Genomic DNA, 56,825 nt, shown 5'->3' on the forward strand with positions numbered 1-56,825 from the left:
GGACAGCCCCGCCTCGGCAAGCTGGTTGCGCACATTGAGCTTGTTGCGCAGTGCCAGCGCCTGCCGGGCATCAATGTCATAGGCGCCGAGTGATGCGTTGGCTGCCGCCATCAAGTGCCGGTAACCTTCCCAGACGCTGATGCAGCAGGTGACCTGCTCACCGGACTTGCGCAGGGTCTGGAGCGCATTGCTCACATCCTCCTGCTTCAACTGGTGCGAGTCGGAAATGTACAACCGGTCCGCCCAGGTCTGGATCTGCTCCAGGCGGGCCGGCACATGTTCTGGAAGCGGCAATGAAGACAGCACGAAACAGCGAAGCTGGCGTCGCTGCAGCTCCTCCTTCAGGTCTTCCAGGAAAGAAAAGCCGCAGTGGCTCAGGATCAGAACACCGGGTCGGTTTGACTTCATTGCCTGCTCCATGGCTTAAGCAGCCTTGTCTTGCGGCTTGGCCAGGGTGTCGATGTACAGCTCGCTGAAATACATGGCGAGAATTTTCTGATGCTCGGCCAGGTAGCGTTTCAGCGCGCTGATGTCCTGCTCACCCTTGATCAGGAAACGCAGGGCCGCCCAGACTTCACCCGGATGGTCATCGTTGATGTCAGTGTGAGAGTGGGAGATCTGCCCGACAATTTTGGTCTCGCCAACCGAAGTCTTCAGCGCTTCGAGTTTGCGCGGCTCAAGCTTCACGTTCACGTACTCGACCAGATAGGAGTAGGCGATGACACCCAGCGGGCCTTCGTGGTCCAGCAGGTAGGAGAAGAAGCCGGTCAGCAGTTTGGTGGACAGGTACGGTTCGGTGGCAAGGAACTCTTCGCGGCTGACGCCGACACGCTCCAGATCCTGAATGAACAGATCGTCGTGGAGCATTTCTTCCTGTTCGTAATGCGCCCAGATCTGTGCCGCTTCCGGACTGACCTTGGCCACTTCGACCAGTGCTTTGGCTTCCGCTACGCGCAGCAGGCGGATGCGCCATGCGGTTTCGATCAGGTGACGCTTGTAATAAGCACTGTTGACGTCTTTGCCTTCCAGGTGAGCGGCCTGAGGTACGGTTTCGTACCACTGCTCTACTTGAGCGTCGATTATCCGATCGATTTCTCCACGCAGATTCAGCGAAGCGGCAGCGTTGAGAAAAGGAGTGCGGTCACCATAGCCAACATTCTTTACACGGTTCAGCATATCAAGCCTCTTTTGTGGGTTTGTTTTAACGCATTGTTTATCAGTGGATTCAGTTGCAACTATCAGCCAATAACTTCAATGGCCAATTCACCTCTTATCAAACACTGGCAGGCCAGGCGATATTCTTCGCCGGTGTAACCCAGTACTTCGATAAACGCTTGTTCATCGTCATCCCGAGGATTCAAGGCCTCCAGACCTGATTCAACCTTGATCAGGCAAGCGCCGCAGGCACCTACACGGCAGCCCAGCGGGATCAGATTCTTGCCGCCGGCTTCCCATTCGATATCGGTAATCGCAGAGTTGCTCGGTAGTTGGAACTCATGCGCAGAGTCAGACTTTTGCGAAGTAATGGTGAGTGTGTGCAACGCCATACTTACCTCGATTCCCTATTAAAGTTTGTGTGGCAGGCACACAGTTGCACGCTGCGTATCACTACGCACTCGAGCAGTTAGTTTGTCTGGCGGTAAGTTATCTGCTGGTCAGTTGAAGATATAACCAGTAGAGCAGGGCGACGACGCTGATGCCTGCGCCCAATAGGCACACGGCAACCCAGCCGAAGTGCGCGTAGGTATAAGTAGCCGCGATCGCACCCAGGCCGCTGCCCACCGAGTAGAAACACATGTAGGCACCGACGAGGCGGCTTTGGGCATCGGGTCGTGCGGCAAAGATCAGACTCTGGTTGGTCACATGCACCGCCTGCACGGCGAAATCCAGCAGGACGACCCCGACGACCATCGCCAGCAGCGAGCTTTCGACGAACGCGGTGGGTAACCAGGACAGCGTCAACAGCGCCAGCGCCACGCCCGTGGTGCGATTACCCAGTCCTTGATCCGCCAGGCGTCCCGCCCGGGCCGCCGCCAGTGCTCCCGCTACGCCGGCCAGGCCGAACAGCCCGATCTGCGTGTGCGAAAGCGACAGGGGCGGAGCGCTCAGCGGCAAGACCATCGACGTCCACAACACGCTGAAAGCGGCGAAGATCAGCAGCGCGAAAGTGCCTCTGACACGCAGTGTGCGCTCAGTCAGATACAGCTCGAACACCGAGCCCAGCAGTTTCCAGTAGCTGCCTTGCGCAGGCGGCTTGGCCGAGGCGGGCATGGTTCGAAACAGCACCAGGGCCATCGCCACCATCAATGCTGCCGAGACGAAGTAAACGCCGCGCCAGCCCGCCAGATCGGCAACGGCTCCTGAAACGAAGCGAGCCAGCAGGATACCCAGCACGACACCACTGGTGACGGTGCCGACGGCTTCGCCGCGTTGTTCGGGGCTGGCCAAAGTAGCAGCGTAGGCGACCACCACTTGCACGACGACGGCCATCAATCCGACCAGGACCATCGCGCCGAGCAGCATGCCCCAATCCTGAGCAAGGCCAACGGCGCACAGCGCCACGGCTGAAAGCAACATTTGTGTAAGGATAAGTTTCTTGCGATTCAGCAGGTCGCCGAGGGGCACGATGAACAGCAAACCGACCGCATAACCGGCCTGAGTGGCGGTGACGACAATGCCGATCGTGCCGGGTGATACAGAAAGGCTGGCCGCCATGGACTCCAGCAAAGGCTGGGCGAAGTAGACGTTTGCTACCGCCATGGCGCAGGTAATTGCGAAGAGAAAAGTCTGGTAGCGGCTTAAAGTCGAAGGCGCTGTACCTGGAGACGTCCGGGTGTAGCCACCGGCCGCTTTGTCGCCCTCGACGTCCATTTTTACCGGGGCATGAGGCTTGTACGGCATCATTCCATCCTTGGATTGTGGTTTCGAATAGAAACCGATGCGTTGATTTTTAGCAAATCAGGTTGTTAAATACAACCACATTTAAAAAACATTTTCGTCTGACGTTAGATCATTCTATTCATCAGACCTGCAGCCCTGGAGAGACATGGCCAGACAGCAACTACTGGCACAGAGCGAATGCCCCGTGGCCCGTACACTCGAGGCAATCGGCGATCGCTGGGTTCTGATGATCATTCGTGACGCGTTTGATGATGTTCGTCGCTTCAGTGAGTTTCAGAAGCGTCTTGGCCTGGCCAAGAACATCCTGACGGTCAAACTCAAGATGCTGGTCGAACTGGGTGTATTCGAAATACAGCCCGCGTCCGACGGCAGCGCTTACAAGGAATACGTCCTGACCGAGATGGGACGCGCGGTGTTTCCTATCGTTATCAGCATGCGCCAATGGGGCGAGCGCTACCTGTTCCGCAAGGGCGAGAGTTATTCGGTGTTGCTGGATAACGAAGAGTCGGCACCTGTCGAGACCATCGTCGTGCGCTCCCGAGCGGGCAAGGTACTGACCCCCGCCGATTGCCATCGCCGGGTGGTCACGCGGGAAAGCTGACGACCGATCCCGCAGAGCCTGCTTGAACATACCCGAGCTAGCGTGGGGCGCTGATCAACCGGCGTGGCGGTTGAAGTCATTCGCCCGCACTTGCTGATCGGAAGACAGCTGCTCGCCAGATCATCACAGCGTGGTGATCTGCCCATTGCGATCACGCTCATACACTTTGTTGGCCTGCAGCTTTTCTTTCAGCCAGCGCTCGGCCGTGCCCAGCGGTCGTTGGCGTGCCCACACCAGATCGACGCCGATCTGCCAGTCGGTGTGGGGATATGCCGACAGCTGCAGTTCGACCAGTTCGCCGTTGCCCAATTCGCGCTGGATCAGTTGGCGCGGCAGGGTCGCCCAGCCGAGCCCGGCGCGGACCATTTCCAGCAGGGCCAGATAACTTTCCGCTTGCCACAGTTGCGTCGCCCGCAGGTACTCGCTGCTTGGCAGTTTGCTGGCGTGCGCACTGGACGCCAGGCGCCGGTGCACGTGCAAATCGTCGAATGTGACATTGTCCAGCTGTGCCAGCGGATGCTCGGGGTGGCAGACGTGCAGCATGATCAGCTTGCCCAGTTGCTGGAACGCCAGTTCCTTGGGATAGCCCGGCTGCGAAAACGCCACGCCCAGCACCGCTTCGCCACTGCTGACCAGTTCGCTGACATCGCCGTGCACCGGGTGACGAATGATCAGATCTACGAACGGAAAGGCCTGCTCGAACGCTTGCAGCACCGGCATGATCGGGCCGTACGGCGTTTCAATCGCCAGGGTCAGGCTCGGTTCGACGTTGTCCGAGAGGCAATCGGCGTGGGCCTCGAAGGTCATGCAGCGCTCCAGTACCGCCTCTGCCTGCACCAGCAATTTATGGCCGCTGGCGGTGAGGGCGGGGCTGCGATTGCTGCGGTCGAACAGCTCGACGCCGAGATCGGTTTCCAGGTTGGCAATCGCCGCGCTGATGGTGGACTGGGTCTTGCCCAGCTTGCGCCCGGCGGCGGAGAACGAGCCGCTTTTCACTACCTGGACGAACATCAGCAATTGATCGAGTGAGAAGCGCACGCGGTGTACTCCGGGTTGAAGGTAAGGGCGATTGTGCCCCGTGTTAGCCATCGAAAAAAGCGATGGTTGCCAATTTGTTTCATCGTTAAAAACATTCAAGGATGACCTCGCGTCTTCAAACGCCGGGGCTGATCCTTTCTGTCCATCTGCCCCTGAGCGCCAACGGTTACCACTCACGCTGCCCCCCTCAGGAGCTTGTGCCATGACTACACAACGCGTTCACCCGGTGGACGAAGTGCTGCCGCTGCGGCAGCTGTTCACCTTCGGCCTGCAGCATGTTCTGGTGATGTACGCGGGAGCGGTGGCGGTGCCGCTGATTCTCGGCAGTGCGATGGGGCTGACATCGGCCCAGGTGGTTTTACTGATCAATGCCAACCTGTTGACATCGGGTGTGGCGACGCTGATTCAGACCCTTGGCTTCTGGAAATTTGGCGCACGTTTGCCATTGATTCAGGGCTGCTCGTTCATTGCCTTGGCGCCGATGATCATGATCGGCAAGGAGTTCGGTCTCAGCCAGATCTTTGGTGCGGTGATTGCCGCCGGTTTTCTCACCATTGCGCTGGCGCCGGTATTCAGCCGCTTGCTGCGATTCTTTCCGCCCGTGGTGATTGGCAGCCTGATCACCATCATCGGCATTTCACTGATGCCGGCGGCGGCGATCTGGCTCGGTGGTGGCAATCCCGATTCGCCCGACTTCGGTCGTCCGGCCAACCTGCTGCTGGGCCTGGCTACGGTCAGTGTGACGCTGGTGATCTACGCCAGATTCAGCGGTTTCATCGGCAATCTCAGTGTGCTCATCGGCTTGTTGGTCGGCAGCCTGATCGCTGCCGCCTGCGGCATGACGCACTTCAGTCGGGTCAGCGAAGCGGCGTGGTTCGAGTTCAGCGCGCCGATGGCGTTCGGTGCGCCGGAATTCTCTCTGATGCCAATTCTGATCATGACCCTGGCGATGCTGGTGATCATGGCCGAGACCACCGGCAACTGCCTGGCCATTGGCAAACTGGTCGGCAAACCGATAACCCGGCAGACCCTGGGTAATGCCTTTCGCGCCGACGGGTTGTCGACCATGCTCGGCGGCTTGTTCAACAGTTTTCCGTACAACGCCTTCACGCAAAACACCGGCCTGATTGCGCTTTCCAGCATCAAGAGCCGCTTCGTCGTCGCCGCTGCTGGCGCGATCATGGTGTTGATGGGCTTGTTTCCCAAGCTCGGCGCGCTGATTGCAGCAGTGCCGACGCCGGTGCTGGGGGGCTGCGCGGTCGTCATGTTCGGCATGACCACGGTAGCGGGTATTCAGGTGCTGTCACGGGTGCAGTTCGAAGGCACACGCAACGCCATTATTGTTGCGGTGTCAGTCAGCGTCGGCGTCCTGCCGATGTCCTTTCCGGCGCTGTTCGAACACGTCGGCCCAACGCTGAAACTGGTGCTCGACAGCGGGATTTTCCTCGGCGCGATTACCGCCATCCTGCTCAATGTACTGCTCAACAAACAAAAAACATCGACCGACGCCGTCGGCGCATCGGCGGCCGAACTGGCCGACTGACCTTTGTCTTTTCACACTGCCCAGGAGTTACCCATGAATCAATTCACTCAGCCTGTTCCGGCCGGCGTCAGCGATCTGGACCTTGCATTGCTGCGCCAGACCATCGCTCTGTCGCAAGCGTCGAAGCAGCGTGGCCGGCATCCGTTTGCAGCGCTGGTGGCGGACCGCGACGGCAAGGTCATCGCCGAGGCAGGCAACAATTCGATGCCGCCGGAAGGTGATCCCACCCAGCACGCCGAACTGGTCGCGGTGGCTGCGGCGGCGAAGCTGTTGTCACCCACGGAGCTGGAGGCCTGCACGCTGTACACCAGCGCCGAGCCTTGCTGCATGTGTGCCGGCGCGGTGTATTGGACCGGCGTAGGGCGGGTGGTGTATGCGCTGTCGGAGCATGCTTTGCTCGGATTGACCGGCGATCATCCGGAGAACCCGACGTTCTCGCTGCCGTGTCGTGAAGTCTTTGCCAGAGGGCAACGCACGGTCAGTGTTTTCGGGCCGATGCTGGAGGCGGAGGCGGCTGAGCCGCATAAAGGATTCTGGTCGTAAACCTGGGTTGACTTGATCGTTCCCACGCTCCCGTGAGGCTCTGCGTCACAGCGAAAGCAGGCCGTGGGAACGAGCAGTTTCACGCGGTCAGAACCTTTTTGCTTTCCGGCCAATTCGACAAAATCAGTTGAACAATTCGGTTTGTCTAAGCCTCCGTCCAGTCCAGCGCTGCCGTCTCGCGCCACTTCACCTCAGTAATCCCATAGCGCTCAGCCTGGGGTTTGGAAACCACTTTCAACGGTGGTTTACCCGGTTTCGGAATCGGCGCAATACCGGCGTCACAGCTCGCCCAATGCCAAGCGTCGGCGTTGCGCATACTCTTGGCGCGGATGACGAATGATTTTGGCTGGTCGTGCAGTTTGTATTCGATGACGAAAATATCGGTGTTACGCATGAGTTCCTCCTTACGCTCATACGTAAATGATTTTGTCCGACAAAAAAAATTCAAAGGATTTTCTGGCCAGATGATCAGCGACACGCAGCGCTCTGGAACGCGGTTCTTCGAGGTTCAGCGGGAACAGGCGAACCTGCGGCATGATCAGCGTATAAGCGCCGACGCGAACGAGCCAGATCACCCCCAACAGCTTCGCCCGACAATTGCCGGGCGAAGGTTTTTCAAGCGCGCAATCAGTAGTCCCAGATCGCCGGAATCCAGCGGAAAGCCTCGCCGTTGACGGCGACCCGACCCACCGAAGGGAAGGCCAGATGGGTGGCGACGAACAGTTCGCCGCTGGCGGCGGCTTCCTTGAGCAGACGTACGCGCACTTCCACCGATTTGGCCGGGTCGTGTTCGAAACCGTTGTGCCAATCAGGATGATCGAACGCGACCGGGAACAGCGCATCGCCGGCAAAGGTCAGGCGCTCGCCGCCAGAGTCGACGTAGACCACGCAGTGTCCTGGCGTATGCCCGCCGGTGAGTCTGGCGACCACGCCGGATGCCACCTGACATTCGTCGTCGAAGATCCGCAGCTTGCTTTCATAGTGATCGATGAACGCGTTGGCGGTGCTGCGCAGGACGTCCGGCACCGGCGCTGGCATGTCGGTGTAAGTGAAATCCGGCGTGGTCCAGAAATTCACTTCGGCGGCGGTGACGTGGATGCGCACGTCGTCGCGCAGACGGCTTTTCACCGAGTCGACCAGCAGGCCGCCGATATGGTCCATGTGCATGTGGGTGATGACGATGTCGGTGATGTCGGCGAGGTCGACACCGGCAGCGGCCAGGCGCTTGGGGAACTGCCCGGCCCGCGGGAAACCGGGGAATTGGCCACCGAGTCCGGCGTCGACGAGGATGACTTGCTCGCCGCTGCGCACCACCAGCACGTTGAGCGCCCAGTCGAAAGCATCGGGGCCCAGGTACATGTCCTTGAACCAGGCGGCACGGTCGGCGGGATCGGCGTTGGTCGACATGGTCTGGGTCGGCAGCGGCAAAACACCGTCGCTGATCACCATCACATCGATGTCGCCCAGGCGCAGGGCGTAGCGCGACGGCACCAGTTCTTCGCTGGGGGTTGGCAGGGTCACGGCGCGATTGGCGGTGAAGGAATCCAGATGCAGGGTCATGGTGTTCTCCTTGTTCTCAGGGCAAAAGCGGAGGGCGAAATCAGGCTACCGGGATCAACGGGTCGGCGGCCGCGAGGGCGGTGCGACGATCGGCGGCCGGCGGGTAGATCCACACGGTGTTGATTTGCGTCTTGAGCTCTTTGGCTTCGGCCTTGACCAGCTTCAGCTGACGATCCCAACCCTCGGTGTACACCGCGCCCCAGGCGCCCAGATCCAGGCAAGTCACGTACTTGGGCTGGCGATACATTGTCGGAGCGACGCCGAGCAGATCGGCGGCGGCGTTGTTGCCGGCGTAGCGACCGAGGCTGATCGCGTGCTGGCAGGACATTGCCGCGTAGTTGCCGAGGTCATCAGTGGCGGCGCGAGCGACATCACCGGCGGCGAATACATGATCGATGCCTTGTACTTTTAGGTTGCCGTCAACGTGCAGGCGGCCCTGGCCATCGCGTTCGGCGTCGAGCTGCTCGGTGAGCGGGCTGGCGCGGAAACCCACGGTCCAGATGACGGTGTGGCTTTCGATGTGGCGGCCATCGGCGAGCGTGACGCCGTTGGCATCCACAGCGGCAACGCTGGCATCGACGATCCATTCGATGCCCAGTTCGTTGGATGCTTCGATGATCGATGGGCGGATGCCATCGCCCATGGTTGCGGCAATATCCTTGCTGCGATCGACGATGATCACGCGCAGGTCTTGATCCTCACCGAGAATCGCGCGCAGGCGCGCCGGCATTTCCGTCGCAGTTTCAATCCCGGTGAAACCGCCACCGGCGACCACCACGGTGTTGCGGGCAACGCTGGCCAGTTGGTTGGCCAAAGCCATGAGATGGCGTTCCAGGCGCGCCGAGGATTCGATCTGATCGACGTCGAACGCATGCTCCTTGAGGCCGGGGACCGGAGGCCGGGCAAGCTGGCTGCCGCTGGCGAGAATCAGCCGATCGTAAGCCAGTTCACCCGGACGCCCGGCCTCGTCGCGATAACCGACGCGGCGCGCCGCAGCATCGATGCTTTTAGCAGTGCCTTTGACGAAACGCACGCCCACCGCATCGAACAACGCGTCCAGCGGCGCGTACATGCTGTGCACGTCCGGCTCATAAAAGCGCGGACGAATGCGCAGTTCAGCTTGCGGGGCGAGCAGTGTGATCTCCACGTCCTGACGGTCATGCATGTCCAGCAAACGCGCGGCGCTCAACGCACTCCACAGCCCGCCGAACCCCGCACCGATGACCAATAATTGCTGTTTCATAATGTGCTCCCTGACGCTGATGGATGGATGAAACCCGAGCCCGATCCGGACTCTCGCGTGACGATCACTGGCCGCCGCAACTGCTTGCCGTACTGCCTGGCGCTCAATCGTTCGCTGTCGAGAGTCATGCTAGGGCGCGCAGGCTGCGGGCGCAGTTGTCCATCGGTGTGCGGGGGGTATGCATGGGGGGAAGGGGGGTATACGAAGGTATGGGTGGTGAGGAATATCGGCCTAGGTGTTGTTCGAAACGAACATCGCCGCGCAGGGTGCCAGCACGCCTGCACGGCCAATGCCGTTGTTCAGTCGGTGGGCACTACGTTATCCAACGCTTTATTCACGGCCAATTCCCCCAGCATGACCACCTGTGCAATGCCTAACAGCGTATTGCGCCGTGAGCCTTCCAGCATCCCCGCGAAATCACCGAGCATCACCGTGGCTGAGGCCAGGGATTCGCAAGCGTTGACCAACAATGATTCGGTGTCGGATTCCGGGTTGACCATAAACAGGGTGTTGGGACTGTAGGGCGTCGCATTAACCTTGGCCGGCGCGAGGTAACTATCGAGCGCGCGCTCGGCGGCGTCGTGAAGTTTTTTTGAATGGAAGGATTCGTAAGGCGAAACCGGGTCGGTGACCGGCGGATGGGACGGTGTCTGTGACATCAGCTGAAACTCCGATGAGCGCCGCTTGAGCGTCTGGATAAGAGGATGCCGCGCCACGGCTGTGGCGCGTCCGCTGGCAGTGAGGGAGCACGCCCCCTCATGCCTGGGTTGCCGGCTAGTTCGACACGCGTCGGCTGTCGAGCACGCGATTGACGATCAGCTCACTCAACATGATCACCTGCTGCAACATCAGCAGCGATCGACGCTGTGGGTGGTCGATCACCCCACTGATTTCGCGGGCCATGTCGTTGGCGGCGGCCAGCGATTCACAGGCTTCGACGAGCAACGTTTCCTCGTCCACCGTGGGGTCGATGAGAAAGATCCTGCCCGGCTGGCGCTTGGGAATGGTGGTTTTGAGCGTCTGAGGGTCGAGGTAAAAGTTGATGGCGCGAGCGGCCGCATCTTTTATTCGCTGGGGTTCCAGAGCACGGTCGTACGGGATTGAATCGGCTTCCGGCGGGTTTGGGGTTACTTTGAACATAAATGACTCTCTACCTTGAAGGAATGAAGAGCCGTCACTATCGCTACCAAACGAAGGGTGGCGGCCACACGCGGGTTGGTAGACCGGTCAAGATAGTTAACCCCGGCGCTCACGAATGAGCCCCACGCATGGCCACCATAGAGAGCTGAGCCTCGAAATAGAGGCCGCATATGGGGAAGCCGTACAACTATCAAGAAACGGGCTACCAAACCCGATCACTGTTTTGCAGTGACAGGGAAACGATATAGCCCAACCGATAGCCGTGTAAGCCGGCGGATTCTGAAGTACCGGTAGGCAGCGGCGCAAGGCGTTGTAGGCTTTTTGCAGTAACAGTCAGTGTAATTTAAACGTGATTGCCCAGTCGTGTTTATGCGCTGTACGTGCCTACTCATCTCACCTTTTCAGGATGTAGGAGACGCAAATCTGGTTTAAGCCGATTTCAAGGCCGTTGCGCCGTGGAAAGAGGAATATGGCCAAAGGGAGGCGTTGATCAAGCGATCGCTTTCGCGAGCAGGCTCGCTCCCACAAGGGTAACTGCGGTGGGTCAGTTTTTTTGAGTTTCGCTGGCTTGAAGCGTACGCAGTGCAACCTCAACCCAGGCAAGTAACTCGTCCGCCGCAAAGGGTTTACGCAGGCAGACAACGACATTGGCTTCTCGAGCCTTGGCGCAAAGCAAATCGCTCTGATGCGCCGACACAAAAATCACCGGCATCCCCCAGCCTCGAGCCTGCAGCGCAGCATGCATCTGCAAACCCGTCATGCCCGGCATCTGAATATCGGAAATCAAACAATCAGTCTGCTCCGGCCCATCCGATTCAAGGTAATCCGCCGGCGCCGCATAGCCGAGCACTCGATAACCCGACGCTCGCAGCAAACTGCTCAGCGACGTGCGCATGGCCTCGTCGTCGTCCACCACCGCGATGACATGCGTCTTGTGCATAACGCTCCCGGGCCGGGCGGCCGAGCTGGGTGACTCCTGTCGTTCTTGCACCATACGCCAATGGCCAGCGGGCAAAACTATACCTAGGTATAGCGGTTCAGCCTTCGCGGCTGAATCGGCTGCGGTAGTCGCGGGGGGAAATCGACAGATGGCGCTGGAAGCAGGCGCGCAGACGTTCTTCGTCGCTGAAGCCGCAGAGGCGGGCGATTCGATCGATTTTGTGCGGGGAGTTTTCCAGCAGGCGTTTGGCGGCTTCGAGGCGGAACAGTTCAAGCGCTTTCGACGGTGTGCGCCCGGTGCGTGCTTTGTAGACCCGCGTGAAGTTGCGCAGGCTCATCGCGGCTTGCTCGGCCAGACGTTGCACGGTCAGGTTGGCATCGCCGAGGCGGTCCATCAGCCACAGATGCAGATCATCGAACAGCGAACCGTCCTGCGCCTGCGATTGCAGCAGCGTGCTGTATTGCGCCTGACCGCCGGGGCGTTTGATGTAAACCACTAACTCGCGCGCTACTTGCAAGGTCACTTCGCGGCCACAATCGGCCTCGACCAGCGCCAGGGCGAGATCGATCCCGGCGGTGACTCCGGCGGAGGTCCAGACCTGGCCTTGCTGAATGAAAATCGCATCGGCATCCACCTTGATCGCTGGGAATCGATCACGCAAGGCATCGCACATCGCCCAGTGGGTGGCGGCGCGACGGCCATCGAGCAAACCGGCTTGGGCCAGCAGAAACGCACCGCTGCACACCGAAACCACGCGGCGGGCGAGGTGGGCATGATCCCGTAGCCAGTCGCTCAGTTCGCGGTGCTCGTCGAGGCTCTGGCAGATGTCCGGCGCGCCGGGCACGACCAGCGTGTCCAGTGCGGCGGTGTTCAGTGTGCTCAACGCCCGGGTATCGATGGGCAGGCCTTCGACAGTTTGGGTCAAGCCGCCGGTGAGGCTAGAGGTGTGCAGTTGATAACCGGGCTGCCCGCGCTCGGCCAAAGCCTTGCTCGCCGCCCAGAATACGGTCTGCGCACCGCTGAGATCGAGCAGGCTCAGGCGCGGATAGGCAATGAACACCACGTCGCGCGGCGCCGATGTAAAAGAAGGTCGTGTGGACATCGCAGGCCTGCCTGTTTGCTGCGCCGACGGCAGGACTGCCTCAGCCTGGCCGATTTTCAGGGGTTTCTGGCCGGCCGGCAATGGTCACGACTGATAGCCTGATCGCTGACCGTCCGGCCGGTGTCTGGCTGCGGTCGAAATCCTGAACTAGATTTGTTGACCAGCCCAATGCGTGCTGCGATCTCGCCGAGGAGACACCATGACCTTGTGGTCGCATTCCAGCCCTGCGCAAAGTCCCGGCGTGCTCAGCGAACCGGTGGTGTATGTGGTCGATGACGATGCCTCGATGCGCCAGGCCCTCGACAGCTTGCTGCGTTCGATCGGCCTGCGAGTGCAGACCTTCGACAGTGCCGCTGATTTCCTCGCGCAAGCGCAACGTGAGGTACCCGGTTGTCTGGTGCTCGACGTGCGCCTGCGCGGCGAAAGCGGCCTGACTTTTCAGGAGCAGATGGAAAAAAACGGCTTGCGCATCCCCGTGGTGTTCATGACTGGCCACGGTGACATCGCCATGAGCGTCAAGGCGATGAAGGCCGGTGCGGTGGATTTTCTGGCCAAGCCGTTCCGTGATCAGGACATGCTCGATGCGGTGGCCAGTGCGTTGTCCCGCGACCGCGCGCGGCTGGCCGCCGAACACTCCGGCGCCGTTCTGCGTCGGGCTTACGAAACCCTGACCACCCGTGAGCGCGAGGTGCTCGGCTTCGTTATTGCCGGGCTGATGAACAAGCAGATTGCCGGGCAACTCAACCTCAGCGAGGTCACGGTCAAGGTCCATCGCGGTCAGGTCATGCGCAAACTGGCTGCGCGTTCGGTGGCCGATCTGGTGCGTATCGCTGAAGCGCTGGGCATCGAGCCTGTGCAGCGCAGCCCCTGAGCGTCACAGGCATCGTTGAGTAACCGCAGGTCTTGCCACTGCGGCAGAAAAAAACCATGAGCAGTGTCGACGCAGATGACCAGCAAAAAACAGATTTTGTGGGACGACGGCGAGCGGGTACTTTCCCGTGAGCGCGGGTCGGGAGAGGGGAGCGTATTGGCGATGCGTCCGGCGCTGGGTCAGCCATTACCGGCGACCCTCGACCGACTGGCGCACGAATATAGCCTCAGGGAAGACCTCGATCCTGCCTGGGCCTTGCAGCCGACAGCTTTCGAGCGCGCGGGCAGGCGGGTCCGTCTGCTGTTCGACGATCCGGGCGGTGAGCCGATGTCGCGATTGCTGGTCGCACCACTGGATATCGAAACCTGTCTGGAAATGGCCACGAACATTGCCGAAGCGCTGGGCCATCTGCATCAGCGTGGTCTGGTGCACAAAGACTTGAAACCGCAGCACATCTTCGTCCATTGCCGAGATGGCGCGGCGCGCTTGACCGGCTTCGGCCTGGCTTCGCACTTGCCCCGAGAACGGCAGGCACCCACGCCGCCGGAGACCATCGCCGGCACGCTGGCCTACATGGCCCCGGAGCAGACCGGGCGGATGAACCGTTCGATCGATTCGCGCAGCGACCTGTATGCCTTTGGCGTGACCCTTTACCAGATGCTCACCGGCTCGCTGCCGTTCAGCGCCAATGAGCCGATGGAGTGGGTGCATTGCCACATCGCTCGGCTGCCGATGCCAGCGTGCGAGAGAGTGGCAACGGTGCCGCCGATGCTGTCGCGAGTGGTCATGAAGTTGCTGGCCAAGACCGCCGAGGACCGCTATCAGACCGCGGCCGGCGTCGAGCATGACTTGCGCCGTTGCCTCGACGACTGGCAACGGGCGCGGCAGATCGAGACGTTTACGCTGAACGAACAGGGCGCCCTCGAGCGTTTGCTGATCCCGGAAAAACTCTACGGCCGCGAACACGACGTGCAAACGTTGATCGATGCCTTCACCGGCGTGGTGCAAACAGGCGCTCCGGCGCTGGTGCTGGTTTCAGGGTACTCCGGCATCGGCAAATCGTCGGTGGTCAGTGAACTGCACAAAGTGCTGGTGCCGACCCGTGGTTTGTTCGCCGCCGGCAAGTTCGACCAGTACCAGCGCGACGTGCCTTATTCGACGCTGGTCCAGGCCTTTCAGGGGCTGGTGCGCACGCTGTTGGGCAAGCGCGCCGAAGTGCTGGCGCAATGGCGCGAAGCACTATTGCGGGCGCTGGAACCGAATGCGCGGCTGATCACCGACCTGATCCCCGAACTCAAGCTGATCATTGGTGAACCACCAGCCGTGCCAGAGCTGGAACCGCAGCAGGCGCAGCAACGGTTCCTGCTGGTCTTGCAGCGGTTCATCGGTGTGTTCGCCCAAGCCGAGCATCCGCTGGCGCTGTTCCTTGACGACCTGCAGTGGCTCGACGCGGCCACCCTCGATCTGCTCGAAAACTTGCTGACCCGTGCCGAGATTCCTCATCTGCTGCTGGTAGGCGCCTATCGCGACAACGAGGTGGATCGCGATCATCCACTCAGCCGTACCCTCAACACGCTGTGTAGCGCTGGCGTGCAGATTGACGAGATTCGCCTCGCACCCCTGGCCGGCGCGCACATCGAACAACTGATCAGCGAGTCGCTGCGCTGCCCGCCGGCGAGCATCGTCGCGCTGGCGCGGCTGGTGCTGGACAAGACTGCCGGCAATCCATTTTTCGTCATCCAGTTTCTCCACGCCCTGGCCGAGGAAAAGCTGCTGATCTACGAACCTGAGCGCAATCGCTGGCGTTGGGATGTGCACCTGATCAACGGCAAGGGCTATACCGACAATGTCGTCGATTTGATGGTTGGCAAACTGGCGCGGCTGCCACTGCAAACGCGCCAGGCGCTGCAACAACTCGCCTGTCTGGGTAACGTTGCACGTTTCGACACGCTGGCGACTGTCCTCGGTGTGCCGGTGCCTCACGTCCACTCGGCGGTATGGCCGGCAGTGCGGCTGGAACTGGTCGAGCGTCAGGACGGTGTCTACCGGTTTGTGCATGACCGCATCCATGAAGCGGCGTATTCGCTGATCGCTGAGACCGAACGGGCGCAAATGCATCTGCGCATCGGCCGGCTGCTCGCGCTGCAAACCCAGGGTGAGCGGCGCGAGGAAGCGATCTTCGAAATTGTTGGCCAGCTCAATCGCGGCGCGCACCTGATCAGCTTGCGCGCCGAACGTGAGCAACTTGCCGAATTCAACCTGCTCGCTGGTCAGCGCGCGAAGGCCTCGACCGCCTACACCTCGGCGCTGACCTACCTGGGGGCCGGGGCGGAGTTGTTGGGCGAGCAGGGCTATGACAGTCGGCATGAACTGGGTTTTGCGCTGGAGCTGAACCGCGCCGAATGCGAGTTTCTCACTGGCCAACTGGCGCAGGCCGACACGCGCCTGGCCGCATTGGCCGAGCGCGCCGTGACCACCGTCGAGCGCGCGGCGGTGGCGTGCCTGCAAATGGATGTCTATCTGCTGCTCGATCGCAGTGACCGTGCGGTGGCAGTATGTCTGGCCTATCTGCGTCGGGTCGGCATCGATTGGCCAGCGCATCCGAACGATGCCCAGGTGCGCTACGAATATCAGCAGGTCTGGACCAACCTGCGCGGGCGCACCATTGAGCAGATGATCGACTTGCCGTCAATGGAAGACCCCGCCGCACGGGTGACCCTCGATGCGCTGGGCAAACTCTTCGCGCCGGCTGTGCAATCGAACTTGAACCTCGCCAGCCTGACCATCTGCAAAGCGATCAGCCTGAGCCTGCAATATGGCAACTGCGACGCTTCCTGCTTGCTCTACGCCAACTTCGGACGCGTGTCGGGCCCACGTTTTGGCGACTATGCCGCCGGTTATCGGTTTGGCCGCCTGGGCTGCGATCTGGTTGATCGACGCGGCCTCACGCGTTACGAGGCGAGCACCTATCTGTGCTTTTCGATCTTCGTGGTGCGCTGGATGCGGCCCGTACGCGAGTGCCGCGAACTGCTGCGTCGGGCGCTCAACGCGGCCCATCGCACCGGGGATCTGCCGTATGCGGCGTTTGCCGGTAACAGCCTGATTTCCGATCTGCTATTTATCGGCGAGCCGTTGGCAGAGGTGCAGGCGCAAACCGAATCAGGCCTGGGCTATGCAGAGAAGGTCGGTTTCGGTCTGGTGGCCGATTTCATGCGCTGCCAGTTGGCGCTGATCCTCATGCTGCGTGGACAGACGCCGCAGTTTGGCTGTCTCACCGACGACGGATTCGACGAGACAGCTGTCGAGGCGCATTTGACCAGCTCGCCGGACCTGGCGCTGGCACGCGGCAAGTATTGGGTGCGCAAGTTGCAGGCGCGCTATCTGGCGGGGGATTACGCGGGCGCCGCTGAATGCGCGACCCAAGTTCAGGGATTGTTGTGGGTGATTTCGGCATTTTTCGAGGAGGCCGAATACCATTTTTATGCGGCGCTGACCTTGGCCGCTCACGGCGAAACCGATGTCGATGCGTTGCAGCGCCTGGGCCAACACCACGCGCAATTGCAGACGTGGGCGCGCTTGTGTGCGGAAACCTTCGCCAGTCAGGTGGCGCTGGTCACGGCGGAAATGGCGCGCGTAACTGGCCAGTTACTTGAGGCCGAATCGCTGTACGAACAGGCCATTCAATTGGCCCAGGACAACGATTTGGTCCATATCGAGGCGCTGGCCAACGAACTGGCCGCGCAGTTCTATCGTGCTCGCGGTCTTGCCAAGATCGCCCGTGTTTATCTGCGTGACGCGCGTTATGCCTATGTGCGTTGGGGCGCCGATGGCAAGGTGCGGGAGCTGGATCGCAAACATCGTTTTCTGCGCTCCGAAGTCGCGCAGCCCGAGCCGACCGCCACCCTCGTCACGGCGGTTGAACACCTGGATCTGACGACGGTGCTCAAGGTCTCTCAAGCAGTCTCCGGCGAAATCGTCCTCGACCGCTTGATTGAAACGATCATGCGCACCGCGATCGAACAGGCCGGAGCCGAACAGGGCTTGCTCATCCTGCTCAATGCCGACACACCGTATATCGCCGCGCAAACCCGCATCGGCGACGATGCCACGCAGCTGTGCAACGAGCCGTTGCACGCGGTGGCGCTGGCCGAGTCGGTGCTGTATCAGACGCTGCGCACCGGCGTCCACCTGTGCCTGGACGACGCCGCGGCCGATCCGCTGTTCGTCGCTGATCCGTACATCCAGCAGCGTGGCGCGCGCTCGATCCTGTGCCTGGCGCTGATGAACCAGGCGCGGGTGGTCGGGGCGTTGTATCTGGAAAACAACCTGTCCGCCGGGGTGTTCAGCCCCGCGCGTCTGGCCGTGCTGCGGCTGGTGGCGTCGCAGGCAGCGATCTCGCTGGACAACGCGCGCCTGTACCGCGACCTCGCCGAGCGCGAAGCGAAGATCCGTCGGCTGGTCGATGCGAACATCATCGGCATCATCGTGTGGAGCGCGGAGGGCAAAATCATCGAGGCCAACGACGCGTTCCTGCGCATGGTCGGTTACGCCCGTGATGAGCTGCTATCGGGCCTCGTACACTGGCGCGACATGACCCCGCCGTCGATGCGCGCCAACAGCGACGCCGCACTGGCAACCGCCATCCGCACCGGCCGCGCGCAGCCATTCGAAAAGGAATACATCCGCAAGGACGGCAGTCGGCTGCCGGTGATCGTCGGTCTGGCTGCATTCGAAGCCAGTCAGCAGCAGGGCCTGGCCTTCGTGCTGGATATCAGCGAACGCAAGCTCGCCGAAGAGCAAGTGCGCGAAGGCGAGCGCCGTTATCGCCAGGTGCAAACGGAACTGGCCCACGCCAATCGCGTGGCAACCATGGGCCAGTTGGCGGCGTCGATCGCTCACGAAGTCAATCAACCGATCGCCGCCACGGTCACCAATGCCAACGCCGCGCTACGCTGGCTCGGTGCGCAGCCGCCGAACCTCGACGAGGTGGAGCAGGGCCTGCGGCATATCATTGTCGATGGCAACCGGGCGGCAGACGTTCTCGGACGCATCCGCGCGCTGATTCACAAAACCCCACCGCAGCGCCAGCCTGTCAGCCTCAATCCACTGATCGAAGAAATGGTCGGTTTCAGCCGTGGCGAAGCGCTCAAGCACGGCGCCGAGGTCAGCGTTGAGCTGGCGGCAGATTTGCCTTTAGTAGTGGCGGACAGGGTCGAACTGCAGCAGGTGTTGCTCAATCTGATCATCAACAGCCTCGAAGCCATGACGATCATGGCAGAGGGGCAGCGACGTCTGCTGATTCGCAGTGAAGCGCTGGGCGATAACGTGCACATCAGCGTCAGCGATTCGGGGCCAGGCTTTGCCTGCGAGCGGGCGGAGCAAGTGTTCACAGCGTTCTACACGACCAAATCCACCGGGCTGGGCATGGGCCTGTCGATTTGCCGCACGATCATTGAAGGACACGGCGGCAAATTGTGGGCCGAGCGCAATGAGCCGAGCGGGGCGCGGGTGGTGTTTGGCTTGCCGCGTTGTGAATGAACATGATCAACAGCCAGGCTACCCGGGCATTGAGCCCGGGTGTTTCTGTCGGTGAGTTCAGGCCACCGGAATAGGATTTTCCAACAGCGACAGGTTGAACTGCTCGATCAGCCCGTGCTCGTTCGCGCCCTGGTTGGCTCGCAGCGGCAAGACTCGGTCAACCAGCACTTCGGTGGTGGCGGTTTCCAGCTTGATCAGGGTTTCCTCGATAAACTCGCCCAGCGGCATGGCGCGCTCGTCGCCGCTCTTGTGAATCAGGTCGGTATCAACCCAAGGTGGCGCGATTTCCAGGACCTTGACGCTGGTGTCGCGCAGCATGAAACGCTGCGACAGCGAGTAGGAATGGATAGCCGCTTTGGTCGCCGAATACAGCGCCGTGGTCGCCAGCGGCAGGTAGGCCAGCACCGAGCTGTTGTTGATGATGTAGGCCTCGGGCTGACGCTTGAGGTGTTCGACGAACGCCGCGCTGATGCGCACTGGGCCGAGCAGGTTGGTCTGCAACAGACCGACGGCCTGCGCATCGTCGTAGTCGCCGGAACCCGCGTTGTCGAAGGGCATGATCCCGGCGTTGTTGATGATCACGTTCAACGACGGATGGCGGCGGATGACTTCGGCGGCGACTTCCTTGATCTGCTGCGCATCGTTGATGTCCAGCTGCACGGTGTCGATGCCCCGATTCGCTTGGGCAATCTCTGCCAGCAGGGCCTGGCGACGACCAGCGATGATGACCTTGTTGCCGCGCTGATGCAGGGCCTCGGCCAATGCGCGGCCGATGCCGGAAGTGCCGCCGGTGATGAAGATCGTGTTGGCTTCAAGTTTCATGAGCTGCGTCCCGCAAGTGGATTGATTGGTATGGGAACCATGATGGAGAAAACCTGATCCGACCTGAATGACGTATGTGGTAGTGTTTCAGGACATTCAACAAACGGAGCGCGACCGTGCATCGAGTCGGCTATCTGCTCACGGAAGGTTTTCAGGTCATGGCGCTGGCGACCCAGTCGGTGTTCGAGTTCGCGAACATCGTCACCGGCAAAGCCGTGTACAAGGTGCAGAACTTTTCCCAGACCGGCGGGATTGTCAGCTCGTCGCTGGGCTTGCACGTCGATACGTTGCCACTGACGCAGGCGGGGCTGGCCGACAGTTGGCTGGTGGCTGGCACGCTGACACCGCTGACGCCGCCGGATGCCGACGTGCTGCACAGCGTGCGCGGGCTCGCCGACGGCGCACGCCGCGTGGCCGGCATCTGCACCGGCTCGTTCGTACTGGCGCAGGCCGGAGTGCTGGATAACCGCCACGTGACCACGCACTGGGCGTTCGCCCCGGCGCTGCGCAGGATGCATCCGTCGGTGAATGTCGAGGACGACCGCATCTTCATCATCGACGGCCCGGTGTGGACATCGGCGGGCATGACCGCTGGTGTCGACATGGCGCTGGGTATGGTCGAGAAGGATCTGGGCAGCGAAATCGCCCGCTCGGTCGCCCATCGACTGGTGATGCATCAGCGTAGGTCTGGAGGCCAGTCGCAGCATTCGGAACTGCTGTCGCTGTCACCCAAATCCGATCGCATTCAGAGTGCGCTGGATTACGCGCGCAAGCACCTCAATCGCCCGCTGAGCGTCGAAGAACTGGCCGAAGTGGTGCACCTGAGTCCGCGGCAATTCACCCGGGTTTTCACCGCCGAAACCGGTCAGTCACCAGCCAAGGCGATTGAGAGCCTAAGGCTGGAAGCGGCGCGGTTGCTGATCGAGCAAAGCAGTCACAGTCTGGATGTGGTCGCCAGGGAAACCGGGTTTCGTGACCGTCGGCACATGCGCGAGGTGTTCATGCGCGGCTTTGGCGTGCCGCCGCAGGCGGTACGGCGGGATTCGCGGCGGATGGTATGACGTGACCAGTGTCTACGAAAAAATATTGAGCCCCATCCTGCCTATCAGGAATACGAGCAGTATCAGGAAAAAAACTCTGATGAAACTGCTTCCATAACGTAATGCCAAGAAGACACCGGTCAGTGCGCCGGCCATATTGCATAAAGCAACTATGCCGCCAATCGCCCACAAGACATTACCGGAGGGGATAAAAAATATGAGCGCAGCGCTGAACGTCCCCAGATTGACCAGTTTTGCAGAGGCTGATGCATTGAGGAAATCAAAGCCAAAGACCTTGACGAAGATAAACAGCAGCAGGCTGCCACTGCCCGGGCCGAAGACACCATCGTAGAAACCGATCAGGCTGCCAAAGAAAACTCCAAGGCAAATGTCTTTCTTTCCGAAGTGGCGGTCTTTGCCTGCCAAACCAAGTTTTTTTTCCATAAACGTGTAGATAGCCATGACTATCAATATGAAAAAGACAACGATCTCCATCAGTCTTTTAGGGACAAGGGATACTGAGAGAGCTCCGAGAAAAGAAAATAAAAAAGCGGCGAGCATGGTCGGAAGCATTAAATTCCAGCGGATTTTTATGCGCTTCAGGTAACCCGATATTGATGAAATATTGCCCGCCAGAACAGCCAGTTTATTGGTGCCGAAAATGGTGGCAAGGCTGTACTGGGGTAGAGCATGTAGAAGTGCGGGCACCTGTACCAGGCCTCCGCCCCCGACCGCAGCGTCTATCAGGCCACCACAAAACGCGAAGAAACCCAGTGCAAGAACAGCGTGTTCAACATCCATGCATTGAATCCTCGTAGAACTTCGATTTTTTGGGGGTGAAGGCATGGTTACTCATAGGGCGCAGGCGACGACCAGTCAGGAAAATAAACCTCATTGAGGGCATACAACAACTGATTTACATTGATTCGATTGTTCACTTTCAATGAGTATTGGGATGGAATTGTCGCAGCTCGTCATGTTCAAAAAGGTCGCTGATCGAGGCAGTATTATTCGTGCTTCTGAAGAGCTGCACTGTGTGCCGTCCAATATCACCAATCGAATCAGACTATTGGAGCGAGAACTCGGGGTTGATCTTTTTATAAGGAAAGGCAGGGGATTGATCATCAGCCCCTCCGGTCGGATTTTTCTCGGCTATACCAACAAAATCCTGTCTTTGTGCGAGGAGTCGCACCGAGCGCTTGATCCGTCGTCAGCGCCGTCGGGAGATCTCAGGATTGGTGCCATAGAATCGTCTGCTACGGGCAGATTACCCAAGCTGTTGTCCAGGTATCATCAACTTTACCCAGCAGTGCAGATGCAATTCAGCACTGGCGACTGGTCGCAATTATCCGCTGAGGTAGTCAGTCATAAACTGGATGGGGCAATCATTGCCGTGAGGCCGGAACACCCGAATATTGAGAGTATGGAGATCTATGAGGAGGATCTGGTCCTGATTGCTTCGCCGTCCGCAGGGCCGCTAAACCATCCAGAAGATTTGCATGGCGTGGATTTATTCATGTGGCCTGAAGGATGCCCCTACAGGAGGGCGTTGGTTGCCTGGCTGGAGCGGCACAACCTATCCAGCCGGATAACAAGCATAGCCAGTTATGGCACCATCCTTGGGTGCGTCAGTGCGGGCGCGGGGGTATCGTTGGTGCCGAAAGGGATATTTGAACAGTTCCAGCAAATCGGCGGTATTCAAGGATTCTTTTTCAAAGATCTAACGCCCGTGCAAAATTATTTTATCTGGAACAAGCACGTTGAATCTCATCGTGCAAAAGACAAGTTTGCCGATTTGCTCAAGGAAGAGTTCAAGGTTTGAGCAGTGAGCGGCAGTTGGCACTTTCCTGCAAAGCTCGCCTGCGCGAGTCATTCATCACAAGGGACTTGTCCGGATAGCGAATTGTGGGCGACGGAGTGAGGAAGCAGGGCAACGCCGGCGTCGCTGAGCTCTTACCGAGACGCCTGATAGGCTCTTGCAATCAAAGGCAATGGATTGAACAAATTGAATCTTGAAGCGCAACTGCGGGATCTTATTACTCGAGATCCCCTCCGGATGCACATCCTGCGCACAGTCAGGGATCTGAACTTGCCGGACAGCTGGGTTGCCGCCGGTTTTGTGCGCAGCCTGGTCTGGGATCATCTGCACCAGCGCGAACCCTCGCGATTGCCCGGGGACATTGATCTCATCTGGTTCGACAAAACACGTCACAGTGCGCAAACGGACTTCGCCTTGGAGGCCGAGCTTGCAACACGGTGCAGTGGCCTGAACTGGTCGGTGAAGAACCAGGCTCGCATGCACAAGCGAAACGCCGATGCACCTTATCAATCTTCTGCCGACGCCATGACCCGTTGGCCCGAGACAGCTACGGCGGTTGGGGTCAGGCTTGATCAGCAGGGTGCTATAGAGGTTTCGGCGCCGTTGGGACTGGAGGATTTGTTTGCGCTGAAAGTGCGACCAACCGCCCGATTTGAGAGTGATAGATACGCGGTGTTTGTGGAACGCGTTCAGTCGAAGAGATGGCTCGAGATTTGGCCGCGGTTGACGCTTGTTACGCAGGGTTGATATCCCAAGGGCAGCGAGCTGCCAGGCGACTTGGGTGGCCCAAACACCAGTGATCTTGGACTAGCCCCCAATCCTTGTAGGAGTGAGCCTGCTCGCGATGACCCCAGCCCATTCACCACCACATAAACAGAAAGCACCCAGCCCGTTTAAACAGTTATTCAAGACACAAGCAAACGGCTACAACGCCTTGCGCCATTCCCTACGACTACGCCAGAATCCGCCGGCTTGTGCGTCTAGGTCGCGGGTTCTATCGTCTGTCGGTCGCTGAAAAACAGCGATCGGGTTTGGTAGCCCGCCATAACTAGTCGCATCGCGCACCGTTCGCAGGCCTGCTTCAGGTCTCTGCTCAATGGTGGCCATGCGCAGGACACCTTCGGGTGTGCCGGTTCCTAGTTACCGGTCTACCAACCCGCGTATGGCCGCCACCTTCGTTTGGTAGCGAATGTGAAGGCTCCTTTTCCTAACTAGGAGTTTCACCATGTTCAAAGTCACACCCAATCCCCCAACCACCGACCCCGCATCGCCTTACGAATCCAGCGCCTCGAAAAAACTCCACGAAGCCGCCGAACGCGCCCTCGATCACTACCTCGGTCCGGCGGACATACTGGCCAGCACCAACATCCCGGAACAGATGTTTCTCGCCAATCCGAAATACGACACCGAATCCCTGCTGGCCAACGCCAGTGAATCCCTCGGCTCGGCTACCACCATGCTCTACGACTTCGCCGCGCTGCTCGACAACCCGCGCCGCAAGACGCTGCTGGGTATTGCCCAGGTCGTCATGCTCGGCGAAATCGCGGTAAATCAGGCTTTGGATAAAGTCGAAATAGCCAAATAACCCCAACCAAGCGACGAGAGCAAAGCCTCGTCGCAACCCGTAGTCGCACCATGGCTGGCACACCGCCACGGCTTGCACCACCCGGCCTCGACTGTCACCCTTCGGGCCGTTCTTCAAGGATCAGAACAAGGAATCAAGGATTGAGTGGCTACGTTCCAAACCCGCCGAAAAACTACCGCTACGAACAAGCCAAACCCGTCGACATACACGCCCAGCACTGGGCCGAGTATGAGAAACATGGGAAAGAGCCTGCGCGTGAGCCAGAGAAGATTGGCATCGCGTTGAGGATCGGGGTGTTCTTTGATGGCACGGGCAACAATGCCAATAACTCTGCTGCGGGGTTGTTGTGTGGTGCTCAGCATCCGATTGCGCCGGAGGATATTCCAGCTAGCTGTATGCCTTACATGAGTGATCCGGACAGTAGTTATGGTAACGATGTAAGCAATGTGAAAAAGCTGAGTGACCTGTACGACGCCATGCCTGGGGCAGTAGGAGAGGGCGCTCATAAGAGCGCTTCTCGCGTCGTTTATGTCGAGGGTATCGGAACGCGGTCCGGCGAAGAAGACAGCAAGTTCGGTGCAGGCACTGGTCGGGGAGAAACCGGTGTAGCCAACAGAGTCGAATCCACATTCCCGAGCATTCAACAAGCGATCAGCCGAGCTCTGATCGATAATCCAGGCAGTGAAATCACATCTTTGAAATTTGATGTGTTTGGCTTCAGTCGCGGCGCGGCTGCTGCGCGCCATTTTGCCAATGAGGTCGTCCGCACTAGCCGCGGCCCACTTGGCACTGTTCTAAGAAACCTGCCACGGGCTTTCAGTCCAAAATTCAACGACCAATACCAAGGCGACATCGATATAGGCTTCATTGGCTTGTTCGACACAGTCCCGTCGATAGCTGGTTGGTCCAATCTCGGAAACATCAAGAGCCCAATCGCGACCGGCATAAAACTCTATCTCGACCGTCGTTTCTTTACCGATGTCGTCCAACTATCAGCGCGCGATGAATGCAGGGCTAACTTCGCGCTGAGTCGTGTCAAAGCTGATCATTTGGAAATTACGCTACCCGGGGTACATTCGGATATCGGCGGAGGCTATCTCGAGAGCGCCGAAGAGTGTGTACTGGTAAGCCCCATGCAAACGCTCGTTGTGTCCTTGAGCACTGACGTCAAAGCGACTTCAATCTATCGCGATGCACTTGATGCACAAAGCCAATGGGTGGCCAAAGGTTGGCCTAAAGACATGCTGGAAATAGTAACGCCTGAAGCCTCATTCATCCCTGATGAACCACAAGATCGGCTCAGTCGTAATCAAAAGCGTGTTTACGCTGCTCTTCAGCTCAAGCGCCCGGTGAGCGGCATGCTGTCCAGGGTTTATCTGCGGCTGATGCATCGCTTGGCTAAAGAAAAGGGTGCTCGCTTCAACGACATTCCAGATACTCCTGATTTAACGATTCCGGCAGAGCTACAAGCCATGTGCGATAGATTTCTGGCTGGAAACTACAGCGTCACGCCGCAGGAGAACGAGTTGCTGAAATTGAAATACATTCACACATCCGCCAACTGGAACCATCCATTAGGACGAGCAGACGGAAGCGGAATAAAAGCTGTGTACATCAACGCACCAACTCAAGACTCCATCCGAGTGCAACATCCACACATACCTGACTGGACGCTTTGGTAATGAAGATTTTCGTGACCATCTTGCTTGCACTGTTTATGTCAGGCTGCCAATCCGCTGATCCGCTGTCCGCCGGTTCCGACCCCAAATCGGGTTCATGGGAGCTCGCATTCACCGAACCCTACTACATGAAGGTATGGGTTGAAGACAGCGCCGTTGAAGACATCAACGGCAAGCTATTCAGGCGCACCGGATCAGGAACAGCAGCGGGCGGTGAGCCGGAAACCGGTGAAGAGTCCGCGCGAGGCTGGCATGCGGTTGGCGCTGCTGCAAAACCGGTGATTGGTGCCGACTTGCCCAAGCGCATTTATGTGCGCTGGCAATCTATCGCTGAATCACAGACATATCGCGTCTGGATAGACGTACCGGAAGAAGCCAGACAGCTGATGTTGGCATCGGTTAATCAGAGGTGCCCCGAAACTCCGGATGAACAAGCCAGCTATAGCGCCTCCATTTATTTGGGCCTGGCTCCCGGAGGCGTGGTGCAGGTGTTTGTGCGCGATTCCTGTCACCGTCCCGTCAAAGTAGCCAGAGCCAAGGCTGAGATTGAGCCGTTGGGGCCTGGCCAAGGGAAGAACCAAGGGCGCTATGCCTATCCGGTCAGTGAAAAGACCAAACGGTATATCGACAAGTTCGGCATCCCGTACGGTAGTTGGTAAGTGCCGTGCCTTGGAATGCAACCACCCTAACAGGAGCGATTCTGCTGATCCGGTATCGAGCTGGCCGCGATAAGCAGGACTCACCAAACAAGAGTCCCGCCACCATAACCCCTCACACCTCAGCCTTCACCCCAACCTTCACCGCCGCTTTCCGATACGTCAGCAAAACAATCCCGCTCACCACAATCACGCCACCTACGATCTGCCCTCTGCTGAGCATCTGATCCAGCACAATCCAGCCCATCAACAATGTCGCCAACGGCTCAATGTTCATCACCGGTGCGTTGCGCGGCATGTCCAGTCGGGGTACGGAGATGAACAGGACGATAAAACCGGTGCCGTACAGCACGACCAGCGTGGCGAGGGCCAGCCAGCCGGTTGAGGTGGCGGGGAGGTTGAGTCCGCCGGGGAGGGCGCCGGTCAGTCCGGCCAGGTTGACGCTGCTGAAGACGATGAAGATGGTCAGCAGGCTGCGCACCGAGCCGCGCACTTGCGACAGTTTGTGATCGGTGATCCACAGCGCGCAGGCGAATACGCTGGCGGCGCAGAAGGCGAGTGCGACGCCCGTTAGCCATTCCGGGCCGACGCTGGCGCTGTCTGACAGACGTCCGGGGACGTCCAGCACGAACACCAGCCCGACAAGGATCAAGCCCATCAACATGGCGGTACGGGCGCTCGGTCGCGGGCCGCCCAGCGCCCAGGTCAGCAAGGCGAGCAGGATCGGAAATACGTTGGCTACCAGCAGCGCCAAAGCGACCGGCACCCGTGCGACAGCGGAGTACAGACACAGGCTCTGCGCCGTAATCAGCAGGCCCAACAACAATTGCCAGCGCCAGGCGCCCGCTGGCAGACGCAAACTCTGCCGTTGCCACAGCACCAGAATGGCCAGAACCAGCAAGGTCCCGCCAGAACGCATCAGGATCGCCAGCAGCACACCCGCGCCGTCATCAAAAGCCACCCGCGCCGCGACGTGGTTGCCGGCGAACGCACAACCCATGCACAACAGAATGATCACGGCGAGATAGCGAGGGAAGGGCGGCGGTACGGTTGGGGCAAATTCAGGGCGGGACATGGCAGATCTCAAAAATGATAGCCACTCAGGGTGGCTCAGGTTTTTATTATGTTGTCGTACAACTGCCCGATTTGTACCGTAATCGAGCAGGAGCGGCAAGCTTGAAAGGCTTGATAAAGCGCTTAGGCATGATGCTGATTAAGTTTAAGAGGTCGTATAACTTATTTACTAAGCCCGAGCGCCGAGTCGAGTCGCCCATCCATCCTCTCGAGCCTGACCCACCAGAAAATCCACAAAAGCCCGGGTTTTCGCCGGCAACAGCTTCTGACTGGAAAAATACAAATAGATCTGCCCCGCATCGACATACCATTCCGGCAAAACCCTCTCCAGCGTGCCGTCCTGCAGATACGGCAGCACATCCGGAACTGCCAACAGCGCAACCCCCAATCCCAGCCGTGCGCACTGACATAGCGCTTGCGGATCGTTGACCAACAGGCGCGGCGCCAACTCCAACGGTGCTCGTTGACCATCGGGCCCTTGCAGCATCCAGCTGCGCACCTTGCCGGTCTGCACCGAGCGCATGGCCAGGTGATCCAGCGTCGCCAGCTCTTCAATGCGCCGGATGCGCTTGTGTCCCGAGAGATATTCCTTCGATGCCACCAGAATCAAATGCGCCGGAGCGATGGCTCTGGCGACCACGCCCTGCGCCAGCTCGATGCCGCCGCCGATGGCCGCATCAAATCCATCCGCGATGAGATCGACCTGGCGATTATCGAGGTGCCATTCGGGAGTTATCGAAGGGTAACGTTTGAGAAATTCCGGCATCAGCGGCAACAGAAAATCCCTAGCGAACCCTGGCGCTGCGTTCAGACGCAGAACGCCTGAAGGCTCGCCAGCGTTGCCCGCGACATCGGCGATTGCCGCCTGAACGGTTTCCAGTCCCGAACCGACGTTGGCCAGAAAGCGCTCTCCAGCCTCGGTGAGGGTGAGTTTGCGTGTGCTGCGCTGGAACAAACGCACGCCGAGGTTGGCCTCCAGTTGCGCGACATTGCGGCTGACCGCCGCGGGCGTAAGGCCCAAGCGCCGCGCGGCGGCAGAGAAGCTGCCCGCCTCGGCGCTGCGCACGAATGACAGCAAATTACCTAGCGTTTCCATCTGCGCACCTTCAATGAATGATTGAAAGTGATTCTATTTGTCTTCCACTACTGGTGGAAGATCAAAAAGCGTCTCATAGCCTCACCAACTACTTGAGGAAAGAGACATGAACATCAGCATCATTGGTACAGGCTCCATCGGCACCGCCATCGCTCGGTTGCTCGTCAAGGCTGGCCTTTCGGTCAGCCTGGCCAATAGTCGTGGGCCGCAGAGCCTTGCCGATCTGGTCGGCGAATTGGGCCCACTCGCGCAAGCCGTAACTGCTCAGCAGGCGAGTCAGGCGGACATCGTCTTTCTGGCGGTGAACTGGTCGAAAATTCCCGATGCCGTGCGCGATCTCGGGCCTTGGGATGGGCGTATCGTGATCGACGCCAACAACCCGATCGAGGCGCCATTGTTCAAACCGGTCGATCTGGGCGGCCAGCCGTCTTCACAAGTGGTGGCGCAGATGCTGCCCGGCGCGCACGTGGTCAAGGCCTTCAATCATTTGCTCGCGGCTCTGCTGACCGATCCCACCACCGAGGGCGGCAAGCGTGTGCTGTTTTATTCCGGGGAGGATGCGGCCAGCAAAGCCAGGGTTGCAGAGCTGATAGACCGATTGGGTTTTTACGGCATCGATCTGGGCGGTGTGCAGCAGGGCGTGCTTGCGCAATTCCCGGGCGGACCGTTGCCGGCATTGAATCTCGTGAAACATGGCTGACGAATGAGTCCGGGAAGCACAAGGTGAGTAGGGCGGACGGGTCGCAGATCCTGATGTCCTGCCGCCCGTCGCCGACTGCGAATCGCCTCAATATCGCGCATTGACATATCTAAGAATCTCGATATCCTCGGCGCATGGAACTGATCGAAATCTTCAAAGCCCTCTCGAACCCGACGCGCCTCAAGATCCTTGAAGGCCTGAAGGATCCCGTCAAGAACTTCCCCCCGCAGGATGAGGGTGACGTTCTCGTCGAGGGTGTCTGCGTCAGCAGCATCCAGGAAGGTATCGGCCTGTCGCAGTCGACGGTGTCGAGTTATCTGGCCACGTTGCAGCGGGTGGGGCTGGTTGAAGTGCGGCGCATCGGTCAATGGACCTACTACAAACGCAATGAGGCTGCTATCAGCGCGCTTGCAGAGATCATAGGGAAAGAGCTGTAAATTTTTTTACCGCAGGATATCGAGAAATCCCGATATCCCTCTTTATCGATACGAGGTGTTTCCATGAAAGCGATGATTCTGAAATCTTTCGGCGGTCCTGATTCGTTCGAACTGAGCGACGTTCCAAAACCAGTTCCGCAAGCGGGCCAAGTGCTGGTCCGAGTGCACGCCACTTCCATCAATCCGCTGGATTATCAGGTTCGGCGCGGTGACTATCCCGATCTGGTGCCGCTGCCAGCCATTACCGGTCACGACGTATCGGGCGTGGTTGAAGCTGTCGGGCCGGGCGTCAGCGCCTTCGCGCCGGGCGACGAAGTCTGGTACACCCCGCAGATATTCGAGGGGCAGGGCAGTTATGCCGAGTATCACGTGGCGGCCGAAAGCATCATCGCCCGAAAGCCTTCCTCGCTGAGTCATCTCGAGGCGGCGAGTCTGAGTCTGGTCGGCGGTACGGTGTGGGAAGCGCTGACCGTGCGCGCTGTGCTGCGAGTCGGCGAAAGCATTCTGATCCACGGCGGCGCGGGCGGTGTCGGCCATGTGGCGATTCAGGTGGCGAAAGCCATGGGCGCCAGGGTGTTCACCACCGTGCGCGAGGCCAACGCCGACTTCGTCCGCAGCCTGGGCGCCGACGTGGTGATCGATTACACCCAAGAGGATTACGTTGAAGCGATCATGCGCGAAACCGCCGGGCATGGCGTTGATGTGGTGTTCGACACCATCGGTGGCGATACCCTGTCTCGCAGTGCCGACGTGCTCGCTCAGCTTGGCCGCGTCGTCTCGATCGTCGACATCGCGCAGCCACAAAACCTCGTCCAGGCCTGGGGCAAGAACGCCAGCTATCACTTCGTCTTTACCCGGCAGAACCGCGGCAAGCTCGATGAACTGACCGCGCTGGTCGAACGCGGCCAGCTGCGGCCGCATGTTGGCGCCGTCTATTCGCTCGCCGACATCCCGCTCGCCCACGCAAGACTGGAGAGTGCCAACAACGGACTCATAGGAAAAATCGCCATCGCCGTTGAGCCTTCGCTCATCGTCTGAACGCGTTCAACTCATTCTGGAGAAACGTCATGGTTTATGAAATCGCAGTCCTGCCGGTTCACCCGCAACAGACTGAAGCCTTCCGACGCGCATTTGCCGAAGTCGAACCGTTGCTCACCCGCGCCAAGGGATACGGCGGGCACTTGCTGGCGCAAGGTATCGAAACGCCCGAGCAATTCAATTTGATCGTGCGCTGGCGCTCGCTTGAGGATCACTCTCCGGGGTTTGAGGAGAGTGAAGACCACCAGCGGTTCATGCTGGGGCTGGAGGATTATTTTTCCGCAGAACCGAAGGTCTACCACATTGAGGGTGGTGCTTTTCCGGATGGCGACTTGAGCGTTCCGGGCAGCAGCGCAAGCACAGGTAGTCAAGTGTTCTGATGGCTTTCGTCACAAGCGGCTGTTGCCGATTTTCCTCCGGCGTTGAACCACCGCATTGATGGTAGGCTGCACGAGGTCAGCCGTACCTTCTGTACTCCTGAGTTTGTTCTTTCACTGTCTGCGCCGGCTCGCCTGTCGGCGCAGATGGATTTCCTCTATGGACTACAGCCATGCGCCTGCCAGATTTCATTCTCGAAAACCTAGAGCCGATCCTGCAGGCCTGGGAAGATTTCGCCCGCACCATCGAGACACCCGGTGCGGAGCTCGATAACGTTGCGTTGCGCGATCACGCCGAGCAGATGTTGCGCGCCATCGTTATCGATCTGCGCACCCGGCAGACGGTTAGCGAGCAATTGGCGAAGGCCCAAGGCCATGCGCCGCGAATTGATGAGGAAACGGCTGCGGAAACCCACGCCGTGACGCGGTTGATGGCCGGTTTCACCATTGATCAGATGGTTTCCGAATACCGCGCGCTACGCACCAGTGTGCTGAGCCAGTGGCTGCGTCAGGTCAAGGATGGCAAATCGGTGAATGTCGACGACATGACGCGTTTTCACGAAGCCATCGATCAGGCGCTGGCCGAGTCGATTGCCAGCTATTCACGCGCGGTTGAGGCTTCGCGCAATGTGTTTCTGGGAATTCTCGGCCACGACTTGCGCACGCCGCTGGGAGCGATTCTGCTCGGTGCCGACAGGCTGCGCCGTACGGAATCCACCGACCCGCATACCGGCAAAGTGGCCCGGCAGATCTACGCCAGCGTGCAGCGCGCCACTCAGATCGTTGGCGACCTGCTCGATCTCACGCGGTGCCAGATGGGCCCGGGCATTCCAGTGAAAAAAGCCCCGATCGATCTCAGCCCGTTGTGCGAGCGGGTTATCGAGGAAATCCGCGCCTTTCACCCGCAGGCCAACGTTGTGTTCGACGCGAAGGAGCCGGTGATGGGTGCGTTCGATGGCGCCAGGATGGAACAGGTCTTTTCCAACATCATCAGCAATGCGGTGACCCACGGCGACAATCAGTTTCCGGTCACGGTCGAGTTGCAGGCGTTGGAGGAGGGTGCGGTCTTTACGGTGCACAACGGCGGTGAGCCGATCCCGGAGGATGTACTGCCGTTCATTTTCAACCCAATGGGGCGTTTCTCTCAGCGCTCCGTGGTGGATCACGGGCCCGTCGCTGGGCTTGGACTCGGCCTGTTTATCGCCTCGGAAATCGTCGCCTCGCATGCCGGCTCGATTGAAGTGAGCTCTGATCTGCCAGGCGGAACCGTATTTCGCGTCAAGCTTCCGGTGGATGCCGAAAGCCCCTTCACCCTGTAGGCAAATCGATGAAGGGCCGGCTCCGGCCCTCCAGCCTGATTACTCCTCCATCACCTCCACCAAACCGCGATCCTCACCGAGGAACCCGCCGCTCTGGTGCTGCCACAGCCGCGCGTAGGTGCCGTTCTTCTCAAGCAATTGCGCGTGGGTGCCTTGTTCGATGATGCGGCCTTCGTCCATAACGATCAGCCGGTCCATTGCCGCGATGGTCGACAAGCGGTGGGCGATGGCGATCACGGTTTTGCCCTGCATCATTTCGTCGAGGCTTTCCTGGATCGCCACTTCGACTTCGGAATCCAGCGCGCTGGTGGCTTCGTCGAGCAGCAGGATCGGCGCATTCTTCAGCATCACCCGGGCGATGGCGATGCGTTGGCGCTGGCCGCCGGAGAGTTTGATGCCGCGTTCGCCGACCAGCGTGTCGTAGCCGCTGTGGCCCTGCTTGTCGCTCAACTGGCTGATGAAACCATCGGCCTGGGCGTTCACCGCGGCGCGGTGGATGTCCGCGTCGGTGGCGTCCGGGCGACCGTAGGCGATGTTGTCGCGAATCGAGCGGTGCAGCAGCGACGTATCCTGCGTGACCATGCCGATCACACTGCGCAGGCTGTCCTGCGTGACCTCGGCGATGTTCTGCCCATCGATGCGAATCTCGCCGCGATCGACGTCATAGAAACGCAGCAGCAGGTTGATCAGCGTCGACTTGCCCGCACCGGAGCGGCCAACCAGACCGATTTTTTCGCCGGGGCGAATGTGCAGCGTCAGGTCGTCGAGCACCTGGCGCTCGCTGTTGTAATTGAAGCTGACATTGTCGAAAACCACTTCGCCGCCGGCAGGCTCCAGCACTTTGGCGTCCGGCGCGTCCTGGACTTTCGGGCCGCTGGTCAGGGTGGCCATGCCGTCCTGCACGGTGCCGATGTTTTCGAACAGGGAGGTCATCTGCCACATGATCCAGTGCGACATGCCATTGATGCGCAACGCCATCGCAGTGATCGCCGCAACAGCACCGGTGCCGACCTCGCCCTGATGCCACAGCCACAACGCATAACCACCGGCACCGAGAATCAGCGCGACCACCAGCGCCTGGTTGACGATTTCGAACTGGCTGACCAGACGCATCTGGCGGAAGCCGGTGAGCTTGAAATCTTCCATCGCCGCGCGAGCAAAATGCGCCTCACGCTTGGAGTGCGAGAACAGTTTGACCGTGGTGATGTTGGTGTAGGCGTCGGCAATCCGTCCGGTCATCGACGAGCGTGCATCGGCCTGCTCCTGGCCGACCTTGCCCAGACGCGGGACGAAATACACCATCGCCAGCCCGAACAGAACGATCCACGCCAGAAACGGCAGCATCAGCTTCAGCGCAAAGCCACCGGCCAGCGCAATGATGGCGATGAAGTAGACGCCGATGCCGGGGAGGATTTCGATCAGGGTGAACAGCACTTCACGCACCGACAACGCGGTTTGCATGACTTTGGTGGTGACCCGGCCGGAGAATTCATCGGAGAAGAACGACAGGCTTTGCCGCAGCATCAGCCGATGAAAGTCCCAGCGCAGGCGCAGCGGCAGATTGATCGCGAGGATCTGGTGCTGAACCATGGTGCGCAGCGCCACCAGGCCAATGCTGACCACCAGCACAATGCCGATGCCCCACAATACGCGGCTTTCCTCGGCACCGGCGGCGCGCCCGGATTGCCAGGTCGAGAGCAGATCCACCACTTGCCCGAGGAAGGAAAACAGCCACGCCTCGTAGATCGACACGCTGGCGCTGAGCAACGCAAAGGCAAGGATGTAACCGCGTGCGCCTCGGGTGCAGGCCCACAGGAATCGCATCAGGCCGACTGGCGGTGGCGGCGCCTCATCGGGTGGGAAGGGGTCGAGCCTTTGTTCGAACAGGCGAAGCATTGCGGTCTCCGAAGTGATCAGGGTAGGGGGATTCTGCCATCTATCGGCGGCGTTGCGGGTTTCACTGGCGTGATCAGGATGAACCCCCGTGCCATGTCTTGACCGCAGACAGGCGCAGAAGCTCAACGCAATCTCTCAAGGCGCAACCTTTCGTCGGTGATCCCGGCCATATGTTGCACGCTCATCAACCTCTTTGAACTCTCGCGCAAGCCGCTCCGTCCTCATCTATGTGGGGGCTCGAGGCATTGTTGCCGTGTAGTCCCGTTTTTGCGTTTTCAGTGAGAAGGCGAGGGGCGACATGAATACGTCAGACAGCAGGGCAGGGTATGAATCAGGCGATCCAAACGGCAAGCCTGAGCAAGGTTTCGATCATCTGAAAGACAACGTCAGCGAAGCATTGGGCGGCGCGCGCGAACAGGCCGATGCGCAGTTCGGTCAGTATCGCGACACGGCGGCCGAGCAGATCGAAGCGTTGGCGCAAGGCGCGAAAAGCTTCGTTTCGGAACTGCAGGACAAAGACACGTTAGGCATGTCCGATTACATCAACGACATGGCGGAATCCATGACCGGGCTGGCGGGCAATCTGCGCGGCAAGAGTGCCGAGCAGTTGCTGCACGATGCGGCGGATCTGGCGCGCAACAATCCGGGCCTGTTTATCGCCGGCAGCATTGCCATCGGTTTCGGCCTGTCGCGGTTTCTCAAGGCAGGCACGGCTGCGGCGGCAACGGTCAGCGCCGAACACGATCCAGCGGCAGGCACGACTTCGACGCCACCATCAGGCGATTACGGTGCGCAGCGACCCTATGAATCGTCAGTGCCGTCCTCGTCCCCAACCAATCCGGGACTGGCCACTGGCATCACTCCCACCTCACCTAATGAGCATGATCACCCCTCTGATTTCGCAGCGGCTTCCGTACCGCATGCACCCGACGCCAAAGGAGAACTGTGATGAACAGAGATGAATCTGATCTGAGCGGGGCAAGGCCCCTCGGCCAAACGGATGATGCTTCGGTGGTGGGCTTGTTGCGGCAGTTGTCCCGCGAAGTACCGGCGTTGTTCACCAAGGAACTGGCGCTGGCCAAGGCCGAATTGCACAACAGCCTCAGCACGCTGAAGGCTGGCATCGGCGCGGTGGCCGGGGGCGCGATTGTGTTCCTCGCCGGCTTCATCATTTTGCTGATGTCGGCGGTGTATGGCTTGAGCCTGTTCATGGCGCCGTGGCTGGCCGCGTTGATCGTTGGCGTGGTGGTAATGATCATCGGCTTCGCCATGCTGCAATCCGGGAAAAAGCAATTCGAGCCGTCTCACTTCAAACCTGATCGCACCCTCGACGCCTTGAACAAGGATCAGGAAGCGCTGCGGAGGAAAGTCTCATGAAAAGCGAACTGGATATCGAAGCGGAAAAAAGCCCGGAACAGATCGAGCGCGAAATCGATGCGCAACGCGCGAGCATCGGCAATATCGTCGATCAACTGGAGAGCAAATTCACCCCCGGGCAGATGATCGATCAGGCCTGGGGGATGATGCAGAGCAATGGCTCGACGTTCTTCACCAACCTCGGCACCAGCGTGCGCAATAACCCGGTGCCGGCGGTGCTGACGTCGGTGGGCCTGCTCTGGCTGATGATCAGCCAGAATCGCCCGCCCGTGCCGCAACCGACCTATCGCAGCGGACCGGATCAGGACAAGGCCGGCGAGTGGGCCGATGGTTTGGCCGACGGCATCGACAGTGCGCGCGCGCATCTGCACTCGACCACCGACTCGCTGAAGGACGGGTACCAGACGCTGAAAGGCAAGGCCAGCCACCTCGGGGAAAATGTCGGTGCGGCGAAGGAAAATCTGACCCATGCGATGCATGACGCCAGTGACCGCTTGTCGCGCAACTCGCAAGTGCTCGGCCAACAGTTCAGTCACCTGCTCAAAGAGCAACCGCTGATGGTGGCTGCCGCTGGAGTCGCGCTCGGTGCGTTGCTCGGCGCGGCGTTGCCGACCACCTCCACTGAGCAGCGCTACATGGGCCGCACCAGCGCCGGCATGGTCGACAAGGCCAAGCAGAAAGCGCAGGAAGGTTATGAAGCGGTGCGCGACACGGTGACCCGGACCACCGAGCAGACCGAGGGTGAAACCAGACCGGATCCGGCGCGGCCGTCGTCCTCGGATCTGTCGCAGGGGCTGGGTACATCCTGAAGGTGAAAGACCAAGGGAGGCCTGTAACAGGCCTCCCTTTTTGTTGGGCGGCGGTAATTTGGTGCGGCGCATTGGTGAGCTTGCTCGCGAAAGCGGTGGGTCATTCAACATGGGTGTATCTGATCTGGCCTCTTCGCGAGCAGGCTCACTCCTACAGGGGTATGAGTGACGAAGAAGATGGTCGATCTGCCCCGATCCTTGTGGGAGCGAGCCTGCTCGCGATAGCAGCGTGTCAGGCGATGCAGGGTTGTCTGACCGGACGCCATCGCGAGCAGGCTCACTCCTACAGGGGGATGAGTGACGAAGAAGATGGTCGATCTGCCCCGATTCTTGTAGGAGTGAGCCTGCTCGCTATAGCAGCGTGTCAGGCGATGCAGGGTTGTCTGACCGGACGCCATCGCGAGCAGGCTCACTCCTACAGGGGGATGAGTGGCGAAGAAGATGGTCGATCTGCCCCGATCCTTGTGGGAGCGAGCCTGCTCGCGATAGCAGCGTGTCAGGCGATGCAGGGTTGTCTGACCGGACGCAATCGCGAGCAGGCTCACTCCTACAGGGGTGTGAGTGGCGATGAAGATGGTCGATCTGCCCCGATCCTTGTAGGAGTGAGCCTGCTCGCGATAGCAGCGTGTCAGGCGATGCAGGGTTGTCTGACCGGACGCCATCGCGAGCAGGCTCACTCCTACAGGGGGATGAGTGGCGAAGAAGATGGTCGATCTGCCCCGATCCTTGTAGGAGTGAGCCTGCTCGCGATAGCAGCGTGTCAGGCGATGCAGGGTTGTCTGACCGGACGCCATCGCGAGCAGGCTCACTCCTACAGGGGGATGAGTGGCGAAGAAGATGGTCGATCTGCCCCGATCCTTGTAGGAGTGAGCCTGCTCGCGATAGCAGCGTGTCAGGCGATGCAGGGTTGTCTGACCGGACGCAATCGAGAGCAGGCTCACTCCTACAGGGGTATGAGTTGCGAAGAAGATGGTCGATCTGCCCCGATCCTTGTGGGAGCGAGCCTGCTCGCGATAGCAGCGTGTCAGGCGATGCAGGGTTGTCTGACCGGACGCAATCGCGAGCAGGCTCACTCCTACAGGGGTGTGAGTGACGAAAAAGATTGTCGATCTGCCCCGGTCCTTGTGGGAGCGAGCCTGCTCGCGATAGCAGCGTGTCAGGCGATGCAGGGTTGGCTGCCCGGACGCTATCGTGAGCAGGCTCACTCCTACAGGGGAGCGGTGTTCAGCTTCAGTGCTTCGACAAACGCTGCGAACGCTGCCGAGCCCTGGCGCCGGTTCGGGTAATACAGGTGGTAGCCCTGAAACGTCGGGCACCACTCTTCCAGGACTTCCACCAATCGGCCGTCCGCCAGATACGGTGCGACCAATTGCTCGGGCACGTACGCCACGCCGATGCCATCCACGGCGGCATTGAGTACATGCATGATGCTGTTGAACACCAATTGCCCGTCGACCTTGACGCTGAAATCCTGGCCCTTGTGCGCAAACTCCCAGGCGTAAATCGCGCCGGCCGGTTGATGGCGGATGTTGATGCAGGTGTGCTCCATCAACTGATGCGGCGTGACGGGTGCCGGGTGGCGGGCGAAGTAATCGGGCGCGGCGACCACCGCCAGGCGCCAGTCCGGGCCGATGCGCACCGCGATCATGTCTTTGCTGATCGATTCACCGAGACGAATCCCGGCATCGAAGCGCTCCTTGACCACATTGGTGAATCCGTAATCGACGTAGAACTCCAGCGTGATGTCCGGGTAGTCCTTCAGGAACCCGGCGAGCATCGGCCGAATGCACAATTCAATCTGATCGTCCGTGCAGGAAATCCGCAGCGTGCCGCTGGGCTTGTCGCGCAATTCGCTCAAGGCCTCGAGTTCGGCGCTGATCTGCTCGAACAGCGGCGCAATCGACCGCATCAGGCGCTCACCCGCTTCGGTCGGCGAAACATTGCGCGTGGTCCGGGCCAGCAGGCGAATACCCAAGCGCTGCTCCAGCGCGCGAACGGTATGGCTCAACGCAGACGGCGTGACGCCGAGGCGGGCGGCGGCTTTGGTGAAGCTCTGCTCCTGCGCCACCGCCAGAAAGGCCTGCAGGTCGTTGATTTTGGCGTTGCTCATTGCTGAATTTATCTCAAAAGCACATGAAGATTACCGCTACTAATCAAGTTAACCGCAATCCGTCAAGCTTTGCAGCCTGAGTAGCGGGGCAAAATTGCTCCGATCAAGTCTTTTCCAAAACAGGTTCTGCATGACGGCCCAACTAATCGATAACCCGACAGCCCAGTCCATGGACGCCTCCACCGCTGGCGAGCAACCGGCTTACTGGAGCGGCGTTTTCGCGATGACGTTGTGTGTCTTCGCGCTCATCGCTTCCGAGTTCATGCCGGTCAGTCTGCTCACGCCGATGGCGACGGACCTGCACATCAGCGAAGGCCTGGCCGGCTACGGCATCGCCATCTCCGGCGCGTTCGCGGTGCTGACCAGCCTGACGATCGCCAGGCTCGCTGGTTCGATGGATCGCAAAAATCTGTTGCTGCTGTTGACGGCGCTGATGTGCGCGTCCGGGCTAGTGGTCGGACTGGCGCCCAACTACACGGTGTACATGATCGGTCGCGCATTGATCGGCGTGGTCATTGGCGGCTTCTGGTCGATGTCGGCGGCGCTGGCCATGCGTCTGGTGCCGTCCGCCAGCGTGCCCAAGGCACTGGCGATTTTTAACAGCGGCAACGCCCTGGCGACCGTCGTGGCGGCGCCGTTGGGCAGTTATCTCGGTAGCGTGATTGGCTGGCGCGGGGCGTTTTTCTGCCTGATACCGGTGGCGCTCATTGCGCTGCTCTGGCAGTGGATCAGCTTGCCTGCGCTCCCCGCCGCGCCACGCAAAGCCAGCGCGGGCAATGTCTTCGCGTTGTTCAAAAGCCGCCGGGTGGCCTTCGGCATGCTCGGCGCAGGTCTGTTCTTTATGGGCCAGTTTGTTCTGTTCACTTACCTGCGGCCGTTTCTCGAAACCGTGACCCGGGTCGACGTTTCAGTGCTGTCGATGATTTTGCTGGTCATTGGTGTGGCCGGGTTCGTCGGCACGGTGGTCATCGGTTCGGTGCTGAACAAAGGCTTGTATCGCGTGCTGATCGCCATCCCACTGTTGATGGCGGTGATCGCCGTGGCACTTATAGGGCTGGGCAGCTCGCTGGTCGCGGCCTTCGTGTTGCTGGGCTTGTGGGGATTGATCGCGACCGCCGCGCCGGTCGGCTGGTGGTCGTGGCTGGCGCGCACGCTGCCCGACGATGCCGAAGCGGGCGGGGGGCTGATGGTGGCGGTGGTGCAGTTGTCGATCGCTTCCGGGTCGACCGTTGGTGGTCTGCTGTTCGACGGCAGCGGTTATCGGTCGACCTTCTTCGCCAGCGCGGCATTGCTGGTGCTGGCGGCGCTGATGACGTGGCTGACGTCGCGGCAGAAAGCCTGACTCAGCTTTCGATGTTCTCGACCTGCGCCTGCGCGGCTTCGGCTTCGGCTTCCAGCTTCAGGCGATCAGCCTTGCAGATGTACTTGGGCTTTTTCGGCGCCAGTTTGGCGTTGGCCTTTTTGGCCTTTTCCTTGAACAACTGCTGCAGCTTCTTTTGACGATTCATGAATTTTCGATCGCGGGTGGAAAGGACGGGAATCCTGACGTAACGCCGAGTGGTCAGCAAGGGGAAATCCACTAAGCTGAGCACATGCGTCAGAACCAAAAGCCGCGCGAACCGAAGGAACCGTCCATGAGAAAAGCTCGCAGATTGATTGCCGCGTTATCCTGCCTTGCGCTGATAGTGGGCAGCACGACGGCCTTGGCCGACCCCGGCAATGGCAAGGGCCAGGGTGGTCAAGGTGGCCAGGGCAATGGCAAGGGTAAGCCGCAGAACATGCAGGATCACGGGAAACCGGGTGGGGGCGCTCAGGGCAATGGCAACAAAGGCCAGCCATCCTCCGGCAATCGCGGCGGCGGGCCGAGCGTTGATCGTGGCAATATTCTCGGCATCGTCGGCGGCTATCGCGGCGAGTACTGGAATCCGGGGCCGCCGCTGCCGCCGGGCATTCAAAAAAATCTGGCGCGAGGCAAACCACTGCCTCCGGGTATTGCCAAGAAGCTGGACGGGCGCCTGCTTGGCCATTTGCCTCACTATGACGGCTACGAATGGCAACAGGTGGGCACCGACCTGATCCTCGTTGCGCTGGCCACCGGGTTGATCTACGAGGTGCTCAACGGCGCGTTCGATTAGCGTTTCCATGGGGAGTGGCATCAGTGCCGCTCCTTTTTTATGTTCGAATAGCTGCATGATGTGCAGCAATGAACTGCATCCAACCCGACTTGTTCATCTGAACCTCAGCTTTCACAGTGAGCTCAACGGTTAATGACTGGACGGAGATGAACATGGTCAACGCAATCCGCTTCACCGAAACCGGCGCTCCGGACGTCCTGCAACTGCAAACGGTCAGCGAGCAACCCCCCGGGCCTGGCGAAGTCTGGCTGGAGCAAGAGGCGGTGGGCGTCAATTACCTTGATGTCAGCCAACGCAAAGGCGCGGTGCCGGTGGCATTGCCGTCGGGGCTCGGTCTGGAGGGCGCGGGGCGGGTCGCGGCTGTCGGCGCCGGTGTGAGCAATGTGCGGGTCGGTGATCGGGTCGCTTATGCTACCGGTCCTTTGGGCGGCTACGCCTCGGCGCGGCTGTTTCCGGCAGAGCGTCTGGTGAAAATCCCCGATGAACTGTCGTTCGAAGACGCGGCGGCGGTGCTGTTCAAGGGCATCACCGCGCAATACCTGCTGAAAGCGACTTACCCGGTCGGGCCGGGCACGACAATGTTGCTTTATGGTGTCGCAGGTGGTCTGGGGGAAATCATGGTGCCGTGGGCCAAACACCTTGGCGCGACGGTGATCGGTGTGGTGTCGAAACAGGCCAGTGTCGACAAGGCTCGCGCGTCGGGCTGTGACGAAGTGCTGGTGTTCAATGCCGAGACCCTCGCCGCCGATGTGATGCGTATCACCGAGGGGCGCAAGGTCGACGTGGTGTATGACCCGATTGGCCGGGTGTCTTTTCAGGCGTCGCTGGACAGCTTGCGTCCACGTGGGCTGATGGTCTCGTTTGGCGCGCAGACCGGCGCGCCGGCAGCGGTGGAAATCGCCACCCTGAATGCCAAGGGCTCGCTGTTCCTGACCCGTCCATCGCTGGCAGCGCATACCGCTACAACAGCCGAATACCAGGAACGTGCGCAAGATGTGTTGGCCGCTGTTGCTGCCAGTATCATCACGCCGCAGATCCGTGCGCGTTATCCATTGGCCGACGCGGCACAAGCGCATGCCGATCTGGAGTCGGGGCGATCATCGGGGGCAATCATTCTAAAACCATGAATCTGGATGTTCTGAGCAATCCGCACAGCGATGAGATCGCTGCCTTTCTCGCCGTCGCCGCACAAGGCTCGTTCGTCGCGGCGGGGCGTTTGTTGCAGCGCCATCCGACCATCGTTTCCAAGCGCCTTGCTGCGATGGAAAAACGTTTGGGTGTGCGGCTGGTCGAGCGCTCGACGCGACACGTGCGCATCACCGAGGCCGGCCTGCAACTCGAACAGCGCCTGCGCGCAGCCGTCGAGCTGATGAACGAGGCGCAGCAACAAGCGGTGCAGGGCGCCAGCGAAGTGCGCGGCACGTTGCGTCTGGCCTTGCCGGCGGCGATGGGGCGCCTGTGGCTGGGGCCGATGTTGCCGGAGTTTCTCAAGGCCCATCCGCACGTCTCAGTGGTCGCCGATTACAGCGAAGGCCTCGTCGATATCATTGAGCAAGGCTTCGACGCGGCCATCCGCATCGGCGAACTGGACGACAATCGGCTGATCGCGAAAAAGCTCAGTGACCATCGCCGGATTCTCTGCGCATCGCCAGCCTACATCGAGGCGCACGGCATGCCGCAAACACCGCAGGATCTATTGCAGCTCAATTGCCTGCGCTTCAGCGGGCTGGCGTCGTTCCCGTTGTGGCGCCTGCATCGCGGCGATGAACTGCAGACCATCACGCCACGCGGCAACCTGACCGCCAGCGACAGCGAATCCCTCCTCGCCGCCGCCCGCGCCGACGCCGGCATACTCGGCGCTGGCGACTGGCTGATGAGCCGCGATCTTTCGGCAGGGCGGTTGATCCAGGTACTGCCCGACTGGCAGCTGGATTCGGCGGGAGGGGTCTATCTGGTCAGACCTTCATCGCGGTTTCCAGCGGCGGCAGTGGTGGCGTTCAAGGAATGGATCGAAGCGAAATTCGATCCGGCGCCACCTTGGGCCGTTTGAACACCCCAGCCTTCATCGCTACCCCCGTCCCTGTAGGAGTGAGCCTGCTCGCGAAGGCGGAGTTTCAGTCATAGATGCTCTGGCTGACCTGACGCTATCGCGAGCAGGCTCACTCCTACAGGGATTGCGCCTATATAGGAAATCCAGTGTCGTCGCACAAAAAAAGCCCGGCATTGCTGCCGGGCCTCGGGAACTTCAGCGCTTTACGCGGCGATGTTGTTCGCCGCCATTTCCTTTTTGTGGCTTGCCTTCAAGGCTTCCATTTGTGCGCCCAGTTCCTCGAGCTTGGCCTTGCCCAGAAGCTTCTGCGCTTTGGGGAACATCTCTTCTTCTTCCTCTTCGATGTGGTGTTCCAGCAGTTCCTTGACCACTTTGACCCGGCCGGCAAATTCCGGGGTGCCTGGATCCGTCTCTTTCAGATCAGGCAGCACCAGCGAATCCACGGTGCGGTGCTCTTCCTTGGCTTCGTAGTACATGATGTCTTCTTCCTTGCTGCCGGCTTCCTTGAACGCGGGATACAGGATTTCCTCTTCCAGGCGAGTATGGATGGTGATTTCCATTTCCAGTTTGCCCAGCAACTCGACGCGTTTTTTCAGCGCACGGTCGGTGGATTCACTCAGTTGGCTGAGGATGGCTTTGACTTTTTCATGGTCGGCTTTGAGAAGGTCGATGGCATTCATTTTTTGTCGCCTCTGCTTTTCACGGATTGAACACAGCGTTCTTTTTTTTGCGCTGCTGTGTATTCAGTAAGAGGCTATCGCAGGACTCATGCCAACTCGGCGATCAAGCGCAACCCGCGTAAATCAAGGGCTGGCGCAGAAGCAGGCAGAACGCCTTCGTGCAGCCTGCAAGATATCCGCTCGGCGGACATTGCATATAACAAGCCCGGCAAATGCCGGGCTGTGGATGATGCTTGAGACAGGCCTGCGCTCGTGCTTCAGCGGTTGGCCTGTGAAGGCGAAATCCGCCCGACATGCTTGGGTCCCGCCAGTGCCCAGGCGATCAGGCCGAACAGCGGCACGAACACGATCAGCACGATCCACACGCCTTTACTACTGGATTTCCCCTGGCTTTTGCGCACCCGGTTGATGGCCCAAAGCTCGATCAGCACGAGAATGACCGCCAACACGATCCACACGGTTTCGATTTGCATAGGCTTAACTCCTGATGGTCTGTGCGTTAGGCGATGAGAGGGGCGTTGGGTTCATTCTTTTTGCCCGGCGGCGCTCACCTGAAAATACCGACTAGAGTTGTTAGCGCGGACACCGCACGTTCCTGTGGGAGCGAGCCTGCTCGCGAAAACGCAGTGTCAGGCACCATCATTTGAAACTGGCACACCGCTTTCGCGAGCAGGCTCGCTCCCACAGTTTACGCAGGCATTCAGCGTGAGACAGGGAGGTTTTCAATGGACGGTATTCATGGGCATCGCACCCCTCGCTTCATGCGCAGCGCCTTGCTGGTCGGCATGGCCAATGCCCTGCTGTTGAGTGACGCACAGGCCGCTTGCGGGCCACTGGCGGCCGGAGCTTATAGCGTTTCGCAAACCTGCCTTCCCGCTGCCGGCGTCGACGCGTCCATCGCCACCCAACCCGGCACGACCATAACCACCACCGCTGGTTCTTCGCTGTTGAGCAGAGGCAACAACGCCAACTCGACGCTGAGCCTCAGCGGTACCACGATCAACAGCACACCGCCGACGGCGGCCAATGCCGTGTTCGCCAACGTGATCGGCAGCAGCGGCAATGCCAGCCTGACGCTCGATGGTGGAGCCAATACGGTCAACGTCGGTGGCAACGGGCTGGACGCTCTGGCAATCACCAACGCCGGCACAGGTTCGTCAACATTCTCGGTCACCCCCGGCACCACCCTGAATATCCTCAACACCGTCGTCGGCAACGAGCACGACGGCATCGACATCAATGGCAGCGGCGGCGGGGCGATCAACCTCAACCATCAGGGCAGCGGTCAGATCACCTTGCTCGGTGGCAACGGCATCTGGACCAAGGCCACTGGCAGCGGCGCGACCAACGTCAATGTCGGCGCCGGGGTGAGCATTCTGGTCAACAACGACGATGCGCTCTCCGCCGGCCCGCCGATCGGTGATGAAACCTTGCCGACCGCTGGCATCGGCAACCACGCCGGCGTGCACACCCGCGCAGTCAGTGGCAACACTAACGTGGTCAGCGCGGCCAACGTGCAGAGTGTCGGCATGAACGCTTTCGGGATCTTCACCGAGGGCGGCAGCGGCAACACCAGCCTGACGAATAATGGGACGATCAGCACCAATGGCTTGAACGGATTCGGCATTCGTTCGTTCTCGACAGCCGGCAGCATCGCCATCGTCAATAACGGCGCAATCACCACCACCGGTGGCGCTGCTCACGGCATCTACGCCAATGACAACGTCGGCGCGACCGGTTCGATCAGTATCGAAAACAACGCCGAACTCAACGTTGGCAGCACCGCCAATACCGCCGGCTCGCGGGCGATCTACATCATCAAGCGCGGAACCGGCGATGCCAGCGTCACCGGCAGCGGCAACATCAATGTCTTCGGTAGCCCCGACACCACCCGCGCCTACGCAATCATCGTCAGTGCCGAGCGCAATAACGTTCTGATCGATTATTCCGGCGACCTGTTCGCCAGCGGCTTCGGCGCCGGCGGCATCCGTGTGGACTCGACCGGTGGCAACGTTCAGGTCAACTATCGCGGCGATCGCATCGAAACCCTGCACAGCAATGGCAACGGCATCTACGCTTCGACGCAGTTACCCACCGGCACGGTGAACGTCGATGCTGGCGGCACGATCATCACCCATTCGGACGCCGGAACAGGCGATGGCAGCGGTATCGGCGCGTTCGGGATCCAAGCGCTGACCCTCGGCGGCGATGTCGGCATCCGCTTCACCGGCCCGCTGATCGACGTCAACGGCGCGGGCGCGGCGCTGCTGGCCGGTAACGCCTTCAACGGCGGAAGCGGCCTCGGCACGATCAATATCAGCAACAGCGGTGAACTGGTCGCGCGTGGCGATCAGCAGCGTGGCGTTCGCACGCTGTCGGTCAGTGGCGCACAGAACATCGTCAACACCGGGGCGATCCAGACGCTCGGGGCCAGCAACAGTCAGGGCATTGTCGCCCAGGCCAGCGGCGCGGCGGATGTGACGGTGAGCAACAGCGGCGCGATCAGCGCACGCGGGACCGGCTCCTCGGCCATTGATGCGCTGACCGAGGGCGGCAACGTCAGCGTCAGCAACAGTGCGAGCCTGCAAGGTGGCTGGGCCGACAGCAGCGGGGTTGCCCTGGGCGGCGCCACGCAAACCCTGAACAACGCCGGAGCCATCGGTGCACTCAGCGATTCGGCGGTGCGCGCCGATGCGACCACGCCGGGCAGCACCTTCGCGTTGAACAACACCGGGCAGATCACCGGCTCAGTGAGTGCCGTCAGCGCCAGTAGCACAATCGCCAACAGCGGCACATGGATTCTGCGCGACTTCTTCGACAGCACTGGCAGCGGCATTCGCGACAGCTGGAACGTCGCCATCAGCAACCTCGGCACGGCCGGCTCCAGCAGCATCGACAACAGCGGCCTGATTCAACTGGCGGCGCAACCGGCCAGCGGCATCGTCAACTTCAGCAGCAGCGGCGCTTATCTGCCGTTGGGGCAAACCGCCAACGCGCCGACACCGGGCGGCGCCGTGCAGGGGCAGATACTCGGCGTCAGTCGTTTCAGCAACAGCGGCACGCTGGATCTGGCGGCGGGCGGCAACACGGTTGGCAATGTCTTGCTGATCAGCGGCGCCGACAGCGCTGGCACCGATGGCGGCGGGGTATTTGTCTCGAACGGCGGGCGGGTGCTGCTCAACACCACGCTCAACGGCGGCGGAACCAATAGCCTGTCCGACATGCTGGTGGTGGACTCGACGGCAACCGCCAGCGGCGGCGCCACCGGTGTCGTCGTGCGCAATGTCGGTGGGCAGGGCGATCTGACCCAGGGCAATGGCATTGCTGTGGTCGAGTTGCTGAATAAAACCCAAGCCGCGAGCGACGCCAACGCCTTCCGCCTCGCCCGCCGTGTGGTCGCCGGGCCATATGAATATCGTCTGCAACAAGGCGCCGAGGATGGCAGCGCCCGGGATACCTGGTTCTTGCGTTCGGATGCGCTGACACCGCCGAGCCCGCCGGCTCCACCCGGTCCACCCGGCCCAAGCCCTGATCCGGCCCCCGATCCCGGCCCGGCGCCGGTACCCAATTATCGGCCCGAGGTGTCGCTCTACGGCGCCGTGCCCGCGCTGGCGCTGGTTTACGGCCGGACCATGGTCGACACACTTCACGAACGGGTTGGCGAAGAACGCCTGAACCGTGGCGAGCCGTTGCCCAAACAAGATGAGTCGACGTTGGCGCCATCGATGGGCTGGGGCCGTGTGATTTATCGCAGCGGCAAACAGGACGGCGATCGCAAAAACGCCTTGGGCAATACCCCGGAATACAACTACGACCTGACCGCATTCCAGGTCGGCACCGACCTCTATCGCAAAGTCCGCGCCGATGGCAGTCACGAACAGGCGGGCCTGTCGCTGTCGGCGGGCACCATCAATGCCGGCGTCAGCCATTACACGCGCCGCGCCGCCGGCGAAGACACGCTGCGTGCCTACGGTGTCGGCGCCTACTGGACGCACTTCGGCCCGTCCGGCTGGTATCTGGACGGCGTGGTGCAGGTCAATCGCTTCGACATCGAAGCCAAGCCCAATGACCTGGAAAAACTGAAAACCCGTGGCTGGGGCTATACCGCCTCGCTGGAAAACGGCTATCCCTATGAGTTCGATAAAAACTGGTATGTCGAGCCGCAGTTGCAGGCGATCTACAGCTACGTCGACCTGGACAGCAGCGACGACGCCGGCGCCAAGGTGCGTTTCAAGGACGTCGATTCGCTGGTTGGCCGCGCCGGCGTGCGCATCGCCAGGGACTGGGAAACCGAGGGCGTCGACAAAACCGCACGGCGCACCAACGCGTGGATCCGCCCCAGCGTCTGGCATGAGTTCAAGGGCCAACCGAAGACTGAGTTTTCCTCTGAGTCGGGTTACATCCCGTTCGAGTCGGACATTCAGGGCACGTGGGGCGAGGTCAATGTCGGGGTCAGGCCAACCAACGCACGACATTGACCGCGTCCGCCGGTTATCGGCAGGGCTTTGACGGCGACAGCCATGGTTATGACGCAATGCTGGGTTTCAAAATAAATTTCTGATCACCGCTGCGGCCTATATCCTCTGCGCCACGTTTGGGCTGAAACAGGGAAAGGGCAATGGCATTCAGGGTGATGGTCGTCGGTGGTTACGGCAATTTCGGCAGTATCGTTTGTCGGCATCTGGCGCAGATGCCAGAGATTGAGTTGGTGTTGTCGGGCCGCGATGCGCGCAAGTTGCAGCGCAAGGTCGAAGAGCTGCAAGCGCAATCGGGCCGTACCAGCCAAGGCTGGTGCGGCGATGCGCTGGGCGCGGGGTTTCAATCGGCGTTGCGCGAGCTGAATATTCAATTGGTGGTGCACACCGGCGGGCCGTTTCAAGGGCAGTCCTACGCGGTTGCTGAAAACTGCATCAGCGCCGGTGTGAATTATTGCGATCTGGCTGACTGCCGCACCTTCGTCAACGGCATCGATGTGCTTGACGCCCGCGCCAAGGAGGCTGGGGTGGCGCTGCTCAGCGGCTGCAGCTCGGTGCCGACCTTGTCTTCGGCGATCATCGATCAGCAGCGCTCGCGTTTTGCGCGGATCGATTCGATCGAGCATGGCATTTCTTCCTCGGCGAAGATGCCTGGGCTGTCCACGGTCGAAGGCGTGCTCGCTTATGCCGGCAAACCGATCAGGCAGTTGAAGAATGGCCAGACTCACGAAGTATTGGGCTGGCTCGATCTGACCCTGCGCAGCATGCCGCAACTGGGCAAGCGGGTGCTGGCCAATGTCGATGTGCCGGACATGGATATTTTCGCTCGCCGCTATGGGGCACAGACGCTGCGCTTCAAGGCCGGCGCCGGCCTGAAACTCGGCGGTGTCGCCAACGCCTTGCTGGCGCAGGCCTTGCGCTTCGGTCTGGTGCGCGATCATCGGCGCTGGGCGGCGCGCCTGCATCGACTGGGCACGTGGTTCGAGCGTTTCGGTGATGGCAAAAGCGCGATGTACATCGATGTTCGCGGCACTGGTGTCGACGGCCAGCCGCTGAGCATGACCGCGCAACTCACCGCGCTGAATGACAAAGGCCCGGAAATCCCCAGCTGCGCCGCCGTCGCCCTCGCCTGCAAAATGGCCCGGGGTTATGTACCGCAGGCCGGCGCGCGGCCGTGCGTTGGCGAGATCAGCGTCGAGGAATATCTGACGGCGATCAACGATCCCGCCAATCTGAGTCTGTCGGTGCAGTTCGCCGAAGGGCAGCGTTGAGATGCTCTATCTCTGTCTGAAATACCTGCATGTAATCGCGGCGATTTTCCTCTTTGGTTTCGGCATGGGCTCCTACCTCTACCTGATCGCCGCCAGCCGCAGCGGCAACCCGCAAGTGATCGCCCATGTCGCACGGATGGTGGTGCGCTTTGATACGTGGATCACCACGCCAGCGGGGTTTGTGCAGGTCACCACCGGCTATCTGCTGATGCGCCTTTCGGGGCTGTCGATGAGCACTGAATGGCTGCTGACTTCGCTGATCATTTTCTTCTGTGTGGGCGCGCTGTGGCTGCCGGTGCTGGTGTTGCAAAAGCGTTTGCAGAGCATGGCGCTGAGCGCGGGCGAGGGTGGCCAGCTTCTGGATGATCGCTACGCGAGCACGTACCGCTGGTGGTTCTGGATGGGCATCGCCGGGTTCGCCGGAATGTTTGTCATCGTGCTGATGATGGTGACGAAGATGACGCCGCTGCAACTGATCGGATCAGCCGTGGGCCTTTAGAAAACGGCTTTCATGATCCGCTGTTGGTAGCAGGCAGGTGTCGTACTTGCCGAGCAGCCGATAGCGGTTCAGGGCGATGCGATCGTAAGCCCAGTCGCGCAGCCCGCGTGGGAGTATCCGCAGCAGTTTCAGTGGCTGCCAGCGCCCCGGCAATTGCCCGACCACTTCCAGAAACGCATCGGAACGCTCCCAGTAATGCCGGTCGCGAATCACCGCCATGGTGTCGAACTCATCCAGCGGCAAACCGGCCCACGCGAGCAAGGCCTGGCCCTCGGGCGATTGCACCGCCGCCAGACGCACGCGACGCTGTTGATCATGGCGTATCAGAAAGCGCGCCCAGCCGTTGCAGAGCTTGCACACGCCGTCGAACAGCACCACGGTTTCGCCGGGCTCGAGCAATGGCGCGGGGGTAGGGCGGGTTTTCATGGCAGGCATGTCCTTGGCGGCGGTTGTCGCGATCATAACCTCGATCAACCGGCGCTTGTTCTATAGCGACGGATCGCGGCGGTATTGCCCCGGCGATATTCCATGCACCCGGCGGAAGGCGGCGCCAAAAGCCGCGTCGGATAAATAGCCCAGCGAAGCGGCGACAGTCGCCACATTGTCCCGACCATTGCGCAAGCGAAACGCGGCCACGCGCATCCGCCAGCGTGTGGCGTATTCGACCGGTGCCAGGCCCATGCGTGTCTTGAACAGCGCAGCGAAACCCGATCGCGACATGCACGCTATTTCGGCCATTTGCGTCAGTCGCCAGGGTTGTTCCGGAGCAGCGTGAATGGCGCGCAACACGCCGGCAATCGCTGGCTCCCGCAGCCCGCCCAGCCAGGCCAGTTGTTCGGCATCGGCGCTGTTGATGTGATGACGCAACGCATGGATGAAGATCAGTCGCAGCAGGTCGTTGCACATTGCCTGCGAGCCGGCCTGCTGCGAAGGCCATTCGCGGCCCAGTTCATCGAGCAGCCAACCGAACGACGAAGCACCCGCGGTCTCGGCGCGAATGATCAGCGAGGTTGGCAGCACCTCAAGCAGCTCCGTCGCGCCTGGACCCGACAACGACACGCTGCCTCCCAGCAACTCGACTCCCTCGCCGACGCCGAATGTCGCCGAGGCACCGTCATGGGCGAAAACATCCGCTGCGTTCACTGCCTCGACATCGACGCCGCTGGCGAGAATGAACGGCGTGCGCGATACCACAAAACAGTCGCCGGCCTGCAGCAACTGCGCCGGCAGACCCTGCATGCGCAGCCAGCATTCGCCTCGTCGCACCACGTTGAATTTCAGTTCGATGGGTTGAAAGCGCAGCGCCCAGATGCCACCCGCCTGCAAACGAACCGAACAGGCTGCGCGCAGTTCAGAGAGCGCCAATACGGCAGAGAGTGGATCGCCAGCAGGATTTTGGATGATCACGACAGAAACCTGGATTTATCAGACTGGTTCGTCCGCAGAGCTTAGCCAAGAATGAAGGCCTTCGATAGCTCACTCAGGATTACGCCCATGGCTACCCTTCAACTACCTGTGCAATCACCGTTCAACGCCGCCAGCACAGCGGCCGAAGTCATGGCCGGCATCGACCTGCGCGGGCACCTTGCCGTGGTCACGGGCGGGTATTCCGGCCTGGGTCTGCTGACGGTGAAAAGCCTCGCTGCGGCCGGGGCGCAGGTCATTGTGCCGGCCAGAGATACCGCGCGAGCAGAGGCGGCATTGACCGGGATTGACGGCGTCAGGGTAATGCCCATGGATCTGATGCAGGCCGAGTCGGTGGCGGGGTTCAGCCGAGGTCTGGTCAGCGCGGGTCAGCCAGTGTCGTGGCTGATCAACTGCGCCGGAGTCATGGCCGCGCCGTTGCTGCGCGATGCCGACGGCCACGAGAGCCAGTACGCGACCAATCATTTGGGCCACTATCGCCTGACCTGCGGGCTCTGGCCGGTGCTGGTCAAGTCTGGGCAGGCGCGGGTGCTGTCGGTGTCTTCACGCGGGCATCAGATTGCCGGGGTGGAGTTTGACGACATCGATTTCCTGCGGCGGCCTTATGACAAATGGCTCGCTTATGGCCAGTCGAAAACCGCCAATGCCTTGTTTGCCATCGCCCTCGATCAGCGTGGACGTAGCCATGGCGTTCGCGCGTTCTCATTGCATCCGGGGCAGATTCTCACGGATCTGGCACGGCACTTGAGCACGGCGGAACTCGCCGCCTTCGATGCGCTGGATGAACAGGGTCGGCCACGGCTGGATCCGCACAACGGTTTGAAAACTGTCGAGCAGGGCGCCGCTACCGGGTTGTGGTGTGCGACCAGTGGAGTGCTTGCGGATTTGGGTGGTGTGTATTGCGAAGACTGCAATGTTGCGCCGATCAATGACCCTGAAACAGGTCGCAAGGGTGTTGCGAAATGGGCGGCGGATGCCGGGTTGGCGGAGCGACTCTGGGCGGTTTCGGAGCAATGGACGGGGCTCACGGTGGCATGAACCGAGTCAAAGGCCAAAAGCCCCTCACCCTAACCCTCTCCCGGAGGGAGAGGGGACTGACCGAGGTGTTCAGTAGCGGTACGCCGACCTGAAATACCGAGCCGAACTCAGGTTTTGAACAGCACCCAAATCGGCTCCCTCTCCCTCGGGAGAGGGCTGAGGTGAGGGGCTTGGGCTTCAATCTCAGCACTTCATTCAAGCCGAACCACAATAAATAACCGGGACACGCCGACCCTTTGCAACCGAGCCGAACTCAGGATTTGAACAGCACCCAAATCGGCTTCCTCTCCCTCGGGAGAGGGCTGGGGTGGGTTGCCGCGTCAAGCACAGCACTTCATTCAAGCCGAACCACAATAAATAACCGGGACACGCCGACCCTTTGCAACCGAGCCGAACTCAGGATTTGAACAGCGCCCAAATCGGCTCCCTCTCCCTTGGGAGAGGGCTGGGGTGAGGGGCTGCCGCGTCAAGCACAGCGCTTCATTCAAGCCGAACCACAATAAATGACCGAAACACGCCGACCCTTTGCAACCGAGCCGAACGCAGGATTTGGACAGCACCCAAATCGGCTCCCTCTCCCTCGGGAGAGGGCTGGGGTGACGGGCTGCCGCGTCAATCTCAGCGCTTCATTCAAGCCGAACCACAATAAATGACCGAAACACGCCGACCCTTTGCAACCGAGCCGAACTCAGGATTTGAACAGCGCCCAATCGGCTCCCTCTCCCTTGGGAGAGGGCTGGGGTGAGGGGCTTGGGCTTCAATCTCAGCGCTTCATTCAAGCTGAACCACAATAAATAACCGGGACACGCCTACCCTTTGCAACCGAGCCGAACTCAGGTTTTGAACAGCACCCAAATCGGCTCCCTCTCCCTCGGGAGAGGGCTGGGGTGAGGGGCTTGGGCTTCAATCTCAGCACTTCATTCAAGCCGAACCACAATAAATAACCGGGACACGCCGACCCTTTGCAACCGAGCCGAACTCAGGATTTGAACAGCGCCCAAATCGGCTCCCTCTCCCTCGGGAGAGGGCTGGGGTGAGGGGCTGCCGCGCCGCGGTAATCAAGTCGTACCCAGACACAACATTTCGCCTACGCTCGTCACGCCTGTGCACCGCCATCGCGCTTCAGCCCGGTCAGATCACTCCCCCAGCTTCGCCCAGAATTCCTCCGCCGAATGACTGATCGGAGCCGTCGGGCGAGTCAGATGAATTTCCAGTGGAATGTCCCAGCTTTCATCCAGTGCCCTGACCAGACGCCCATCGGCCATTTCCTGCTCGGTCAGGCTTTTCGGCAGCCAGGCGACGCCTTTGCTTTCCAGCGCCATCGACATCAGCACTGCCGCCAGATGGCTGCTGAACAGCGGTTTCAAGTGCAGATAATCGGCTTTGCCGTGCAGCCTGTGGGCGACGATTCGGCCCAGGCCCGATTCGTGGGTGTAGGCCAGATAGGGGAGGGTTTCGGGCGAAGTGCCGAATTGCGCCGAAGCGCTCGCCAGCGGCATGAGCACATCCTCGCCGACCTTTTTGCCAATGAACTGATCAGGCGCCAGCAACGGCGGTACGTCGGGGTGGCGATGGCACAGCAGGAACTGCACTTGGCCATGAATCAGCATCTGTTCACACACGGCCATGCTGTCGGAATGCAGGCGAACCGCATCGATCGGCGCACCCTTTTCGGCACTGCGCAACCAACGCGGGAAGAAGGTGAATGACAGCGAATGAGTGGCCGCGAACTGCAAGGTTTTTGCCGCCATGCCCGCCACTTCCTGTGCTTCGGAACGCATGCGGTACAGGCGTCTGGCCGCTTCCTGGGCACTCGGCAAAATCTGCCTGCCGGCTTCGGTCAATGTCGCGCCTTGCGGGGTGCGCACGAACAGTTCTACGCCCATCCAGTTCTCCAGCGAACGCACTCGGCGACTGAACGCCGGCTGCGTCACATGGCGCGCTTCGGCGGCCCGGACAAAGCTGCCGTACTCGGCCAGCGCGGAAAAATCCTCAAGCCAAACCAGTTCCAAGGGCAATGCCTCCTGTGCATAGGGCGCGGCATTAATAGCATTGGGCGGGTGTCGTCGCAAAGCATAACGTTGGGCCACCACAACAAGAGGAACCCGTCATGCGTATCGTCGATATCCGTGAAAAAACTGTCTCCATCGCTTCTCCGATCGCCAATGCCTACATCGACTTTTCGAAGATGACCTGCTCGGTCGTCGCGGTCATTACCGACGTGATTCGCGACGGCAAACCGGTCATCGGTTACGGCTTTAACTCCAACGGTCGCTACGGTCAGGGCGCGTTGATGCGTGATCGTTTTCTGGCGCGGATCACCGAAGCCGACCCGGAAACCCTGATCGATCATGAGAACAATAACCTCGATCCGTTCGCCATCTGGAAAACCCTGATGACCAACGAAAAACCCGGTGGGCATGGCGAGCGTTCGGTAGCGGTCGGCACCATCGACATGGCGGTGTGGGATGCGGTGGCGAAGATCGAAGGCAAACCGCTGTATCGCCTGCTTGCCGATCGTTATCGCGATGGCGTGGCTGATGACAAGGTCTGGGTGTATGCGGCGGGTGGCTATTACTACCCGGGCAAGGACCAGAGCAAACTCAAGGCCGAAATGCAGGGCTATCTGGATCGTGGCTACGACGTGGTCAAGATGAAGATCGGCGCGGTGCCGCTGGACGAAGATATCCGCCGCATCGAAGCGGTGCTGGAGGTGGTGGGCGACGGCCAGCGCCTGGCGGTCGACGCCAACGGCCGCTTCGATCTGCAGACCGGTATCGCGTATGCCGAAGCGATCAAGAAGTACAACCTGTTCTGGTACGAAGAAGTCGGCGACCCGCTGGATTACGCGCTCCAGGCCGAGCTGGCCAATCACTACGAACTGCCGATGGCCACCGGCGAAAACCTGTTCTCTCACCAGGATGCTCGCAACCTGTTGCGCCACGGCGGCATGCGCCCTGACCGCGACTACCTGCAATTCGACTGCGCGCTGTCCTACGGGCTCGTCGAGTACATGCGCACCTTGAAAGTGATGGAAGAGCTGGGTTGGTCTTCGCGTCGCGTCGTGCCGCATGGAGGTCACCAGATGTCGCTGAACATTGCCGCCGGTCTGCACTTGGGCGGCAACGAATCGTACCCGGACGTGTTCCAGCCATTCGGTGGTTTTGCCGACGGTATCCGCGTGGAAAACGGCTATGTCGGGCTGCCGGAGATCCCGGGTGTCGGCTTCGAAGCCAAGTCTGCGCTGTATGCCGTCATGCGTGAATTGGGCGAGGGCTGATTCAGTTTCATCTGCGGCCTCGTTTGCCGAGGCCGCACTTTCAAGCGTCATCCTCGACGCCAAAGCCACATGCCCACCACAACAATAAAATGAGGTGCTTCCGTGGAAACTTCAAAATCGCGCTGGTATAGCCAGCTCTATGTGCAGGTGCTGATCGGCATCGTCATTGGTGCTGCCATCGGTTACTTCGTGCCGGACATCGGCGCCAAGCTGCAGCCGTTCGCCGACGGTTTCATCAAGCTGATCAAAATGCTCCTGGCGCCGATCATTTTCGGCACGGTGGTGGTCGGTATCGCCAAGATGGGCAGTATCAAGGAGGTCGGTCGCATCGGTGTGAAAGCGCTGATCTACTTCGAGATTCTTTCCACCATCGCTCTGGTGGTCGGCCTGATCGTAGTCAACGTGGTCAAGCCCGGCGCCGGCATGAACATCAACGCCGGCACACTCGATGGCAGTGCTGTCAACAAATACAGCCAGGCGGCGAGCGAGCAGGGCGGTCTCGTCGAATTTTTCCTCAATATCATTCCGCATACTTTCCTCGGCGCCTTCTCCAACGGCGTCATGCTGCAGGTGATTCTGTTGTCGGTGCTGATGGGCGTCGCCTTGGTGCAAATGGGCGAAAGCAGCAAGCCGCTGATCAACACCATCGATCTGTTCCTGCAAGGCCTGTTCAAGATCGTGGCGATGGTCATGCGCCTGGCGCCGCTGGGTGCCGGAGCTGGCATGGCGTTCACCATCGGCAAATATGGGATCGGCACTTTGCTGTCGCTGGGGCAGTTGCTGGTCGCGCTGTACATCACCACGTTGATTTTCATTGTTGTGGTGCTGGGTGCGGTGGCGCGATGGTCGGGCATGCCGTTGATGCAGTTTCTGCGCTACTTCAAGGATGAAATCCTGATCACCCTGGGCACCTGCTCGACCGAAGCGGTACTGCCGCGAATGATGGTCAAACTGGAAAAGCTCGGCTGCAAGAAATCAGTGGTCGGCATGGTCCTGCCGACGGGCTACACCTTCAACGCAGACGGCACCTGCATCTACCTGACCATGGCGGCGATTTTCATTGCCCAGGCGACCAACACGCCGCTGACCTTCATGGATCAGATGATTCTGCTCGGCGT

The 56,825-nt window shown here is 60.3% G+C and carries 53 protein-coding genes (2 of these 53 cut by a window edge); 29 read left to right on the top strand and 24 right to left on the bottom strand.

Annotated elements, in window-relative coordinates; translation table 11 throughout:
- The 4 genes from LIS66_RS11090 to LIS66_RS11105 all read right to left on the bottom strand — a co-directional run.
- Positions 1-408, bottom strand: partial view of an ATP-grasp domain-containing protein gene (locus LIS66_RS11090; RefSeq protein WP_227974258.1) — the beginning only. It extends 933 nt beyond the left edge of the window; only the first 408 of its 1,341 coding nucleotides appear in the window; its start codon is at positions 406-408; its stop codon lies beyond the left edge, outside the window.
- Positions 409-423: 15 nt separating this feature from the next.
- Positions 424-1,176 carry a hypothetical protein gene (locus LIS66_RS11095; RefSeq protein ID WP_042609616.1) on the bottom strand — a complete coding sequence of 251 codons (753 nt, stop codon included), beginning with the start codon at positions 1,174-1,176 and terminating at the stop codon, positions 424-426.
- Positions 1,177-1,238: 62 nt separating this feature from the next.
- Entirely contained in the window at positions 1,239-1,547 is a 309-nt protein-coding gene (locus tag LIS66_RS11100) for a 2Fe-2S iron-sulfur cluster-binding protein (protein WP_042609617.1), read from the bottom strand.
- Positions 1,548-1,644: 97 nt separating this feature from the next.
- Positions 1,645-2,901 carry an MFS transporter gene (locus tag LIS66_RS11105; RefSeq protein WP_042609618.1) on the bottom strand — a complete coding sequence of 419 codons (1,257 nt, stop codon included), beginning with the start codon at positions 2,899-2,901 and terminating at the stop codon, positions 1,645-1,647.
- Positions 2,902-3,046: 145 nt separating this feature from the next.
- Here LIS66_RS11105 and LIS66_RS11110 point away from each other — a divergent pair, with 145 nt between their 5' ends.
- Positions 3,047-3,502, top strand: a complete 456-nt coding sequence (locus LIS66_RS11110; protein WP_064361946.1) for a winged helix-turn-helix transcriptional regulator — start codon at positions 3,047-3,049, stop codon at positions 3,500-3,502.
- 123 nt (positions 3,503-3,625) lie between these two features.
- On the opposite strand, the gene LIS66_RS11115 is transcribed toward LIS66_RS11110, so the two are convergent.
- Complete coding sequence (locus LIS66_RS11115) at positions 3,626-4,540, bottom strand: LysR family transcriptional regulator (RefSeq protein WP_227974259.1); 915 nt, start codon at positions 4,538-4,540, stop codon at positions 3,626-3,628.
- A 202-nt stretch (positions 4,541-4,742) separates the two neighbouring features.
- On the opposite strand from LIS66_RS11115, the gene LIS66_RS11120 reads away from it, so the two are divergent.
- Together LIS66_RS11120 and LIS66_RS11125 are read left to right on the top strand one after the other, a co-directional pair.
- Positions 4,743-6,083: a nucleobase:cation symporter-2 family protein gene (locus LIS66_RS11120; protein WP_083353047.1), complete on the top strand. Its 1,341-nt coding sequence runs from the start codon at positions 4,743-4,745 to the stop codon at positions 6,081-6,083.
- A gap of 33 nt (positions 6,084-6,116) precedes the next feature.
- Complete coding sequence (locus tag LIS66_RS11125; protein ID WP_042609622.1) at positions 6,117-6,626, top strand: nucleoside deaminase; 510 nt, start codon at positions 6,117-6,119, stop codon at positions 6,624-6,626.
- A 145-nt stretch (positions 6,627-6,771) separates the two neighbouring features.
- Here the strand turns inward: LIS66_RS11125 and LIS66_RS11130 are convergent, their stop codons facing one another.
- The 7 genes from LIS66_RS11130 to LIS66_RS11160 form a co-directional block, all read right to left on the bottom strand.
- Entirely contained in the window at positions 6,772-7,020 is a 249-nt protein-coding gene (locus tag LIS66_RS11130) for a DUF6555 family protein (RefSeq protein WP_042609623.1), read from the bottom strand.
- Between the two features lie 233 nt (positions 7,021-7,253).
- On the bottom strand, positions 7,254-8,186 hold the full coding sequence (locus LIS66_RS11135) for an MBL fold metallo-hydrolase (RefSeq protein ID WP_227974260.1): 933 nt from the start codon (positions 8,184-8,186) through the stop codon (positions 7,254-7,256).
- Positions 8,187-8,226: 40 nt separating this feature from the next.
- The gene (locus LIS66_RS11140; protein ID WP_227974261.1) at positions 8,227-9,429 is read right to left on the bottom strand and encodes an NAD(P)/FAD-dependent oxidoreductase; all 1,203 of its coding nucleotides are present in this window, start codon (positions 9,427-9,429) and stop codon (positions 8,227-8,229) included.
- Positions 9,430-9,728: 299 nt separating this feature from the next.
- Positions 9,729-10,088: a DUF6124 family protein gene (locus LIS66_RS11145; RefSeq protein WP_227974262.1), complete on the bottom strand. Its 360-nt coding sequence runs from the start codon at positions 10,086-10,088 to the stop codon at positions 9,729-9,731.
- A 115-nt stretch (positions 10,089-10,203) separates the two neighbouring features.
- Positions 10,204-10,569 carry a DUF6124 family protein gene (locus LIS66_RS11150; RefSeq protein ID WP_227974263.1) on the bottom strand — a complete coding sequence of 122 codons (366 nt, stop codon included), beginning with the start codon at positions 10,567-10,569 and terminating at the stop codon, positions 10,204-10,206.
- 544 nt (positions 10,570-11,113) lie between these two features.
- Positions 11,114-11,509, bottom strand: coding sequence for a response regulator transcription factor (locus LIS66_RS11155; protein WP_227974264.1), 396 nt, complete (start codon positions 11,507-11,509; stop codon positions 11,114-11,116).
- Positions 11,510-11,606: 97 nt separating this feature from the next.
- Complete coding sequence (locus LIS66_RS11160; protein ID WP_227974265.1) at positions 11,607-12,611, bottom strand: GlxA family transcriptional regulator; 1,005 nt, start codon at positions 12,609-12,611, stop codon at positions 11,607-11,609.
- A 199-nt stretch (positions 12,612-12,810) separates the two neighbouring features.
- Between LIS66_RS11160 and LIS66_RS11165 the strand changes: the two genes are divergently transcribed.
- Positions 12,811-13,482, top strand: coding sequence for a response regulator transcription factor (locus LIS66_RS11165; RefSeq protein WP_227974266.1), 672 nt, complete (start codon positions 12,811-12,813; stop codon positions 13,480-13,482).
- A gap of 75 nt (positions 13,483-13,557) precedes the next feature.
- Positions 13,558-19,020 (top strand): ATP-binding sensor histidine kinase, encoded by a 5,463-nt coding sequence (locus LIS66_RS11170; RefSeq protein ID WP_227974267.1) that lies wholly within the window; start codon positions 13,558-13,560, stop codon positions 19,018-19,020.
- A 57-nt stretch (positions 19,021-19,077) separates the two neighbouring features.
- On the opposite strand, the gene LIS66_RS11175 is transcribed toward LIS66_RS11170, so the two are convergent.
- On the bottom strand, positions 19,078-19,842 hold the full coding sequence (locus tag LIS66_RS11175) for an SDR family oxidoreductase (RefSeq protein ID WP_065617072.1): 765 nt from the start codon (positions 19,840-19,842) through the stop codon (positions 19,078-19,080).
- Between the two features lie 116 nt (positions 19,843-19,958).
- Between LIS66_RS11175 and LIS66_RS11180 the strand changes: the two genes are divergently transcribed.
- Positions 19,959-20,903 (top strand): GlxA family transcriptional regulator, encoded by a 945-nt coding sequence (locus tag LIS66_RS11180; RefSeq protein WP_227974268.1) that lies wholly within the window; start codon positions 19,959-19,961, stop codon positions 20,901-20,903.
- Positions 20,904-20,915: 12 nt separating this feature from the next.
- On the opposite strand, the gene LIS66_RS11185 is transcribed toward LIS66_RS11180, so the two are convergent.
- Positions 20,916-21,683: a sulfite exporter TauE/SafE family protein gene (locus tag LIS66_RS11185; protein ID WP_042609637.1), complete on the bottom strand. Its 768-nt coding sequence runs from the start codon at positions 21,681-21,683 to the stop codon at positions 20,916-20,918.
- Positions 21,684-21,837: 154 nt separating this feature from the next.
- Between LIS66_RS11185 and LIS66_RS11190 the strand changes: the two genes are divergently transcribed.
- The 5 genes from LIS66_RS11190 to LIS66_RS11210 all read left to right on the top strand — a co-directional run bounded on the left by LIS66_RS11190 (position 21,838) and on the right by LIS66_RS11210 (position 26,624).
- Positions 21,838-22,704 carry a LysR family transcriptional regulator gene (locus tag LIS66_RS11190; RefSeq protein WP_227974269.1) on the top strand — a complete coding sequence of 289 codons (867 nt, stop codon included), beginning with the start codon at positions 21,838-21,840 and terminating at the stop codon, positions 22,702-22,704.
- Between the two features lie 183 nt (positions 22,705-22,887).
- A complete protein-coding gene (locus LIS66_RS11195; protein ID WP_152972329.1) occupies positions 22,888-23,448 on the top strand; it encodes a nucleotidyltransferase family protein in 561 nt (186 codons plus the stop codon).
- 478 nt (positions 23,449-23,926) lie between these two features.
- The gene (locus LIS66_RS11200; protein ID WP_042609640.1) at positions 23,927-24,286 is read left to right on the top strand and encodes a DUF6124 family protein; all 360 of its coding nucleotides are present in this window, start codon (positions 23,927-23,929) and stop codon (positions 24,284-24,286) included.
- A 140-nt stretch (positions 24,287-24,426) separates the two neighbouring features.
- Positions 24,427-25,968, top strand: coding sequence for a T6SS phospholipase effector Tle1-like catalytic domain-containing protein (locus LIS66_RS11205; protein WP_227974270.1), 1,542 nt, complete (start codon positions 24,427-24,429; stop codon positions 25,966-25,968).
- Positions 25,968-26,624, top strand: coding sequence for a DUF2931 family protein (locus tag LIS66_RS11210; protein ID WP_042609642.1), 657 nt, complete (start codon positions 25,968-25,970; stop codon positions 26,622-26,624). Before LIS66_RS11205 ends, LIS66_RS11210 begins: the two co-directional genes overlap by 1 nt.
- A 112-nt stretch (positions 26,625-26,736) precedes the next feature.
- On the opposite strand, the gene LIS66_RS11215 is transcribed toward LIS66_RS11210, so the two are convergent.
- Both LIS66_RS11215 and LIS66_RS11220 read right to left on the bottom strand, forming a co-directional pair.
- On the bottom strand, positions 26,737-27,696 hold the full coding sequence (locus LIS66_RS11215) for an EamA family transporter (RefSeq protein WP_227974271.1): 960 nt from the start codon (positions 27,694-27,696) through the stop codon (positions 26,737-26,739).
- Between the two features lie 168 nt (positions 27,697-27,864).
- On the bottom strand, positions 27,865-28,791 hold the full coding sequence (locus tag LIS66_RS11220; RefSeq protein WP_227974272.1) for a LysR family transcriptional regulator: 927 nt from the start codon (positions 28,789-28,791) through the stop codon (positions 27,865-27,867).
- 106 nt (positions 28,792-28,897) lie between these two features.
- Between LIS66_RS11220 and LIS66_RS11225 the strand changes: the two genes are divergently transcribed.
- From LIS66_RS11225 to LIS66_RS11245, 5 genes are all read left to right on the top strand, one after another.
- Positions 28,898-29,491 carry an NADPH-dependent F420 reductase gene (locus tag LIS66_RS11225; RefSeq protein WP_227974273.1) on the top strand — a complete coding sequence of 198 codons (594 nt, stop codon included), beginning with the start codon at positions 28,898-28,900 and terminating at the stop codon, positions 29,489-29,491.
- Positions 29,492-29,625: 134 nt separating this feature from the next.
- Complete coding sequence (locus LIS66_RS11230) at positions 29,626-29,928, top strand: ArsR/SmtB family transcription factor (RefSeq protein WP_024012559.1); 303 nt, start codon at positions 29,626-29,628, stop codon at positions 29,926-29,928.
- A gap of 63 nt (positions 29,929-29,991) precedes the next feature.
- On the top strand, positions 29,992-30,966 hold the full coding sequence (locus tag LIS66_RS11235) for a zinc-dependent alcohol dehydrogenase family protein (RefSeq protein ID WP_227974274.1): 975 nt from the start codon (positions 29,992-29,994) through the stop codon (positions 30,964-30,966).
- A 29-nt stretch (positions 30,967-30,995) separates the two neighbouring features.
- On the top strand, positions 30,996-31,346 hold the full coding sequence (locus LIS66_RS11240; RefSeq protein WP_083353033.1) for an antibiotic biosynthesis monooxygenase family protein: 351 nt from the start codon (positions 30,996-30,998) through the stop codon (positions 31,344-31,346).
- Between the two features lie 170 nt (positions 31,347-31,516).
- Positions 31,517-32,662: a sensor histidine kinase gene (locus LIS66_RS11245; RefSeq protein WP_042609648.1), complete on the top strand. Its 1,146-nt coding sequence runs from the start codon at positions 31,517-31,519 to the stop codon at positions 32,660-32,662.
- 39 nt (positions 32,663-32,701) lie between these two features.
- Here the strand turns inward: LIS66_RS11245 and LIS66_RS11250 are convergent, their stop codons facing one another.
- Positions 32,702-34,558, bottom strand: coding sequence for an ABC transporter ATP-binding protein (locus LIS66_RS11250; RefSeq protein WP_227974275.1), 1,857 nt, complete (start codon positions 34,556-34,558; stop codon positions 32,702-32,704).
- Between the two features lie 298 nt (positions 34,559-34,856).
- On the opposite strand from LIS66_RS11250, the gene LIS66_RS11255 reads away from it, so the two are divergent.
- The 3 genes from LIS66_RS11255 to LIS66_RS11265 are packed head-to-tail and all read left to right on the top strand — an operon-like array spanning position 34,857 to position 36,744.
- Positions 34,857-35,507, top strand: coding sequence for a hypothetical protein (locus tag LIS66_RS11255; RefSeq protein ID WP_042609650.1), 651 nt, complete (start codon positions 34,857-34,859; stop codon positions 35,505-35,507).
- Positions 35,507-35,935 (top strand): phage holin family protein, encoded by a 429-nt coding sequence (locus LIS66_RS11260; RefSeq protein WP_042609651.1) that lies wholly within the window; start codon positions 35,507-35,509, stop codon positions 35,933-35,935. Before LIS66_RS11255 ends, LIS66_RS11260 begins: the two co-directional genes overlap by 1 nt.
- A complete protein-coding gene (locus LIS66_RS11265) occupies positions 35,932-36,744 on the top strand; it encodes a DUF3618 domain-containing protein (RefSeq protein ID WP_042609652.1) in 813 nt (270 codons plus the stop codon). The genes LIS66_RS11260 and LIS66_RS11265 overlap by 4 nt, the downstream gene beginning before the upstream one ends.
- A 1,207-nt stretch (positions 36,745-37,951) precedes the next feature.
- Here LIS66_RS11265 and LIS66_RS11270 read toward each other — a convergent pair.
- Entirely contained in the window at positions 37,952-38,854 is a 903-nt protein-coding gene (locus tag LIS66_RS11270) for a LysR family transcriptional regulator (RefSeq protein ID WP_042609653.1), read from the bottom strand.
- Positions 38,855-38,984: 130 nt separating this feature from the next.
- Between LIS66_RS11270 and LIS66_RS11275 the strand changes: the two genes are divergently transcribed.
- Complete coding sequence (locus tag LIS66_RS11275) at positions 38,985-40,196, top strand: MFS transporter (protein ID WP_042609654.1); 1,212 nt, start codon at positions 38,985-38,987, stop codon at positions 40,194-40,196.
- 1 nt (position 40,197) lies between these two features.
- Here the strand turns inward: LIS66_RS11275 and LIS66_RS11280 are convergent, their stop codons facing one another.
- Entirely contained in the window at positions 40,198-40,362 is a 165-nt protein-coding gene (locus LIS66_RS11280; RefSeq protein WP_080902516.1) for a DUF2986 domain-containing protein, read from the bottom strand.
- A 126-nt stretch (positions 40,363-40,488) separates the two neighbouring features.
- On the opposite strand from LIS66_RS11280, the gene LIS66_RS11285 reads away from it, so the two are divergent.
- The 3 genes from LIS66_RS11285 (at position 40,489) to LIS66_RS11295 (ending at position 43,039) form a co-directional block, all read left to right on the top strand.
- Complete coding sequence (locus LIS66_RS11285) at positions 40,489-40,989, top strand: anti-virulence regulator CigR family protein (protein ID WP_042609655.1); 501 nt, start codon at positions 40,489-40,491, stop codon at positions 40,987-40,989.
- Between the two features lie 152 nt (positions 40,990-41,141).
- The gene (locus tag LIS66_RS11290; RefSeq protein ID WP_064361912.1) at positions 41,142-42,116 is read left to right on the top strand and encodes a quinone oxidoreductase family protein; all 975 of its coding nucleotides are present in this window, start codon (positions 41,142-41,144) and stop codon (positions 42,114-42,116) included.
- Positions 42,113-43,039, top strand: a complete 927-nt coding sequence (locus LIS66_RS11295; RefSeq protein WP_227974276.1) for a LysR family transcriptional regulator — start codon at positions 42,113-42,115, stop codon at positions 43,037-43,039. The genes LIS66_RS11290 and LIS66_RS11295 overlap by 4 nt, the downstream gene beginning before the upstream one ends.
- Before the next feature lie 203 nt (positions 43,040-43,242).
- Here LIS66_RS11295 and LIS66_RS11300 read toward each other — a convergent pair whose 3' ends face one another.
- Positions 43,243-43,719, bottom strand: coding sequence for a hemerythrin domain-containing protein (locus tag LIS66_RS11300; protein ID WP_227974277.1), 477 nt, complete (start codon positions 43,717-43,719; stop codon positions 43,243-43,245).
- A 257-nt stretch (positions 43,720-43,976) separates the two neighbouring features.
- Positions 43,977-44,192, bottom strand: a complete 216-nt coding sequence (locus LIS66_RS11305) for a PLD nuclease N-terminal domain-containing protein (protein ID WP_042609659.1) — start codon at positions 44,190-44,192, stop codon at positions 43,977-43,979.
- 252 nt (positions 44,193-44,444) lie between these two features.
- Between LIS66_RS11305 and LIS66_RS11310 the strand changes: the two genes are divergently transcribed.
- From LIS66_RS11310 to LIS66_RS11320, 3 genes are all read left to right on the top strand, one after another.
- Complete coding sequence (locus LIS66_RS11310; RefSeq protein ID WP_227974278.1) at positions 44,445-48,197, top strand: autotransporter outer membrane beta-barrel domain-containing protein; 3,753 nt, start codon at positions 44,445-44,447, stop codon at positions 48,195-48,197.
- Positions 48,198-48,337: 140 nt separating this feature from the next.
- On the top strand, positions 48,338-49,465 hold the full coding sequence (locus tag LIS66_RS11315) for a saccharopine dehydrogenase family protein (RefSeq protein ID WP_227974279.1): 1,128 nt from the start codon (positions 48,338-48,340) through the stop codon (positions 49,463-49,465).
- 1 nt (position 49,466) lies between these two features.
- Positions 49,467-49,964 (top strand): DUF2269 family protein, encoded by a 498-nt coding sequence (locus LIS66_RS11320; RefSeq protein ID WP_227974280.1) that lies wholly within the window; start codon positions 49,467-49,469, stop codon positions 49,962-49,964.
- On the opposite strand, the gene LIS66_RS11325 is transcribed toward LIS66_RS11320, so the two are convergent.
- Together LIS66_RS11325 and LIS66_RS11330 are read right to left on the bottom strand one after the other, a co-directional pair.
- Positions 49,947-50,399 (bottom strand): thiol-disulfide oxidoreductase DCC family protein, encoded by a 453-nt coding sequence (locus LIS66_RS11325; RefSeq protein WP_227974506.1) that lies wholly within the window; start codon positions 50,397-50,399, stop codon positions 49,947-49,949. The two genes, LIS66_RS11320 and LIS66_RS11325, sit on opposite strands and share 18 nt — an antisense overlap.
- A 51-nt stretch (positions 50,400-50,450) precedes the next feature.
- Positions 50,451-51,371, bottom strand: a complete 921-nt coding sequence (locus LIS66_RS11330; RefSeq protein WP_227974281.1) for an AraC family transcriptional regulator — start codon at positions 51,369-51,371, stop codon at positions 50,451-50,453.
- Between the two features lie 87 nt (positions 51,372-51,458).
- Here LIS66_RS11330 and LIS66_RS11335 point away from each other — a divergent pair, with 87 nt between their 5' ends.
- Positions 51,459-52,427 (top strand): oxidoreductase, encoded by a 969-nt coding sequence (locus LIS66_RS11335; protein WP_227974282.1) that lies wholly within the window; start codon positions 51,459-51,461, stop codon positions 52,425-52,427.
- 1,136 nt (positions 52,428-53,563) lie between these two features.
- On the opposite strand, the gene LIS66_RS11340 is transcribed toward LIS66_RS11335, so the two are convergent.
- Positions 53,564-54,439: a LysR family transcriptional regulator gene (locus LIS66_RS11340; protein ID WP_042610191.1), complete on the bottom strand. Its 876-nt coding sequence runs from the start codon at positions 54,437-54,439 to the stop codon at positions 53,564-53,566.
- Between the two features lie 98 nt (positions 54,440-54,537).
- Here LIS66_RS11340 and LIS66_RS11345 point away from each other — a divergent pair, with 98 nt between their 5' ends.
- Positions 54,538-55,707: a mandelate racemase/muconate lactonizing enzyme family protein gene (locus tag LIS66_RS11345; protein ID WP_042610192.1), complete on the top strand. Its 1,170-nt coding sequence runs from the start codon at positions 54,538-54,540 to the stop codon at positions 55,705-55,707.
- Between the two features lie 102 nt (positions 55,708-55,809).
- A protein-coding gene (dctA, locus tag LIS66_RS11350; RefSeq protein WP_227974283.1) for a C4-dicarboxylate transporter DctA crosses the window boundary here: on the top strand, positions 55,810-56,825 show its 5' portion. It continues 292 nt past the right edge of the window; the window shows 1,016 of its 1,308 coding nt (coding positions 1-1,016); it begins with the start codon at positions 55,810-55,812; its stop codon lies off the right edge, out of view.

Origin of the sequence: Pseudomonas sp. HN2, assembly GCF_020736465.1 — a bacterium.
Lineage (GTDB): Bacteria > Pseudomonadota > Gammaproteobacteria > Pseudomonadales > Pseudomonadaceae > Aquipseudomonas > Aquipseudomonas moraviensis_A.

Excerpts from the sequence above, each read along its gene's own strand:
- LIS66_RS11095 (WP_042609616.1), bottom strand. The coding sequence starts at position 1,176 with ATGCTGAACCGTGTAAAGAATGTTGGCTATGGTGACCGCACTCCTTTT.
- LIS66_RS11100 (WP_042609617.1), bottom strand. The coding sequence starts at position 1,547 with ATGGCGTTGCACACACTCACCATTACTTCGCAAAAGTCTGACTCTGCG.
- LIS66_RS11105 (WP_042609618.1), bottom strand. The coding sequence starts at position 2,901 with ATGCCGTACAAGCCTCATGCCCCGGTAAAAATGGACGTCGAGGGCGAC.
- LIS66_RS11110 (WP_064361946.1), top strand. The coding sequence starts at position 3,047 with ATGGCCAGACAGCAACTACTGGCACAGAGCGAATGCCCCGTGGCCCGT.
- LIS66_RS11120 (WP_083353047.1), top strand. The coding sequence starts at position 4,743 with ATGACTACACAACGCGTTCACCCGGTGGACGAAGTGCTGCCGCTGCGG.
- LIS66_RS11125 (WP_042609622.1), top strand. The coding sequence starts at position 6,117 with ATGAATCAATTCACTCAGCCTGTTCCGGCCGGCGTCAGCGATCTGGAC.
- LIS66_RS11130 (WP_042609623.1), bottom strand. The coding sequence starts at position 7,020 with ATGCGTAACACCGATATTTTCGTCATCGAATACAAACTGCACGACCAG.
- LIS66_RS11135 (WP_227974260.1), bottom strand. The coding sequence starts at position 8,186 with ATGACCCTGCATCTGGATTCCTTCACCGCCAATCGCGCCGTGACCCTG.
- LIS66_RS11140 (WP_227974261.1), bottom strand. The coding sequence starts at position 9,429 with ATGAAACAGCAATTATTGGTCATCGGTGCGGGGTTCGGCGGGCTGTGG.
- LIS66_RS11145 (WP_227974262.1), bottom strand. The coding sequence starts at position 10,088 with ATGTCACAGACACCGTCCCATCCGCCGGTCACCGACCCGGTTTCGCCT.
- LIS66_RS11150 (WP_227974263.1), bottom strand. The coding sequence starts at position 10,569 with ATGTTCAAAGTAACCCCAAACCCGCCGGAAGCCGATTCAATCCCGTAC.
- LIS66_RS11155 (WP_227974264.1), bottom strand. The coding sequence starts at position 11,509 with ATGCACAAGACGCATGTCATCGCGGTGGTGGACGACGACGAGGCCATG.
- LIS66_RS11160 (WP_227974265.1), bottom strand. The coding sequence starts at position 12,611 with ATGTCCACACGACCTTCTTTTACATCGGCGCCGCGCGACGTGGTGTTC.
- LIS66_RS11165 (WP_227974266.1), top strand. The coding sequence starts at position 12,811 with ATGACCTTGTGGTCGCATTCCAGCCCTGCGCAAAGTCCCGGCGTGCTC.
- LIS66_RS11170 (WP_227974267.1), top strand. The coding sequence starts at position 13,558 with ATGACCAGCAAAAAACAGATTTTGTGGGACGACGGCGAGCGGGTACTT.
- LIS66_RS11175 (WP_065617072.1), bottom strand. The coding sequence starts at position 19,842 with ATGAAACTTGAAGCCAACACGATCTTCATCACCGGCGGCACTTCCGGC.
- LIS66_RS11185 (WP_042609637.1), bottom strand. The coding sequence starts at position 21,683 with ATGGATGTTGAACACGCTGTTCTTGCACTGGGTTTCTTCGCGTTTTGT.
- LIS66_RS11190 (WP_227974269.1), top strand. The coding sequence starts at position 21,838 with ATGGAATTGTCGCAGCTCGTCATGTTCAAAAAGGTCGCTGATCGAGGC.
- LIS66_RS11200 (WP_042609640.1), top strand. The coding sequence starts at position 23,927 with ATGTTCAAAGTCACACCCAATCCCCCAACCACCGACCCCGCATCGCCT.
- LIS66_RS11210 (WP_042609642.1), top strand. The coding sequence starts at position 25,968 with ATGAAGATTTTCGTGACCATCTTGCTTGCACTGTTTATGTCAGGCTGC.
- LIS66_RS11215 (WP_227974271.1), bottom strand. The coding sequence starts at position 27,696 with ATGTCCCGCCCTGAATTTGCCCCAACCGTACCGCCGCCCTTCCCTCGC.
- LIS66_RS11220 (WP_227974272.1), bottom strand. The coding sequence starts at position 28,791 with ATGGAAACGCTAGGTAATTTGCTGTCATTCGTGCGCAGCGCCGAGGCG.
- LIS66_RS11225 (WP_227974273.1), top strand. The coding sequence starts at position 28,898 with ATGAACATCAGCATCATTGGTACAGGCTCCATCGGCACCGCCATCGCT.
- LIS66_RS11230 (WP_024012559.1), top strand. The coding sequence starts at position 29,626 with ATGGAACTGATCGAAATCTTCAAAGCCCTCTCGAACCCGACGCGCCTC.
- LIS66_RS11235 (WP_227974274.1), top strand. The coding sequence starts at position 29,992 with ATGAAAGCGATGATTCTGAAATCTTTCGGCGGTCCTGATTCGTTCGAA.
- LIS66_RS11240 (WP_083353033.1), top strand. The coding sequence starts at position 30,996 with ATGGTTTATGAAATCGCAGTCCTGCCGGTTCACCCGCAACAGACTGAA.
- LIS66_RS11245 (WP_042609648.1), top strand. The coding sequence starts at position 31,517 with ATGCGCCTGCCAGATTTCATTCTCGAAAACCTAGAGCCGATCCTGCAG.
- LIS66_RS11250 (WP_227974275.1), bottom strand. The coding sequence starts at position 34,558 with ATGCTTCGCCTGTTCGAACAAAGGCTCGACCCCTTCCCACCCGATGAG.
- LIS66_RS11255 (WP_042609650.1), top strand. The coding sequence starts at position 34,857 with ATGAATACGTCAGACAGCAGGGCAGGGTATGAATCAGGCGATCCAAAC.
- LIS66_RS11260 (WP_042609651.1), top strand. The coding sequence starts at position 35,507 with ATGAACAGAGATGAATCTGATCTGAGCGGGGCAAGGCCCCTCGGCCAA.
- LIS66_RS11265 (WP_042609652.1), top strand. The coding sequence starts at position 35,932 with ATGAAAAGCGAACTGGATATCGAAGCGGAAAAAAGCCCGGAACAGATC.
- LIS66_RS11270 (WP_042609653.1), bottom strand. The coding sequence starts at position 38,854 with ATGAGCAACGCCAAAATCAACGACCTGCAGGCCTTTCTGGCGGTGGCG.
- LIS66_RS11275 (WP_042609654.1), top strand. The coding sequence starts at position 38,985 with ATGACGGCCCAACTAATCGATAACCCGACAGCCCAGTCCATGGACGCC.
- LIS66_RS11280 (WP_080902516.1), bottom strand. The coding sequence starts at position 40,362 with ATGAATCGTCAAAAGAAGCTGCAGCAGTTGTTCAAGGAAAAGGCCAAA.
- LIS66_RS11285 (WP_042609655.1), top strand. The coding sequence starts at position 40,489 with ATGAGAAAAGCTCGCAGATTGATTGCCGCGTTATCCTGCCTTGCGCTG.
- LIS66_RS11290 (WP_064361912.1), top strand. The coding sequence starts at position 41,142 with ATGGTCAACGCAATCCGCTTCACCGAAACCGGCGCTCCGGACGTCCTG.
- LIS66_RS11295 (WP_227974276.1), top strand. The coding sequence starts at position 42,113 with ATGAATCTGGATGTTCTGAGCAATCCGCACAGCGATGAGATCGCTGCC.
- LIS66_RS11300 (WP_227974277.1), bottom strand. The coding sequence starts at position 43,719 with ATGAATGCCATCGACCTTCTCAAAGCCGACCATGAAAAAGTCAAAGCC.
- LIS66_RS11305 (WP_042609659.1), bottom strand. The coding sequence starts at position 44,192 with ATGCAAATCGAAACCGTGTGGATCGTGTTGGCGGTCATTCTCGTGCTG.
- LIS66_RS11310 (WP_227974278.1), top strand. The coding sequence starts at position 44,445 with ATGGACGGTATTCATGGGCATCGCACCCCTCGCTTCATGCGCAGCGCC.
- LIS66_RS11315 (WP_227974279.1), top strand. The coding sequence starts at position 48,338 with ATGGCATTCAGGGTGATGGTCGTCGGTGGTTACGGCAATTTCGGCAGT.
- LIS66_RS11320 (WP_227974280.1), top strand. The coding sequence starts at position 49,467 with ATGCTCTATCTCTGTCTGAAATACCTGCATGTAATCGCGGCGATTTTC.
- LIS66_RS11325 (WP_227974506.1), bottom strand. The coding sequence starts at position 50,399 with ATGCCTGCCATGAAAACCCGCCCTACCCCCGCGCCATTGCTCGAGCCC.
- LIS66_RS11335 (WP_227974282.1), top strand. The coding sequence starts at position 51,459 with ATGGCTACCCTTCAACTACCTGTGCAATCACCGTTCAACGCCGCCAGC.
- LIS66_RS11345 (WP_042610192.1), top strand. The coding sequence starts at position 54,538 with ATGCGTATCGTCGATATCCGTGAAAAAACTGTCTCCATCGCTTCTCCG.